The organism is Paenisporosarcina quisquiliarum (genome assembly GCF_027563315.1).
Taxonomy (GTDB): domain Bacteria; phylum Bacillota; class Bacilli; order Bacillales_A; family Planococcaceae; genus Paenisporosarcina; species Paenisporosarcina quisquiliarum.
In genome coordinates this window covers 1-57671 of record NZ_JAMKBJ010000001.1, presented here as the reverse complement: position 1 = coordinate 57671, position 57671 = coordinate 1, and the positions used below count along the sequence as shown (strand labels likewise).

Here is a 57671-nt window from a genome sequence, read left to right as displayed (position 1 = left end):
TTAATACCATTCCGGCACCCCCACCATAGGGATAATCATCAACCTGGTTATGTTTATTGCCTGAATACGCACGGAAATCCGTAACGGCCAATGAAACTGCTTGTTTTTCCTGTGCTTTTTTTAATATCGAAGATCCGAAGACACCAGAAAACATGTCTGGGAATAACGACAACACATGAATATGCATCATGACAATAAGCCGTCCAGTACATCGATAACAATTTTCTTTTCATCGACATCTATTTCTTTTACGACATCTTCAATATAAGGAATGTAATGAGCTTTCCCTTTAGTAGGAGTTACAGTCCATACATCATTTGCTCCCGTTTGCAAAATATCCGTCACTACGCCAATTTCCTGTCCATCCAAACCAAACACTGTACAACCAAGGATTTCATGGAAATAGTACTCGTCCCCTTCTAAATCGGACAACTGATTTTCAGACACTTTTAAAATGCCGTCTCGGAACTCTTGCACCATTTCAATCGTCAAATAACCTTCGAACGTCAATAAATCAAAGTTTTTATGTTGACGGTGACTTGCAACAGTTAACACTAAGGGCGATTTACCATCTCTAAATAAAGACAGCTTATTACCTACTGCATAACGCTCTTCAGGAAAATCTGTACTTGAAATGACGCGTACTTCTCCACGAATCCCATGTGTATTTACAATTTTACCGACGTTATACCAATTCATTAAAATCACTCCCGATTTAAAGTGCAAAAAAGGAAGGAACCATGAGCTCCCTCCTTTTCGTCTTAATCTAAAATGTCGACATACGTCTTCTTTTTGTGGTGACTGCTTGCTGCTGAATAAACAATGGTGCGGATTGCTTTCGCAACACGACCTTGCTTACCAATAACTTTCCCCATATCTTCAGCATGGACAGAAAGTTTGTAGACAATACGGTTTGCATTTTCGTCTAATTCAACACGAACTTCTTCCGGATAATCAACTAATGGTTTAACAATTGTTTCAATCAGCTGCTTCATTATGCTGCCCCCGATTACTTAGCGTTTTTTGCGTTATGGAATTTCTCCATGATGCCTTGTTCAGAGAACAAGTTACGTACTGTATCAGATGGTTTAGCACCAGTTGATAACCATTTCAACGCTAATTCTTCGTTGATTTTAACTTCAGCTGGTTTTGTTAATGGATTGTAAGTACCAACTGTTTCGATTTGACGGCCGTCACGTGGAGCGCGAGCGTCAGCAACAACAATACGATAGAAAGGAGATTTTTTAGCTCCCATACGTTTTAAGCGAATTTTAACTGCCATGTTTAATAGCACCTCCGAATAGTTTCACACAAGATAGTATATTATCAAGGATTTATTTGTTTGTAAAGTGTTTTTTCTTAACACCTAATATTTTGCCTAAAAAATCACTTGAAAAGCGAATCCAAGCCAGGCATTTTCATCTTTTTCTTGCCTTTTTGTTGTTGCATGTTCGACATTTGCTTCATCATTTTCTTCATGTCCTCAAATTGCTTAAGCAAACGGTTCACGTCTTGAATCGACGTACCAGATCCTTTTGCAATTCGTTTTTTGCGACTGGAGTTAATGATATCAGGTGTCGTTTTTTCCTGAGGTGTCATCGCGTAAATAATTGCCTCTACACGCCCCATTTGTTTTTCATCGACCTTGGCATTTTCAAGTCCTTTAATTTTACCTGCACCAGGAAGCATTTTAATGATGTCCTCAAGAGGTCCCATTTTCTTCACTTGGTTCAATTGTTCAATAAAATCATCAAACGTAAAGCTCTGAGTTCTGAATTTCTCTTCCAACTCTTTTGCTTTTTCTTCATCTACATTGGCCTGAGCTTTTTCAATCAGCGACAACATATCACCCATACCTAAGATACGGGAAGCCATACGCTCCGGGTGGAATGGTTCAAGTGCATCCATTTTTTCGCCCATCCCGACAAATTTAATCGGTTTTTGAGCTACGGAACGGATGGATAGTGCTGCACCACCACGTGTGTCTCCATCAAGCTTTGTCAGGACAACTCCTGTGATGCCGATGCTTTCATTGAAGCTTTGAGCAACGTTTACAGCATCTTGACCTGTCATAGAATCCACGACCAAGAACACTTCATCAGGTTCCTTCAATGCGCGAATGTCTTTCAATTCTTGCATAAGGTCCTCGTCGATATGCAAACGTCCCGCAGTATCAATGATAATGACATCGTTGTGATCTTCTTTAGACTTCTCAAGTGCCTGACGAACGATTTCCACAGGCGAAACATCTGTACCTAATGAAAATACAGGCAATGATAACTGTTTACCAATCGTTTGCAATTGTTGGATAGCTGCCGGACGATAAATATCCGCTGCCACCAATAAAGGATTACGATTATATTTTTTACGTAAAATATTTGCCAATTTTCCGGTAGTGGTCGTTTTACCAGCACCTTGCAAACCGACCATCATAATAACGGTTGGTGGTTTTTTAGCAAACTGAATCGGGCTTTGTTCCCCGCCCATCAATTCAGTCAATTCATCTTTTACGATTTTGATGACTTGCTGACCTGGCGTCAAACTCTTCATGACATCCACACCAACTGCACGTTCACTTACTTTTTTGACGAATTCTTTAACGACTTTTAAGTTTACGTCTGCTTCAATTAAAGCAAAACGGACTTCTCTCATCATTTCTTTAACGTCTGCTTCGGAAACTTTACCTTTACCTTTGATGCGTTGGATGGTTCCTTGCAGCCGCTCGGCTAATCCTTCAAATGCCATGCATGCCGCCTCCTAATCCGATTCTTTCAGCATCTCGATCAATTCAGAAGCTAGTTCCTGATTGATTGGTTCCGCTTGAATTACTTGTTGTAACTGATTCATTACAAGTTGGCGTTGCTGAAATTTTTCCAGTAATTTAAGTTTTTCTTCGTATTCTTCTAACATCGCTTCTGTGCGACGGATATTATCATAGACAGCTTGTCTTGAAATTTCATATTCGTCAGCTATTTCACCCAGTGAGTGATCATCCAGATAATAGAGATGCATATAACTTCTTTGTTTGTCTGTCAATAATGACTGATAAAAATCATATAGAAAGTTCATACGTGTCGTTTTTTCAAGTAGCACTGTGATCTCTCCCACCTACAACTTCCTACTTGTATCATAGCGAGCAATACATTATGCGTCAAGTAATTTTACTTGTCTACTTTGAAGTATCCGCTTCTTCCTGCTCTAAACCTTCTGCAAATAAACCATATACATATTTCTCAGTATCAAAAGGCTGTAAGTCGTCCATTTTTTCACCCAGACCAACAAATTTAACAGGAATGTGCAATTTGTTGCGGATTGCCAAGACAATTCCGCCTTTTGCCGTCCCATCCAGTTTCGTCAAAACAATTCCTGTCACATTTGTCGCTTCTTTAAAGGCCTGTGCCTGAACTAATGCATTTTGACCTGTAGTCGCATCTAGTGCCAGTAATACTTCGTGTGGAGCACCCGGTACTTCACGTTCGATAACGCGATGCACTTTTTGCAACTCATTCATCAAGTTTACTTTGTTTTGCAAACGACCAGCCGTATCACAAATCAATACGTCAATCCCTTTGCTTTTTGCAGAACGGACCGCATCGTACATAACTGCTGCAGGATCTGACCCTTCGGACTGTTTAATCACTTCGACACCAACACGATCTCCCCACACTTGCAGTTGATCAATTGCACCCGCGCGGAACGTATCTCCAGCAGCCAACATGACCGTTTTTCCTTGTTGCTTCAGGCGATGTGCCAGTTTTCCAATCGTTGTCGTTTTACCAACGCCATTTACTCCTACAAACAAAATAACCGTCAAGCCATCTTTCTGAAGAACGATTTCATTTGATTCTTCTTCACCAGACTCGTATATTTCCACTAACTTTTCAGAAATAACCGATTGAATGCCAGCGGTGTCTTTCATATTTTTACGTTGGACTTCATATCGCAACTTATCCATCAATTCCATTACCGTGTCAACTCCAACATCGGCTTGAAGCAATAAGTCTTCCAGTTCTTCAAAGAAATCTTCATCCACTTTGCGGTACTTAGCTACTAAATCATTTACTTTGGAAGTAAATTGATTGCGTGTTTTGGATAGTCCATCTTTAAATTTTTCGGATACAGAAACCGATTCACTCGTTCCTGTTAATTTTTCTTTCATTTTTTTAAAGAAACTCAAGCTCTTTCGCTCCCTTGTGCGACAAGTGTCGGTTGATGATCTTCTTGCAATTTTACTGATACCAGTTTAGATATACCTGATTCCTGCATGGTAATGCCATATAAAACATCAGCACCCTCCATCGTACCTTTACGATGGGTGATGACAATAAACTGGGTATCATGACTGAATTTTTTCAAATATTGACTGTAGCGAATAACATTGGATTCATCGAGTGCCGCTTCTACTTCATCCAGTATACAGAACGGTACAGGACGAATATTAAGAATGGCGAACAACAAAGCAATGGCTGTCAGTGCACGTTCTCCGCCTGAAAGTAAACTTAAATTCTGACGCTTCTTACCTGGCGGCTGGGCGATAATTTCGATACCTGTTTCAAGCATATCTGATGGATCAGTTAAAACTAAGTCCGCTTGTCCGCCTCCGAATAGTTCGCGGAAGACACGGCCGAATTGAGAACGTATCGCATGGAACGTATCACTGAAGCGCATCGTCATTTCTTCATCCATCTCTTTGATCGCTTCATGTAATGTCTGTTTTGCATCCAATAAATCCTGTCGTTGATCCGTCAGGAAAGCATGGCGCTCGGACACACGTTCAAATTCTTCAATGGACGATACGTTTACAGGTCCAAGCTCTTCAATCGATTGCTTGAGCAATTTCACTTTTTTACGTGAGACGTCTTCTTCAAATGTATCCATGTCTGGCAGTTCCAATTCATCCAATGTTAAATGATAGTTTTCTTCCAACTGGGTGTGCAACGTGTTCTGTTCAACATCAAAACGGTTCATTTTCACTTCTGCAGCTCTTAAAGCATCTAGCTGTTGTTTGTGTAAATGCTGATTTTTCTTTAATTGCAGCTCAACTTGCTGCAACTGAATGTGAATTTGTCCTCGTTTCTCTTTGCCAATTGTGATACGTTCCACAAGCAATTGCTTCTTGTCTCTCCACTCAATCAGTTTTTGATTAATTTCTTCAGGGGTTGGGCCCATCTGATTGTCACCAGATTCATACCATGTCATTTCCTGAGTGGCATGCTCCAGTTTTTGCGAAACTTTTTGCAGTTTTTCCCGTAACTCAGTAACTGCAAAATCTGCAACGTTGAGTTGTTCTGATAAAACTGCCTGTTTAGAACGAAGTTCTGCCATTTGTTCGGTTAATTGATCCCGTTCATTCAATGTCTTTGATTTTAGGTTTGTTAATCGATTAATGGTTTCGTTAAGTGTATCCAGTTCGTTCTTTAATTCCAGCAATCGTTGTTGTGCTTGATTTTTCTTTTCTTTTGCTTGTTCATGACGACTTGAAACATCTTTCGTCTCAGAACTTGAGATAAATGCTCGTTCATTAAGACGTTTAAAAGACGTTTCGAGTTCTCGCAGATTCGAACTTAATTCCAATTCTTTTGCTCTGCGTTGCTCCCCTTCACTTCGCATACTTTCGAGAAGTTCCGTTTGTTGTTCAATAGACTTCTTCAAAGTGGAAACTTGATTTTCAGCGGTTTGAATGGACTGATCCATCCCTTTTAATTTCATGGCGAGTTCATCCAACTCAGCTTTTCTTGAAAAGACGGAAGACTGTTGTTTTGTAAATCCGCCTGTTAAAGAACCGCCTGCGTTGACGATATCCCCATCCAGTGTAACCACCCTGTAGCGGTATTGAATGGATTTGGCTATTTGTGACGCCCCTTGCAGATCTTTTACCACAATGACATTACCAAGTAGATTCTCAACAATAGATTTAGACGTTGAATCAAATGAAACGAGCTCATCTGCCGTATGGATAAAAGAAGGATGCCCCTGCAAATTTCTTAAAACATCCGCTTGGATTTTACGCGACTTCATGACCGTTTTCGGAAGGAAAGTAGCACGTCCAGAACGTTTATTTTTCAGGAAAGCAATGGCTTTTCGGGCATCTTGATCCGTCTCAGTAACAATATGTTGCATAGCTCCACCAAGAGCCGTCTCAAGCGCTTTTGCATACTCCGCCTTTACTTGTATAAGCTCTGCTACAGCACCAGAAATACCAGTAAGTTGTCCATTTTCACGTGCTACCAAAACTTCTTTGACTCCTTGGAAGAACCCAGAAAAGTCCGCTTCAAGCGCTTCCAATGATTCTTTTCTCGCCTTCAACTGCTGTTGATGTTGATAAGCTTGATATAGCATCGTTTGTTTGGAATCGAGTGTCTGTTTTTCTTTCGAGAAAGTTTGTTGAAGCTCTTTGTAATCATTCAGTTTATCGTCTAACATTTTTCGGATTTCCAATAACTGCTGTTCCACTTGTTTCTTTTGTGACTCAACAGTGGATAGGTCCAAAGTGATTTGTTCATATTCATTTGTCATTTTATCTTTAAACTCATGCTGTTGAAGAAGTTGTTGTTCCAAATGTTTTAATTCATTTTTGACAGTTGCTTCTTCATTTAACAAATCAATATATGTTGATTTATGGTCTTCGATTTCCACTTCTATTTCTGCACTTGATTGTTTAAGTAAATGGTCCAGTTGTTTGACTTCTTGCTGGACATTGCGCAATTCAAGTCGCGCTTTCGCTGTGCTGGACTGCTTTTGTTCCAACTGAGTCGTTAACTGGATTTTCTCTTCTTCAAGTTCTGCAATAGTCATTCGGAGTTTATCGATTTGCTGATCCATATTTTGACGCTTTTCAGCCATCAGTTGTTTGCGGCCATCCCAACGCTCGAGTTCAGAACTAGCTTCAACCAATGATTCCTGAGAATCATCTATCAAACGGTCCTGCTCCGATAACTGCTCTCGAACGGTATGTAGCTCAATCTCCATTTTACCAATGAGGTCTTCGAGTTCTTTTTCTTGCTGCTCAAAAACTTCCACTTCTTGCTTCACTTCACCTAACCGTTTTTCAACACGTACCAAATCAAAAGCAATTAACCCTAAGTCAACTTCTTTCAGTTCTTCAGACATGCGTAAATAATCGGTTGCTGCTGATGCCTGCATTTGAAGCGGCTCCATCCGACCATCCAACTCATGTAAAATATCCAGCACTCTGTGCAAATTGTCATCTGTTTCAAACAGTTTGTTTTCGGCCTTCTTTTTACGCAATTTGTATTTCAGGACACCTGCTGCCTCTTCAAAAATCGAACGTCGATCTTCAGGACGGCTGTTCAGGATCTCGTCTACTCGCCCTTGAGATATAATCGAAAAGGCTTCTTTGCCTAATCCTGAATCCATAAATAAATCGGTGATATCTTTCAATCTACAAGTTTGCTTATTTAATAAGTATTCACTATCGCCTGAACGAAACACGCGTCTCGTGACACTGATTTCGTTGTAATCCAATGGCAAGCGTTCATCTGAGTTATCAAGTACGAGCGTAACTTCTGCAAAATTAAGCGGTTTTCTCGATTCACTGCCCGCAAAAATGACATCTTCCATTTTGGCGCCTCGCAGTGATTTTGCCGACTGCTCTCCCAAAACCCATCGGATAGCATCCGTTACATTACTTTTCCCACTTCCATTTGGACCGACCACTGCGGTCACACCAGGTACAAAATCAATGCCAATTCGATCCGCAAACGATTTAAATCCAATGACTTCAAGTCGCTTTAGGAACAAATTTAGCCCTCCTGTCTACTTGCAATTTGGCCTTGTATGCGAATTATTGCAACTTGGGCCGCCTTTTGTTCTGCTTCTTTTTTAGACTTTCCTTTTCCTTCGCCTAACTCGTTGCTCCCTAATCGAACACTTGAAACAAATGTACGATTATGGGCAGGACCCTTTTCTTCTACAATTTCGTAGTTCAAAGATCCGTTGTTCATTTGTTGAACCATTTCCTGCAACTGACTCTTGTAATCCATCACATGCGAAAAAGCACCGGTTTCGACTTTTGGAAACACAACTTGTTCCAAAAACTTCACGACAGGTTGTAAGCCTTGATCCAAATAAAGCGCACCAACGAATGACTCAAACACATCTGCAAGAAGTGCTGGTCGTTCTCGTCCTCCAGTAATCTCTTCTCCCTTACCTAAAAGCACATACTTCCCAAAGTTCAATTCATTCGCAAATAAAACGAGTGACGGTTCACAAACAATCGCCGCACGTAATTTTGTCAATTCACCTTCACTCATGGAAGTAAACTTTTGAAATAAATATTGAGAGACAGAGAGTTCAAGAACAGCGTCACCTAAGAATTCAAGTCGCTCATTGTCCGTGTAAAATTTCCGTCGATGCTCATTCACATAAGATGAATGGGTAAATGATTGATAAAGAAGTTCCGGATTTTGAAATTGAACTCCTAATTCTTGCTGTAATATTGCAAATGATTGCTTGACTGTTTCGGAAAATGTTCCGTTTTTTTGAGGAGCCCCTCTACGTTTACCCGTCATCTATATAATCTGCCTTCCTTTAGTTTCTACGGTCTAGTTTACCCGTTTGTCCTCTTTTGTGCAAAAAGAAATAGAGACGCGAAAGACCATTCTTAAAGAATGTCTAACGCGTCTCGCAATTGAATAATTGCTTATCCTTGTTTGCTTTCGATATAAGTAACTGCATTTCCTACAGTACTGATTTGTTCAGCATCTTCGTCTGAAATCTCCATGTCGAACTCATCTTCCAATTCCATCACAAGTTCTACCACGTCTAGAGAGTCAGCACCTAAATCATCACGGAAAGAAGCTTCCATTTTCACTTCGCTCTCGTCTACACCTAAACGATCTACGATTACTTTTGTTACACGCTCTACTACTGTTGCCACTAAAGTCACCTCCCCTCAATGATTATACTAGAAAGACACAGCTTGCACCATAGATGGTGCTAGCTGATGTAATTTCTTGTACTGATATCTGAAAACTAATACTCTGTTATCAGTGCAAAAAACCACGCTTACTTCATAGAGGATAATTACATCACCATGCCGCCATCTACATGAAGCGTTTGACCTGTGATGTAGTTAGAGTCCTCAGAAGCCAAAAAGACGACTGCTTTTGCTACATCTTCAGGATTGCCTAGCTTCGCCAACGGAATTTGTGTCAGCATTTGAGCTTTCACTTCTTCTGGTAGTTCATCCGTCATTTCAGTCGTAATGAAACCTGGTGCAATGGCATTGACATTGATGTTACGGCTCGCCAATTCTTTCGCAGTTGTTTTCGTTAATCCAATGACACCTGCTTTGGCAGCCACATAGTTTGCTTGACCCGCATTTCCTGAAACGCCTACGATTGATGCGATATTGACGATTCGGCCAGCACGTTGCTTCATCATTTGACGAGTAACGGCTTTCGTACACAAAAATACACCTTTTAGATTCGTGTTAATTACATCATCCCACTCGTTTTCTTTCATACGCATTAATAGATTGTCGCGTGTGATTCCCGCATTGTTGACTAAAATATCGATGCTACCGTAACGGCTCATTGTTTCAGCGATCATTGCAGATACACTATCTGCATCGCTGACACTTGCCTGAATGGCAAAAGCTTCTCCGCCATTTGCAACGATATCATTTACAACTTCTTCAGCTTTTGCTTGACTGCCGCTGTAGTTCACGGCAATTCGTGCGCCTTCTTTTGCCAAGTATTTTGCGATTTCAGCACCTATGCCTCGTGAAGCACCAGTGACGATTGCCGTTTTCCCCATTAATTTCCCCATTACGCCCACTCCTTTGCTGCCTCAATGACTTGCTCGACTGTTTCGTTATCATAAGCTGCATAAACCACTGCCGAACGATCGATTTTTTTCACCAAGCCACTCAAAACTTTACCTGGTCCGCACTCAATGAATGTGTTAACACCTAAGTCCAATAATGAGCGAATTGATTCTTCGAAACGTACAGGCGAATAAAGTTGTTCAACAAGCAACTGTTTCATTTCCTCCGCGGAAGTTACAGGACCTGCTGTAACATTTGAGATGACCGGCACATCTGTATTGTGCATGTCCAGTTCATTCAAAGCAGACTTCAGTTTTGAAGCCGCCGGTCTCATAAGCTCCGAGTGAAACGGTCCGCTGACCACAAGCGGAATCGCTCGTTTAGCTCCCGCTTCTTTTGCTTGCACACAGGCTTTTTCAACCCCAGCTTTTGTTCCTGAAATGACGATTTGACCTGGACAATTCAAATTCGCTAGTTGGACAATGTCGCCTTCAGTTGTTACTTGATCTGTAACCGTTTTTAATGCATCAGCTTCCATGCCGAGAATAGCTGCCATAGCCCCTTGCCCTGCAGGTACCGCTTCATTCATGAACAATCCTCGCTGATGGACGATTTTCACACCGTCTTCAAAAGACATAACGCCTGATGCCACAAGAGCTGAGTATTCTCCTAAACTATGACCAATTGTATAGTCTGGTTTTAAACCGGCAGCTTGCAGAAGTTCTGACACCATCGTACTTGTGGTCAAAAGTGCAGGTTGTGCATTGTACGTGTAAGTTAATTCTTCAGCCGGTCCTTCCAACATCAGTGTGGAAAGGGCAAATCCTAATTGTTGATCGGCTTTATCAAAGAATGCTTTGTTACCTGCATTGGTTTGAACTAGTTCATTCCCCATTCCCACTGCTTGAGACCCTTGTCCCGGGAAAATAAATGCAATTTTGGTCATTGAGTTTTGCCTCCTGCAATAGTTGAATGGATAGTGCCGCACACATCGAACTCCACCATTGTGCGTGCCTGACGGATCGCGTTCATTACCGCATTCGCATTTGATGAACCATGTGCTTTAATGACTGGTGCTTTCAGACCGAATAATGCAGCGCCGCCATATTCCGTATAATCCATTTTATTTTTCAACCCTCGTAAATCATCCTTTACTAGATATGCGGATAATTTCGACTTCGTCGAAGCGCCATATACTTCTTTTAACATACTGAAAAAGCTAGCAGCGGTACCTTCGATTGTCTTCAATACCATATTGCCTGTAAAACCATCCGTCACAACGACATCCGCTACATTCATCAGTAAATCACGTGACTCTACGTTCCCAATGAAGTTAATTGGTGCTTGTTTTAATTGACCAAAAGCGGCTTTTGTCAATTCATTTCCTTTTGTTTCTTCCGTTCCGATATTGAGCAAACCTACACGTGGTGCTTCAATCCCACGCACTTTTGCGGCATAAATACTTCCCATAATACCGAACTGAACCAAATGTTCAGGCTTCGCATCGGAATTGGCCCCCAAATCAAGCATGACAAATCCTTGCCCGTCGATTGTCGGTAATGTCGGTGCAAGTGCAGGTCGATCGATCCCTTCAATTCGTCCTACGATGAAAAGACCGGCAGCCATTAATGCACCTGTATTCCCTGCAGATACACACGCATCCGCTTCTCCGTTTTTTACGGCTTCCGACATGCGGACCATAGAAGCATCTTTTTTTCGACGAATCGCTCTAACAGGTTCATCATCCGCTTCAATTTTTTCCTCTGTATGTATCAGGGTTAATCTTTCATGCGATTGAAGAAACGGTTTCACTTTTTCTTCATGTCCGTATAAAAGAATATGGATATCTTCGAATTGCTTCAGCGCCTTTAAGACACCTTCAACAATTTCTTTAGGTGCGTGGTCTCCACCCATAGCATCTACTGCGATTCTCATGTTACATCCCCTTTACTATGCTCATTTGTCCGGTACATTTCAAAATGCCCTTCAAAAACAACTTCGTTTTCTACAGTCGATGTGACTTCGACAAATGTGCGATTCTTTACTGAATCTTTTTTTGTTACCGTTGCTTTTGCAATGACCCGATCTCCCAGTTTAACTGGTTTAACAAAAGACAAATTCGATTTCACTGTCAATGCCAACTCGTCATTTATGACAGCCACTGCCAATGAATTTGCTTGAGCAAATAAATGATGTCCACGTGCAATGCGGTTTCGTTTGAAAATATGCTCTGTCTTCACGTCAAATAATGAAATCGCCCGGACGTCTAACTCAATGTCGACCATTTCACCGATTACTTCGTTTAACGGTAAAGATCGTACCTCATCTTCAAAAGATTTCGATGCGACATGTTTTATTCGTTCACGTAACTCAGGTATAGACAATTCCAATCGATCCAATCGAATTGTCTGTACACTCACAGTAAACTGGCTCGCCAGCTCTTCATCCGTGATAAAAGGGTTATTTTTTATTGTATCTATTAACAGTTGTTGGCGTTCTTTTTTTGAGCGTTTCATAAGGTCACCATCCGATATTAGCACTTGGTACTAATATCAGTATATTAATACCACAAAAAGAATGCAAGGCTTGTATGAAAGTTCATTCTTCAAAAGAAGTATCAAAAGAGTCATTTTTCAATGCAGATCATTTTTTACCGAGCCAATTAAGAAAAGAAGATGTCAAAGAATACTTCATATGGCCAAATGGGTGTATAGCGTTTAATTTTTCTCCAGGTGGCATTGGTGCCATAATAGAAATAAGCAGACGAAATCGTTAAAAGACCGTGACATGAAACTCACAATTAACTTTATGGATAAACGTACTAAAGGGGAATGTGAAAAATGAACTGGATGCCGGATAGAAATACCAAGAAAGCGATTTATAAACAGCTCGCAGAATATATCGAAGTAGGAATTGCAGATGGTACTTTTCCGCATGATGAACCACTTCCTTCGGAAAGATTCTTGGCTAAGGTATATAACATTAACCGGAGTACAGTTGTGTCTGCATATGACGAATTGGAATCTAATGGGCTAATCCAAAGAAAAAGAGGAAGCGGTACCACAATCAATAAAGATATATGGGGGATTACGAAGAAACGGATCCCGAGTTGGAATCGATATATTGAGGCTGGCTCTATATTACCCAATTTAGCCGTAACCCAAAAAATCCGAAAAGAAGTGACTGATCATAAATTGATTAATTTAGCTAGTGGAGAATTGTCGGATGATCTCTTCCCACAAACCTCACTGAGAAGCATGGCATCAAACAGGTCATTCATCGGAAGCTTAGGCTATGATCACCCTCAAGGGAATGTGATATTAAGAAAGACAATTGCAAAACACCTGTCTCAGGAAAGGAAAATGGAGGGAGCTGATCCGTCCTCAATTCTTATTACCTCGGGTGCACAGCAGGCTTTGCATTTAGTCATCCAATGCCTCTTAAAGCCGGGTGATGCAGTAGCTATAGAAAATCCATCGTATTCTTACAGCCTCCCTATATTCAAATCTGCAGGCATCAGGACCTATTATTTGTCGATGGACAAGGAAGGCATTAACCCGGATGACTTAGTATCCTTATATAAAAAGCATAAAATCAGAATGATTTTCTTGAATCCTGCTTTCCAAAATCCAACTGGAACATTTCTATCCCCGAGTAGAAGAAAAGCTGTTTTGGACATTTCATCTAAGTACGGAATTCCAATTGTGGAAGATGATCCATACAGTTTAACATCCTTTAGGGGTAATGAAGTCAGCACCTTAAAGTCGATGGACACTCATGGGAATGTCCTGTATATAAGTTCATTATCAAAAATCGTGGCTTCCGGATTGAGGATTGGGTGGATTATAGGTCCAAAAGCGGTGATTGAACGATTGACAGATGTAAAGCAGCAGATTGATTTTGGGCATTCGAGCTTCACTCAATGGATTGCAAATGATTTCCTGGAATCAAAAGACTTTCCTGCACATATAAAAAGGTTGAATTTGCAGTTGAAAAAGAGAAGAGATCAAATAGCCAAAAGCCTTGAATTTTTTCTCGGGAATCAAGTCCATTTTCATGCTCCCGAAGGTGGAATTCATATCTGGTGTAAGCTGAATAAAGAATTCAATGAAATGAAACTGCTGGAAGAATCCATAAAAAGAGGAGTTATATTTGTTCCTGGAACAACAATGGGTTCAGAAAAGGGATACGTCCGTTTTACATTTGCTAGGGAAAATGAAGAAAATATTCACGAAGGAATAAAACGATTTGCAGAAGCCTTACTTTTAGTTCAAGAGTAATTTTTTAAAATGAATTATCAAGCACGAAAGTGGATGGTATAAATAATAGCAAATTGGATGGTCATAAATTTTGTGAATCCTTTTATAATAATATTCGATAGTGCAGTATGAAAAACATACAAGGATACATTCTAACGAACATTTACGATAATGATGACGTCGAGGAGGATATATGAACATTCTTTTTTTATTAATTATCGTTTCCATCATTTTAATAATCGCTCTAGTAAGTACACTCTTTGTGACAAAAGAAAGTGACGCTGTTTATAGCAGTGAAAAAAGTATGAATTGGCTTGGATTAATGTATAGCGCATTAATTCCTGTAATAATCGTTGTAGCGTTGATTTTTTGGTTTTTAAATTAAATACCATTTGGAGATGTGAAATCGCACAGGAAAATGCTCCTGTGCGATTTTTCTTGTACTATTTAATTCCCTTGAGTCACCAAAAAAGTAATTTGACCATTTTCTTGCGACGAGTAATCGCAGGAGCAGGTCTTTCGAAGAATGAGACCTCAATTATGTGTTTTTCATACCTGGGGTCTCATTCGGAACATACTGCAAGAGCAATTGTAAAGATAAAACTATGCCATTAAACAGAGCTACTTAATCAATCCGGTCCCCATCCATTGCGCCGGACTGTTCCAAGTATGTGCGCAAATACTTCGTCTCTTCGCTTGTCCAAAATTCATCAGAAGAAATAAATTTTTCCGCATCTTGTCTGGCTGTTTCGAGTGCACGATAGTCATGGACCAGATCTGCCATCTTAAACTCGGGCATGCCGCTTTGTTTCCGACCGAAAAAGTCACCTGCGCCACGAAGTTCTAGGTCTTTTTCAGCGAGCTTGAATCCATCATTGGTTTCAGTCATCGACGTCATTCGTTCTTTTCCTTCTTCGGATTTCGGGTCTGCCAATAAGATACAGTAGGATTGCTCCGAGCCACGTCCTACACGTCCTCGTAATTGATGGAGTTGCGCCAAGCCAAAACGTTCCGCATCATAAATAACCATAAACGTTGCATTGGGCACATTCACGCCAACTTCCACAACTGTAGTGGATACGAGAACTTGAACTTCCCCTTCACTGAATGCCCGCATGACTTCATCTTTTTCAGTAGAGTGTAAGCGGCCGTGCATCAAACCAACCTTATATTTCTGATGGAAGATGGACGATAATTGTTCGTACACTTCCACTGCATTTTGCACATCCAACTTATCCGATTCTTCAATGAGCGGGCAAATAACATACGCTTGCCTGCCAGCTTGAAGTTCAATCACCATACGTTTTATGATTTGGTCAAACAGCTCCTTTTTCACCCAATGCGTTTCAATTTCTTTTCGCCCCGCCGGCATTTCGTCGATAATGGATACATCCATTTCACCAAATGCCGTAATAGCAAGTGTGCGAGGAATCGGTGTCGCCGTCATAAATAACACATCCGGACTCATGCCTTTATCCCTCAAAACACGGCGTTGTTCCACACCGAATCGATGTTGTTCATCCGTAATGACTAGACCCAGTTTTTTAAATTCCACGTCCGGCTGTATTAGTGCATGCGTTCCAATAAGCAAGTCGATTTCTCCATTTTGAAGTTGCTCCAGTAAAATCCTGCGTGCTTTTGTTTTAGTAGACCCTGTTAATAGCGCCATGCGAATTCCAAGTGGCGATAGCCAATCATGCAGGGATGCGGCATGTTGTTCTGCCAGAATTTCCGTCGGTGCCATCATGGCCCCCTGGTAACCTGCAGTAATTACTGCATATAAAGCAAGCGCTGCAACGACCGTTTTACCAGAACCAACATCACCTTGAAGCAAACGGTTCATTCGGTGAGGTTCTTTTAAATCTTTGCATATTTCATTGACGACCCGCTTTTGCGCATTCGTCAGTTCATAAGGTAACGCCGAAATTAGGTCTTTTAATTTCTGCACATCATATGCAATGGAAAGTCCTTTGTTTTGTTCTTTACGTGCTTTTTTTATAGCCTGCATTTTCAACTGGAACAGTAATAACTCTTCATAGACAAACCGCCTGCGCGCCTGTTTCACATGTTCGGCAGACTTAGGAAAGTGGATACCTTCTAGCGCTTCTTGTACAGGCAGAAGTTTATAAGCTTCCCTTAAATTTGAGGGTAGGCATTCTTCTAAGTCGTTTCCCACTTCTTCTAATGCCTGATGCATGAATTTACGGAATTTTTTTTGCTGAAGCGTCCCTTTCAAACTATACATCGGCTCAAAATCAACATTGTCAGTTTTAGGTCCTGGCGAGTAGTTCGACACACTGATCGCCTGACGACCACGATCCCATTTACCCGTTACGGTGATGATTTGACCACTAGTTATTTTGTTTTTCAAATAAGCCTGATTAAAAAAGACCACTTTAATTAAATGTGGTCCTACGAGAAGTCGGATTTGCAGACGCGATTTGTTTTTCCCTAAAAAAAGAACGGAAGGTTCGCTTTCGACCCTTCCCTCTACTGTAATTCTTTCGTTATGTGGTGTTTCTGCTATGTTTTTTAAACGGAAATCTTCATGACGATAAGGAAATGTCATGACCAAATCCTGCAAAGTAACAATGCCCATGTCATTCAGTGATTTTTCAGTTTCTCCACCAACGCCTTTTAAACTACTGACGGACTGATGCGTTTTATCAGACACCTTTTACAAATTCAGCACCGAAGATTCTTTCAGCTAGTGCTCTTCCTGTCGGTGTCGCAGCTAAACCGCCCTGCGCAGTTTCTTTTAAAGCTGTTGGCATTGTTTGACCAATTTTAAACATCGCATCAATCACTTCATCACATGGAATTCGGCTAGTCACTCCTGCCAGAGCCATATCTGCTGCAACCAAAGCGTTGGCAGCACCCATCGCATTTCGTTTAACACACGGAACTTCTACTAATCCAGCAACAGGATCACAGACTAGACCTAGCATATTCTTCATTGTTATCGCAAAAGCTTCCGAACTCTGCTGTGGAGTACCTCCAGCCATTTCAACAATAGCTGCCGCTGCCATCGCCGCCGCAGATCCTACTTCTGCCTGACATCCTCCTGCAGCTCCGGAAATAGATGCATTGTTCGCTACAACGAATCCAAAAGCTCCGGAAGTGAACAAGTAACGAATCATTTCTTCACGCGTAGGATTTAATTGATTTTGAACAGCAAATAATGTTCCAGGAACTACGCCGGCTGATCCTGCAGTCGGTGTTGCGCAAATCGTACCCATTGCGGCATTCACTTCGTTCGTCGCTACTGCTTTACTTACTGCATCAATCAATAGTGTTCCAGACAATGTATTGCCTTTTTTCATGTAGTTTTGAAGAAGCACTGCATCTCCTCCAGTTAAACCTGAAGTGGATTGAACACCTTTCAATCCTTTTTCCACTGCTTCTTCCATAACTGTTAAGTTTCGATCCATTTGATTCATGATCTCTTCACGGCTTCTTCGTGTGATTAACATCTCTTGTTCAATCATCAACTCAGAAATCAATTTATTTTCACTAGTCGCCAATTCAACCAATTCTCTTACATTACGAAATAAGACATTCATATCTATTACTCCTTTAATCTGCGATTTTCGTTACTTGTGTGATATATGGTAATTGAGAGATTTGCAGTAACACATGATCTTCAATTGGTTCATCCACCTCAATAACCATTAAAGCCATTTGACCTTGTTCTTTTCGGGAAACTTCCATATGGCCAATATTAATATTTTGTTCTGCCAAACAGCTGGCTACTTTTGCGATACTGCCTGGTTTATCATCATGTACAACCAAAATTGCCGAATGATTTCCAGATAATCGAAGCGGGAAACCATTTAATTCACTGATTTCGATTTTCCCTCCACCAATGGATATACCGATCAATTCCATTTCACCTGATTCATCGCCAATAACAAGTCGTGCTGTATTCGGATGTTCTGTATGACCGTTTTCAGGAATAAATTCAAACGTCATCCCGATATCGCGTGCAAGGTCAAACGACGTTTTAATGCGTTCATCAAACGTATCAAAACCAAGTAGTCCACCAATGATGGCGATGTCAGTTCCATGTCCTTTGTATGTTTCAGCAAATGATCCATATAAATAAATTTTAGCCCATTTCGGCTGTCTGCCAAATAACTCTCGAGTTACAAGACCAATTCTTGCAGCCCCAGCTGTATGTGAAGATGAAGGACCGATCATAACCGGTCCAATAATATCAAAGACTGATTTAAACTTCATTTTACTTAACCCCTTTGTTTCGAATTTCTACCTACAGTTTACAATATTAGAGAACATTAAACAAAAGTAATAGAATCCGCTTACATTAATGTGACAAGCCGTTTTTTGAGATGCCAGCCATCATAGTGCGCTCCTATAAAAAAGCAGTGAACCGAATTGATTCACTGCTTTTGTGTATTATTCTACTGAGATGATGTAGGGATACAATGGTTGTTTTCCATTATATACTTCTACATCCGCATGCGAGAATTTCTCCTCTACGAATGCAGCCAATTCATTGGCATCGTCTTCTGTAACATCTTCTCCATAGATGATTGTAATGATTTCTGCATCTTCATCAACCATGTCGTTAAGCAATGTTTGCGAAACTTCTTCTAGTGAAGGTGTGGCAAGAATAATCTTCCCTTCGGAAATTGCCATGAAATCATCCTTTTGGATTTCAACACCATCGATGGAAGTATCACGAACAGCAAACGTTACTTGACCAGTTTTGACGTGCGCATAGGCTTCAGTCATAGCCGCTTTGTTGTCTTCAACAGAAGCTTCTGGATTGAATGCCAATAACGCAGCCATTCCTTGAGGAACTGATTTAGTTGGAACAACAGCAGCTTCAATGCCCATTACTTCTGCAGCTTGCTCAGCCGCCATAATAATATTTTTGTTGTTTGGCAAAATAAGAACTCGTTCAGCACCTACAGCTTCAATCGCTTTAACGATATCTTCTGTAGAAGGGTTCATTGTTTGACCACCTTCAATGACAGCACTTGCTCCTACACTTTTAAGCAGTTCTGAAATCCCTGCGCCCATTGCGACGGTAACAACTGCATAAGGATGTTTTTTAGTTGGAGTAGAGATTGGTTGATCTTTCTTGTAATCATCCCCAACAATTTCAGCATGCTGTTGACGCATGTTTTCAATCTTGATTTTGATAAGATCACCGTATTTTTGTCCATAACTTAAACAGTTACCTGGTTGCTCCGAGTGAATATGTACCTTTGCAATTTCGTCATCGGAAATAACAAGCAATGAATCACCATACTGACTCAAGCCTTCACGGAAGTCATGTTCATTGAACGGATTTTCAGCTACTTTTTCTGGTATAAATTTCACCATAAATTCTGTACAATATCCAAATTCAATATCCGAAGTATCCATGAAGCCCTGAACATTTTTATGATGTTCCGCACTTACAAGATCATCCATCGAATAAGCAGACGTTTTTTCAGGTAATTTCTCGCCTTTCATGGAAGCGATGAATCCTTCATAAACATACACAAGACCTTGTCCACCAGAATCAACTACACCAACTTCTTTTAAAACAGGTAATAAATCAGGCGTGCGCGCTAAAGAAGCTTTTGCTTCTTTGAGCAACTCGTCCATTACAACAATGATATTGTCTTCTTGCTCGGCAACTTCTACCGCTTTTTTGGCAGAATCTTTTGCTACAGTCAAAATCGTTCCTTCCACAGGCTTCATAACTGCTTTGTAAGCCATATCCACGCCATGTTGGAATGCGTGGGCAAACTCTTTTGCACTCAAAGAAGATTTTGTTTCAACATCTTTTCCGAATCCACGGAAAAGTTGAGACAAAATAACGCCTGAGTTACCGCGAGCTCCCATTAATAATCCTTTTGAAAGTGCTTGTGCTGTTTTTCCAATATGATCAACTGCATGTGCTTCTGTTTCTTTTGCTCCAGAAGACATTGATAAGTTCATGTTCGTTCCCGTGTCACCATCGGGAACAGGAAAGACGTTTAGCGCATCCACATAATCTGCATTTTGAAATAGATGATGGGCACCCATTTTCACCATTTCTGCAAATTGAATTCCGTCTAAAGACTTCATATCCTACTTCCTCCTCTTATGGGTTCGTAACACGAACTCCTTGAACGTAAATATTTACTGATTTCACTGCAAGTCCTAATGTCTTATTTAAGGTGTATTTAACTTTTGATTGAACTTGATAAGCCACTTCTGACACTTTTGTGCCGTAGCTGATGATGATGTACATATCTATGTGAAGATCTTCGCCATTTTGGCGTACAAGTACACCTTTAGCAAAATTTTCTTTACGTAAAATATCTGTTAAACCATCTCTAATTTGATGTTTGGACGCCATTCCAACAATTCCATAACACTCAATTGCTGCTCCACCTGCAATTTGGGCAACGACGTCATTTGAAATATCAATTTGTCCGAATTCGTTTTTTAACTCAATTGACATAGAGTATACCTCCTTATAAGTCCTTTTTGACTACCCATTATTGTACTACACAATGTCCTTTAATAAAAGAAAACGTTAACAATCTCCTGCATTCCTCTGTAAAGGCTTTTTTCTTGAAAGGGGGGTGAAAACTTGTTGCAAAGAAAATTACTATGTGTTAAATTATTAAAGTATGTGAAATATCGAACTGAAAAAAATCTTTCAGCTTCTTTTTTGAGGAGGAAATAGTATGCCAAAAGTATGTGTAATTTCAGGGCGCAAAGCTCGTGCTGGTAACGCTCGTTCTCACGCAATGAACTCAACAAAACGTACTTGGGGAGCTAACCTACAAAAAGTTCGTATTCTTGTAGACGGTAAACCAAAACGTGTATGGGTTTCTGCGAGAGCATTGAAATCAGGAAAAGTTGAGCGCGTTTAATCGTGCCCATAAGTAATGCCAGACTGACATAAGTCAGTCTGGCATTTTTTCGTTCCTCTTCTTCGGTTTACCCTCTGTGTTCATCCAACCTAAACACATTCTTACAAACCCACTTACAAATTTCGGTAATCTAAACGTATAAACACGCATGCTGTCACTCCTTCTTATTGATCTGAGCTACGTATTAATAAACATATGCCAGATGTAAAGGAGATAGACCCGTGTTCGTCCAATACTTCATTACTTGTAAAGCGGGAATTGCCCATTTCAATTAATTCATCGCACACATTATATTTCATGCCAGTCAAAGTCACGTGCTCCACACTTCCTTGAAAAGCAAAAAAGGACACAAATGGAAACTGTTGATCCTTTGTTAACGGTGTAATACCAGGAGTCAACAGCTTCATTTCATTCCATTTGTTACGAATGGTAAATTGAATGGAAGGATTGTTCTTTTGAAAACGATATACACTATTGAGAACAGCCATGAAGTGATCCAGCCTGCCTCCTGTCACACCAGTCAATAAAATATGATCAGGATTGTAGTGTAAAGATTCAGCAATAGCTAAGTCCGTATCTGTTTCATTCTTTTCAGCGGGGGCAACTATTACTGATTCCACACGTTCATTTAACTCTGAAAGTTCACCCTGTGACAGAGAGTCAAAGTCACCTACAGCCACATTGGGTTGAATTCCTTCATTGAGTAAATAAATCGCACCTCTGTCGGCCCCGATAAAAATGACATCTTCCGAACTTCTGAACCGCTCAAAATTGGCTAATTCATCGATAGGACCACCCGCACAAATTACTGCAGTTCTCATCCGCGAATCGCTCGTTCGCCTGCTTCTTTAATTTCTTGCAATGCCGCAGTGCGATCTGTTTGGCTGTATATAGCTGAACCTGCTACAAAAATAGTTGCACCCGCTACTGCACAAGGAATAATGGTTTCAGCATTGATACCACCATCGATTTCAATTTCAATCTTCAGCCCTTTTTCTTTAATCATCGTAGAAAGCTGTTGCACTTTAGGCACTACTGAATGAATGAACTTTTGTCCGCCGAATCCTGGGTTTACTGTCATGAACAATACCATATCGATGTCTTCTAATACATGTTGAATCGTTTCTATAGGTGTATGTGGATTTAAAACAACACCTGGTTTAACGCCAAACGAGCGAATCAATTGAATGGTACGATGAAGGTGAGGACACGCTTCAACATGTACAGTAATGTAATCTGCACCTGCTTTTGCGAATGACTCAATATATAAATCTGGATTTTCAATCATTAAATGAACATCCAATGGCAAGTCAGTAACTGGTCTTAAAGCTTCGACAACAATGGGTCCCATCGTGATATTAGGGACAAAATGCCCGTCCATTACATCAATATGAATTAATTCTGCGCCTGCTTTTTCCACTTCTTTTACTTCTTCAGCCAATTTGGAAAAATTAGCAGCTAGGATTGATGGAGCAATTTTAATCATTTTAATACCTCGGCTTTCGCTCGTTTATTTCATCTAAAAACTTCACGTAATGTTTGTAGCGATAGTCTTTAATTTCTCCGGTTTTTAGCGCAGCAAGCACTGCACACTTCGGTTCACTGATGTGTAAGCACCCTCTGAATTTACAGCTCTCTGAAGCCTTACGGAACTCAGGAAAACAATCGGATAATTGCTCTTTATCGATCTCATCGAAATCAAATGAACTGAATCCAGGTGTATCCGCAAGCAAACCTTCGCATACTTCTACAAGCTCTACGTGCCGGGTCGTATGTTTTCCACGTCCAAGCGCTTCCGAAATAATGCCGGTCTTTAAATTCAAGGATGGCAACACGGTATTTAGCAGAGTAGACTTCCCTACACCCGATTGTCCTGCCAATACGCTGATTTTACCTTTCAGGATTGGGGCAATATTATCCACTAAATCCGTATCATCTTTGTATGTTTCAAGCATCTCATATCCTATTGCTCGATAATCATCCAAGTATGGCTGAATTTTACTCATCTCTTCTTCAGTAAGTAAATCTGTTTTCGTCAAACAAATAATCGGCTCTACATTAAATGACTCCACGACAACGAGAAAGCGATCCAGCAGTAATGGATTGAAATCGGGTTCAGTCAGGGAAAACACGAGCAAAGCTTGGTCAATGTTTGCAATAGGTGGTCGGACGAGTGCATTTTTACGTTCATGCACCACTGTTATGGTGCCGTCCGAGCCGCTTTCCACTTCATAATCGACAAAATCCCCAACTAACGGATTCACTCCACGATTTCTGAAAACCCCGCGTCCACGGCATTGTATAAATTTTTCTCCGTCCTGAACATAGTAAAATCCACTAAGTGCTTTTCGTATTTGACCTGTTGGCATTGTATTCCTCCCTATTCGAAGCTGTCGTACTCGATAATTTCGTCAAAAATTACTTTCGAGTCGACAATAATTCGATATGCTCCTTTTTGTCCTTCTTCAATTTCTAATTGAATTTGCTGCATTCTAGTTTCAGTCAGCACATATTCATCTACTGGTTCTGTGAGTGAGTGTGTTTGATCTTGTAAATAAATTCGCACAATCTGTTCAGTACCCGGAATATCTGGTTCATAAGGGATTTCTACTGAAGTCACATACGTTTTAATTTTTTTGGCGGCAGGACCTTTTGATAACACAATATCGATTGAACTACCTGGTTCTAGTTTCGTACCGGCAACAGGATCTTGTGAAATGACGAATCCTTCCGGTACTTCTTCCGAATACTCATCTTTAATGATATCAATATTAAACCCTGAGGATTTAGCATAGTCATTTAATGTTTTTTCATTGTATTGCCCTGTTAAATCAATCACGCTTTGCAACTCTGGTCCTTTACTTACAACGAAAATGAGGTCGGTCTCGTCAGGAATGACTTCCGAGTATTCAGATGGTCTTTGAGAAATAATACGGCCTTCTGGCATATCCGAGAATTCTTCATTTTCTTTGATGGACTTAAAGTTTTGAGATGCCAGCAATTCTTTTACTTCGTTAATATCACGCCCAACATAATCGGCAAGTGTAACCGACTCTTTCCCACTTGAAATAATGAATTCAATTTCAGTTGCTTCGTCACGAATTTTCCCTGCTTGCGGAATTGTCCTGATAACTTGACCTTCCTCAACTTCCTCAGAAGATTCCTGTGACTCTTTTCCTGCAACAAAACCTACTTCTTCGACCTTATCGATTGCTTCACTTAAAGGCAAGTTGGATACGTCTGGTACTTCTAGTTTTTCTGGACCGAAAAGTCCTGGAAATGCAATGACTATGACCAAACCTACGAGTAATAGTAATGACAGAATTCCCACAATCCATGGCCATTTTTTCTTTTTCTTTTTTTCTTCCTCGACTGGAGCCGCCAATGTCGATTCTTTCACAAGCGTTTTTGTCATTGATAAAGAATCGTAACTCGCATCTTTGATCACTGGCATTGCTTTTGTTGCCCCATCATCATCCAAAGGAATGGCGAAAGCTTTTTCGTTTGCACGTTCTTCAGATAAAACATTTTGCAAGTCACGTTGCATTTCTTCAACTGTTTGGTAACGATTACGAGGATCTTTTGCTGTCGCTTTCATGACCACATTTTCAAGACTTTGCGGAATGGAAGGGACAGTTGCCCGAACAGATGGCGTGTCCGTCTGTAAATGTTTTAATGCGATAGAAACGGCAGATTCTCCTGAGAATGGAAGCTTGCCTGTAAGCAATTCATACAGCACAATTCCAAGCGCATAAATATCCGATTTCTTTGTCGCCGTTCCTCCCCGAGCTTGTTCAGGGGATAAATAGTGAACGGTTCCCAGTACGGAATTGGTTTGCGTGAATGAAGTGGCACTCAAAGCCATCGCAATTCCAAAGTCCGTGATTTTCACATGGTGCGTTCCATCCATCAATATATTTTGTGGTTTAATATCACGATGAATAATTTGGTTTTGATGAGCATGTGCAATTGCAGACGTTAACTGCTTCATAATTTCTACCGCTTCACTTGGTGACAACGGCGCGGAATCGGTAATGTATTGCTTCAAGGTTTTCCCTTCTACAAACTCCATGACCAGATAATGCAAGTCCCCATCTTCACCTACATCGAAAATATTAACAATGTTCGGGTGAGTCAAACTGGTAGCAGAAAGTGCTTCACGCTGAAATCTTCGATGCAAATCGTCTTCATTGGAGAAGTCGTATCTCAAAACTTTTATGGCTACATCACGATCGAGAATCATGTCGTGTGCGAGGTATACATTGGACATGCCCCCTCCACCAATCATTTCGAGAACTTTATACCGTCCGCTGATTCTTTTGCCTAAGAGCATGTCTACACCTCCTCTTTCGTATTTGTAATTAAAACGAGAGAGATGTTATCTTCTCCACCTTTTTCATTCGCAAGATTCACTAAACGAGAGCCTTTTTCACCAACAGATAGGCTCGTGTTTAAAATGGTTGTCATTTCATCCATTGTTAATTTGTTACTTAATCCATCAGAACATAATAATAAATAAGAATATGTAGGGATTTGAAGTGAAATAAAGTCCGGTTCGATGTTTTTTTGCGTTCCTAATGATTTTGTAATCAAATTTTTTCTTGGATGACTTTCTGCTTCTTCTTCGCTAATTTCACCATTTTCAACTAAAACATTAACGAACGAGTGGTCTCTTGTTAATTGTTTCATTTTCCCCTCATGCCATTCGTAGGCGCGACTATCCCCAATATGACAAAGAACTTTCAGGGCTTTTGTTAAAACAACAGCCAAGAACGTAGTACCCATCCCTTGGCAATCCTCGTGTCTCAATGAATAATCGAAAATACTGCTATTGAGTTTCTTTACCGCTTGTAAAAACCATTCTTTGATAGATTCTTCCGATGAAAATTGTTCCAAGGCAGCGCTTTCAAAACATTCACCGATTTTTGTGATGGCCATCTCACTTGCGATATCGCCAGCATTGTGTCCGCCCATGCCATCAGCAATGACGGCTAAACGGACAAAATCCGATCGCACGAAAACGGCCGCGCGATCCTCATTCACCGATCTTTTTTTACCAATATCACTTAATACCGTGTACTTCATCAATGGTCACTCCGTTTCTTGTTGACGCTTCTTGACAAGAAGTAGTCTGCAAGTCGCATCAATATCAGAGCCGTGTTCACGACGGTTTCTAACTGGAAATCCGTAGCTGCATACGATTCATACTATAAAAATATGTTAGTATGCGTTACTTTACTTATTTATTTTCATTCAGTTGAAGGGAACTCTTTTTTCCGGAAAGCGGCTACAAAGAAACCATCGCTGTTGAAGTCCTGCGGGAAGATGTGAATCATGCCATTGCTTGTCAGGTGGTGGTAGGCTTCTGGAAGGACATTATCCAGTTTCTCGAGCATCATATCTTCATGATTGGCAAGAAAAGCTTGAACCGTTCCGTTATTCTCAACTTCGTCAATCGTACATGTACTGTAGACAATCAGTCCATTGGGTTTGATTAACTTGTATGCTTCGTCAAGCAAACGAATCTGGATATTATGCAATGAAGCAAAATCTTCCTGTTTCTTTGTATATTTAATATCTGGTTTTCGACGAATGACCCCTAAACCACTACACGGTGCATCCACTAAAATACGGTCAAACGATTGCTCATCATATTCATTAGTCAATTCACGGCTATCCCAGGTACGAGTCTCGATATTATTAAAACCTAAACGGGTAGCCTGATCGGCAATAAGTTTCACTTTATGTGGATGCAGATCTACAGATACCAGAGATCCTTGACTGTTCAACTTTTCAGCAATATGCATGGATTTTCCGCCTGGAGCCGCACACATATCAAGAACTCTTTGTCCGGGTTCAATCTGAAGTGCGTAAGTAGGAATCATGGAACTCTCATCTTGTATTGATACAGCTCCGTATTGATAAGCTTTCGTTTTAGCAACTTGCCCTTTTTCGATATGCAAGCATTCAGGTATCACTTCGCTTTGATGTGCCACAATTCCTTCATCTAATAACATATCGATTGCCTCTTCCACAGAAATACGCGTGGTGTTGACGCGTACGGTATGAGCTGGAGGAATATTGTTTTCAAAAGCCATCGTTTGCGCTTGTTCGAAACCAAATTGTTTCACCCATCGTTCAATCAGCCATAAAGGATGACTTGCTTCAATGGATAATCGCTCAAGAGGGTCTGCAATTTCTTCAGTAGCACGCACTCCTTGGCGTAAAATGCCTCTTAAAATACCATTCACTAAGCCGGCTGTTCCTTTGTGACTACGTTTCTTCGCAATTTCAACGGCTTCATTGACAGCTGCATGATTTGGGATTCGGTCCAAATAATGAATCTGGTAAAGCGACAGTCTTAATAACTGGCGAACCCAGTCATCCAGTTTTCCTTTAATAAACGGTTGTAGATAATAATCAAGCGTCATTTTATGCTGCAGTGTACCATAAGTAATCTCCGTCAATAATCCACGGTCTTTTGGTTCAATATCATATTTTTCGATGGTTTGATGAAGTAACAAATTACTGTAAGCTTGATTTTTTTCAATTGCCATCAAAATTGATAAAGCGGCGTCACGTACATTTCCGTTCCACATTCTATAACTTTTTGAGCTCATTCAAACTGATCCCCAATCTGTAATTTAGAACCAGTGCCTCGTAGAAATTCTTCTGCAGACATTTTTTTCTTTCCTGCTGGTTGTAATTCCGTAATTTCAAATGCTTGTTTATCTCCTGTTTGTACAATCAGTCGATCGACTTTCAATTCAACGACTGTACCTATCGGTTGTGAGTAGTTTTGTTCACTAGGTTGACCCCACCATATTTTCACGTTTTCCTGCTTCAAAGTGGTATAGGCAACCGGCCAAGGATTAAGACCACGTACGAGATTATAGATGTTCTGCGCTGATTGGCTCCAATCAATTCGTTCCTGTTCTCTCGAAATATTGCGAGCAAAAGTCACGAGACTTTCATCCTGAACAATTCGTTCATTCGATCCATTAAGAATGGTCGGTAATGTCTCTTTTAGTAAATCACGTCCAACAACACTCAATTTTTCAAATAGAATTCCCGTTGTATCAGTTTGTTCAATCGGTATCGCTTGTTGTGAAATTATGTCACCGGCATCCAGTTTCTGAGCCATATACATAATGGTCACACCAGTCTCTGTCTGACCATCGATGACAGCCTGATGAATCGGTGCTCCACCACGATAAGCAGGTAGTAAAGAGGCATGTACGTTCAGACAGCCATATTTTGGTGCATCAAGTATCTCTTTAGGAAGCAATTGACCAAATGCAGCCGTTACCACGATGTCAGGTTGCAAGGATAAAATTTCATCTAATTCCGGTGAGCCTTTCAGCTTTTCAGGCTGAATGACAGGCAGTCCAAGGCGTAATGCTTCTTTCTTAACCGGAGTTGGAGTCAATACTTTCTTACGACCAACTGGACGGTCAGGCTGAGTCACAACAGCTAGAATGGAATACCCTTCTTCATGTAACATCGTTAAAATCGGAACAGAGAATTCTGGCGTACCCATAAACACTAATGAGGTCAAATCAATTCCTCCTCATCAGCTTCAAGCTCGGATGGATCGACAACACGGAGGATCTTCGAATCAAATAGCACGCCATCTAAATGATCGATTTCATGTAAAATGGCTCTTGCTTCGTAATCTTCCGCTTCAAGTTCATACCATGTACCATCACGTTCTTGTGCTTTAATCTGCACAAAATACGGACGTTCAACTTCTCCATAAAGTTCTGGAAAACTTAGGCAGCCTTCAACTTCAATGGCTTCACCTTCCGTATCTATTACCTCAGGGTTGATCATTTCAATAATGTCTTCACCTTCCCCTAAGTCAACAATTGCAACTCGCAGGGAAACCCCCACTTGTGGAGCTGCTATGCCAATGCCATCTGAATCCAGCATCGTTTCGTACATATCGTCAAGTAATGTTGCAAGTTTTTCATCGAATTCCGTCACTTTTTTTGTCGGAGTGCTCAAGATTTCATTTGGATGTAATACGATTTTTCGGATTGTCAAGATTATTCCTCATTTCATTTACGCTTACATGATGGATGAAGGGTTCAAGTCTATGGACATTAAAATCCCTTTTTTCATCCAGTCTGTTCGGTACATACGCGTTAACTGCTGCAATACTTCCGGGAGCGTCGGTTCTTTTTTGTATTTTATCAAACATTGATAGCGATATCTATTTTGCAAACGACTGATTGATGATGCAGTCGGACCGATAATTTCTGATTGGTCCGTCAAATTATCACGGAGCCAATTTGCTGCTTTGTGTGCATATTCTGCAGTCATCAAAACATCTTCATGCGTGATTTGTATCAACACCACATACGTAAATGGTGGATATAAAAATTGTTTGCGATTCATCATTTCCTGGTTGTAAAAAGGAACAAAGTCATGATGTTGTGCAAATTGAATGGCATAGTGTTCAGGGGTATATGTTTGCACGATGACTTCTCCTGCTTTATCATGCCTGCCCGCTCGACCACTAACTTGCGTTAATAATTGAAACGTTTTTTCTGCAGCTCTGAAATCCGCCAAATGGAGCGTCGTATCAGCTGATAAGACACCGACTAAAGTAATATTGGGGAAATCAAGACCTTTAGCAATCATTTGTGTGCCGAGTAAAATATCAGCTTTCCCTTCTCCAAAAAGTTTCAGAATGTGTTCGTGAGACCCTTTTTTCCGGGTCGTATCCACATCCATCCGAAGGACCCTTGCCGCTGGAAACAGTCGGGCAATTTCTTCTTCCACTTTTTGAGTTCCAGTTCCAAAAAATCGTATATGTTCACTGCTACACTCAGGACAAGTATGAGGCACTTGTGACTCTTCACCACAATAGTGACATTTAATTTTTTCCTGATGACGATGATAGGTCATGGAAATATCGCAGTTAGGACATTCCACCACTGTGCCACAATCACGACAAAGGACAAAAGACGAGTGACCACGTCGATTTAGGAACAACACCATCTGTTCCTGCTTATCTAGTCGCACATTGATTGCTTCCGCCAGTTCCAATGAAAACATGGATCGGTTACCGTTTTTTAATTGTTCGCGCATATCGACAACAGACACTTCAGGCAAAGCTTGTTCTTTTGGTCTATTAGCCAGGGTAAGTAAGGTATAGTTCCCTTTTTTTGCACGTGCATACGATTCAAGGGAAGGAGTAGCACTTCCAAGAATTACTGGACAGTTGTGATATTCACTACGCCAGATTGCCACATCCCTTGCATGATAGCGAGGTGAATCATCCTGCTTATATGTTCCTTCATGTTCTTCATCCAAAATAATGATGCCGACATTTTGAAATGGAGCAAAAATCGCTGATCGTGCTCCCACAACAACTTTGACTTCTCCGCGCTTAATTTTTCGCCACTCATCGTATTTTTCTCCAGTAGATAAACCGCTGTGCAATACAGCTACAAGAGAACCAAAACGTTCCTTAAAGCGATTGGTCATTTGAGGAGTAAGCGAAATTTCAGGTACTAGAACGATAGCTTCTAGATCATCCAACAAAGCACGTTCGATCGCCTGCAAATAGACTTCTGTCTTCCCGCTTCCTGTAATACCATGAAGAAGAAATGTTTTAGCTTCCTGTTTATCATAAGAATCGATAATTTCACTAAGTGCGAGGTGTTGTTCATTAGTTAAAGCGAGTTTAGTCGTTTTATCCATTGTTCTGTCAGCATACGGATCACGATAAATTTCTTCCATTTGCAATGTTGCCGCACCTTTTTCGATTACAGCTTGCAAGACAGCATTGGTCGTACTGAGTTGTTTTAATAAATCAGCCGAGACAATCCGTTCGCCTGGATGATCCATCATCCATTTCACAACATCTTTTTGTTTCTTGGCTTGATTGGAAATGCTGTCATAGACCGTTTTCAAACGTTCAAGATCAGATTCAATGTGAATCATTCTCACTTTTTTAACAGCTGTTTTTTGTTTTATCGATGTTTCGAGCGACAAGATATCTTCTTTAACCAATTTTTTGATGAGGGAAAGCAATTCTTTAGATTCATCAACTTTCAGCTCGACATGTTCTCTCTGCTGAAACAATGCTTGTACACTTTGTGGAAGATCGACATTATGATCGACAATGCCCAGTATTTTTTCATATTTGGCACGTAAGGCTGAAGGCAACATGACTTGAAGTGCATCAATCTCGTAGCACAAAGTATGTCGTTTCAGCCACTTTGTCATTTCGAGCATTTCCTGCGTCAAAACCGGTTCAATATCGAGTAATTCACCAATCGGTTTCTGTTTATCTGTAGGGACATCCGTTTCACTTTTCAATGCGGTAACAAATCCAAGGACCTGTCGGTTACCAAAAGGAACTTTCACCCGACTGCCGCTTTCGATTAATTCACGATACTGTTCAGGAACCAGATAATCGAAAGGTCGATCAATCGGATAAGCCGCTACGTCAACAATGACTTCAGCGTACATACTGTAAATCTTCCTCATGAGCTAATATTGTTTCAAACAATTTGGTTGCCAATTGCTTTTTGGACATATTGTCAAAGTGATGTTCAAAATTATCTTTTCCAATCAAGACAACGGTATTGGTGTCTGTCCCAAACCCACTATCTTCTCTCGTGACATCATTAGCTACAATATAGTCCGCATTTTTCTTAGCAAGTTTTCCTTTTGCATACATCTCGACATCATTTGTTTCAGCTGCGAAACCAATCAAAAGTTGATGAGTCTTCTTTTGACCAAGTGTCATCAAAATATCGGTAGTACGTTCAAGTTCAAGGGTGGCGTCCCCTGCTTGTTTCTTCATTTTTTGTTCATGGACATACTTAGGACGGTAATCTGCCACTGCTGCTGTCTTCACAACTATATCTGCATCATCAAAATGATGTAACACAGCCTGCAACATACCTTCAGCACTTTCCACATGCTCAACAGTTACCCCTGATGGAATGGGCAATGAAACCGGACCAGAAACAAGTATCGTTTCTGCTCCAAGTTTATTAGCTGCTTCCGCGAGTGCATAACCCATTTTCCCTGAAGAAAAATTAGTCAAAAATCGAACTGGATCTATTCGCTCGCGTGTTGGACCTGCAGTAATCACGACTTTTTTGCCTTTCAAGGGCAATTCTTTCGGCTGAAAAAATGCGTCCACCAATGAGACGATTTTTTCCGGTTCTTCCAATCTACCTTTTCCTACATACCCACATGCCAGGAAGCCCTCAGACGGTTCAATAAATTCATAACCATCTGTTGCCAGCGTGGCAATATTTCGCTTCACTGCGGGGTGGTCATACATATGTACATTCATGGCTGGTGCAATCCAAACCTTGGCTGTTGTGGCAAGAAGAGTCGTCGTTAACATATCATCACCAATTCCATTGGCAAGTTTGCCAATGACGTTCGCAGTAGCAGGCGCAACAATGATTAAATCCGCCCAATCTGCCAGATTGATATGTGCGATGACATTTGAATCTTTTTCGTCAAATGTATCCGTGTATACATCGTTTCGTGACATTACCTGAAAGCTCAGTGGCTGCACAAACTTTGTGGCAGATTCGGTCATGATGACTTTGACATCCGCTCCTGCTTGCGACAACTTACTGACAAGGGCAACAGCTTTATAAACCGCAATACCACCAGCCACGCACAATAAGATCTTTTTGTTTGCTAGCATGAACAATCTCCCTTTCTCAAACAACAAACTCCCAAAGCATCTGACTGTCTAAGGGAGTTTTTTGGGTAATCATAGGTTTTAAATTTCGTCTTCGTAGATTGTTGCTTCGTCTTGAACTTCTTTAGTTAATGCACCTGATGCCACTTCTTCCAAAGCGCGTCCTACATATTTTAAAGATACGTATGAGTCAAGTCGCTCTCCGCCTTCCTCTTGTAATTGGCGAGCACGTTTTGAAGCTAAACTCACTAGTGAGTATTTTGAATCGATTTTGCTTTTTAATGAATCAACTGATGGATATAACATTAATATTCCCCTTCCAGCATAGCTAGGTATCTTTTTTCAACGCGTTCCCGACGGCAATGTTCGGCAGTAACAATGGCATTTACACGATCGCACGCCAGTTGCACTTCGTCATTTTCGACGACATAATCATACAAGTTCATCATTTCAAGTTCTTGTCGTGCTGCTAAAATTCGTGAAGCAATCACATCTTCTGTTTCTGTTCCACGACCTACCAGCCGCTGCTGCAATTCCGTCAGGCTTGGTGGAGCCAAGAAAATAAATAAGCCATCAGGTACTTTGGCGCGAACTTGCGATGCACCTTGCACTTCAATTTCCAGGAACACATCACGTCCTGCATCCAATGTCTCGTTCACATAGTCTAACGGAGTTCCATAATAATTCCCAACATAAGAAGCGTATTCTAATAAACGGCCTTCTCCGATTAGTTGTTCAAAATCCTCATGGGATTTAAAAAAATAATCGACACCATCGACTTCGCCTTCACGCGGCTTTCTTGTCGTCATTGAAATCGAATACTCATAATTTGTGTCAGGCTGTGAAAACAATTCTTTTCGCACAGTACCTTTTCCGACACCTGATGGCCCTGAAAGGACGATTAATAATCCACGTTCTTTTCGCATTAAATCCCTCTTTTTATCTATTCGGCTTGATCTATCACACGTGTCACCATGGTTTCTGCATGGACTGCGGATAAAACCACGTGTTCACTATCCATAACAAATATCGCGCGGGTTTTTTTACCATAAGTTGCGTCAATCAAAAACCCTTTGTCCCTTGCTTCTTGAATCATACGCTTAATCGGCGCCGATTCAGGCTGCAAGATGGAGATGATTCGTTCAACTGCTACCACACTGCCGTTTCCGATATTAATAAACTTAAGATTTGGCACAGTCGTTCCTCCTGTAGAGCTTCAACTTTCTTTGTTACACACTTAGCCAATTATATCACATTTCCTTTGGAAAATGATAAGATAGAGCAAAACGTTTTGAAAGAGGAATACTTATGGCATTTGATGGCTTATTTACAAAAGCAATGACGAACGAACTTCAACAATTGGTATCAGGGAGAATCTCGAAAATACATCAACCGAACTCACAAGAAATTGTGTTGCATATACGAGCGGCCGGAAAAAACAGCCGTCTACTCATTTCCATCCACCCTTCCTACTCACGCATTCATATTACGAATGAAGCGATTGATAATCCTTCTGAACCACCGATGTTTTGTATGTTATTACGAAAACATCTCGAAGGAGGATTCATTTCATCCATTACCCAACTCGAAATGGATCGCGTGATCATCTTACGCGTGGAAAGTAAAAATGAAATCGGCGATGATATGGTTCGAGAACTACATATTGAAATCATGGGCCGACACAGTAATGTCATATTGATTGATCCGGTACGAAATCTAATTTTGGATAGTTTAAAACATCTATCACCGTCTGTGAACAGCTATAGAACGATATTGCCAGGTCAACCGCATATTGCACCACCAAAACAAGATAAAGTGAATCCGTATGAAGTGGATGAAGCGTCGTTGAGTGCTCTGCTGGAAACAGATGATGTTTCAAAGACTATTCTTTCTCAGCTAGCTGGATTTTCTCCACTGCAGGCAAATGAACTCGCTTATCGTCTAACTGACAACAACCAGGACAAATTCGAAGTTTACCGAACATTTTTGGAAGAATTCAATCACTCTAGGCCCACAGGAACGTATGTGGAAACCGGCAATAAAGCGATTTTTTCTAGTAATAAACTTGTGCACATTGACGGTGAAACGATTCAGTTCGAATCACTTGGTCTGTTACTAGATAAAGTGTACTTTGCACGAGCGGAACGCGATCGTGTAAAACAGCAAGCTGGCGATCTGGAACGTTGGTTGCAAAATGAATTAGACAAGCTGAAATTAAAGATGAAGAAACTCGCAAAAGAAAAAGCAAACGCAGAAAAACTGGAGACCTTCCAACTTCATGGTGAACTGTTGATGGCCAATTTGTACACACTCGAAAAAGGAATGACGGAAGCACAAGTGGTGAATTATTATGATGAAGAAAATACTGTCATCACCATTCCATTGAGTCCGCGAAAAACACCGGTAGAAAACGCACAAAGTTTTTACACGAGATACAACAAAGCAAAAACCGCTTTATTGAAAACGCAACAACAGATGGACAAAACAAAAGACGATATCGATTATCTTGAAATGTTGCAACAACAAGTGCTGCAAGCATCTCCACAGGATATCGAAGAAATACGCGAAGAACTTGCCGAACAAGGTTGGATGAAAGCGCGTATATCGAAAAAGAAAAAGAAAGTCGTAAAACCGACACCTGAAAATTTCGTATCCTCTAAAGGATTGCCAATTTCTGTAGGAAAAAATAACAAGCAAAATGATTATTTAACATTTAAAATCGCAAATAAGTCGCAAACTTGGTTCCACACAAAAGATATTCCTGGATCCCATGTCGTGATTCACGACAATGATCCGGATGAAACGTCCATTCTGGAGGCTGCAGGATTAGCAGCTTATTTCAGTAAAGCACGTGATTCTTCATCCGTTCCGGTGGATTATACCGAAGTACGCCATGTCAAAAAACCGAACGGCTCAAAACCTGGTTTCGTCATTTATTTTGAACAGAAGACGGTATTTGTAACACCGAGTGAAGATTTAGTGAGGAAACTTCGGAAATGAAATACACGAAAGCCATCCAGGAAATAAATGTTGGATGGCTCAGACTGTAGACAAACTATAAAATGATTGAATACAACTGCATACTATTGTAAAAGTACCAATGCAAAAAATGTTGATTTCCTTTGCGGCGGACGCGTTTCGCGGGCACGGCTTCAGTCTCCTCGTCACTACGTTCCTGCGGGGCCTTCAGCTCGTGCTGTTCCCGCTGAAGTCGCCGCCTTCACTCCAATCAACAGAAAGCGCTTATGTCAGCGTGTTTCTGCAAACTATGTATATAGGTAAGTGGTCGGCTATTTCTGAAGACTCCTGCGGAAAAAACGGAACAAGCTAGACCCCGCAGGCAACGAATTGTGCACAATTCGTTTGCGACGAGTAATCGCAGGAGCATGACAAAGGAACGGAGGCTAGAACGCCACCTCGTGTGGCAACGCCTCCATGACCAACATCCTTTTGGCCCGAGGCTAGCGTTTCGTCCGCGGAAAGCGAAAGAAATAGCCGACCACCTTCTTTTTCGATCGAGTGCAAAAAATATGAATACGATTTTATATACTGTTGTATTAATTAATATTCTTATGTCATCAGTCTAAGCCATCCAGCAAATGTTGGATGGCTTTTTATGATAAATATTTTTTAAAAAACACCATTCTGTAGTGTATGATAAGAACGTAAAATTGGAACCGTTGAAAGTGGGTAGTGCTCATGTTTCTAACACTATTTTTTTATATAATGGCCCCTTTGCTTGCTATTAACTTTGCAAGAGCAGGGGTTTTTATGATAAATGGAAAATTTATTGAGGAAGTAGAAGATATTTTAGAGAAGAACAGTAAATTTCGCTATCTAAATTCAATTTTCATTTTTGGGATTTTTGTTATACTTTTTAAAATGGTTTTCCCTCTGAAAGCAGCTAATGTGTTAATCAAAATTTTTTATTTAATACTGGGAATCTTCTTGGTAATATTAGCATTTTTAATGATGTATATCATCATCGCTGAAGGGAATTCAATTATTTCAGAAGTCAGAAAAGATATGTAAAAATAGGATGCCTGTGTGCAAAAAGTGCACTGGCATCCTATTTATTTATTTACGACAACAACAATTCATTCCGTCTTATAGTTTTCCGTGTTTCAGCTTTTCATGCCACTCCATTAACTGAGGTTTGTCTTCTTCTGCGATTTGCTTCGTAAAAGTTGCCTCTTCGATTAATGCATCAAAATTCGTCAAGCTGACGTACGGAATTCCTGCTTCTGCAAATAATTCATCCGCACGTTTTAAATGATATGTAAATATGCAAACCACACCAAGTACTTCGCAACCTTCTTTTTCTAGAGCACGAACAGCCTCAATGCTACTGCCTCCTGTAGAAATTAAATCTTCCACGACAATCACTTTTTGACCAGGTACAATTTTTCCTTCAATTTGATTCCCACGTCCATGCTCTTTCGCTTTTGAACGGACATAGACCATCGGCAAATTAAGAGCATCACTTACCCACGCTGCATGAGGAATCCCTGCTGTTGCTGTACCAGCTACAACTTCTGTTTGTGGGAAAAACTCACGAATATTTGCCGCTAAAGCTTCGGCGATTTGTTTGCGTACAGTTGGGCTCGACATGGTTAAACGGTTGTCACAATAAATTGGTGAAGAAATGCCTGAGGTCCATGTGAATGGATCTTGAGGGCGTAATTCCACTGCACCTATTGATAATAATGCTCCTGCAATTTCATGCTGCTGACTTTTCATTGTAAAACCTCCCATTGTTGTTTGACCAACTGATATGTCTCCACTGGATTTTCCGATTGTGTGATGGCTCTGCCGACGACAATCAAAGATGAACCTTCCGATCTCGCTACTTCAGGTGTAGCGATACGGATTTGGTCATGCACAGTACTATCACTCAGACGAATCCCAGGTGTTACCCGCAAGAAGTCTTCACCGCAAAATTTATTAATGTCTGCCGCTTCCAATACTGAACAAACAACTCCGTCCAGACCTGCCCGTTTGGAGAGTTCCGCATAATGAATAACGGATTCTTGTAATGATAAATTGATTTTTTGTTCACTCTTCATTTGCTGTTCGCTTGTCGACGTTAATTGTGTCACAGCAATAAGTAGTGGTCGTTGTTTACCTGCTTCAGTTCCCGCTTCAAGACCTTCCAACGCACTCTCCATCATTCGCAAGCCACCAGCCGCATGGACGTTCACCAAATCTGCACCGAGCTTGGCAAGTCCGCGCATGGCGGATTGAACCGTATTCGGGATATCATGTAATTTCAAATCCAGGAAAACGTCATGTCCCATTTCTTTTAAGTCTGTTACGATTGTTGGTCCTTCTTGTAAATAAAGTTCCATACCAACTTTGACAAACAGTTTTTCATCGAACGGCTTCAGAAACTGTAAGACCTCTTCTTTTGCAGAAAAATCAAGCGCGATTATCGGGTTACGATTGTTCATCGGTGACTCCTCCCTACTAATTCAGATACATGATTCAGTCCTAACCAATCGAGTTTCTCAGGTAATTGATTGATGATATTCGGACAGACAAATGGATCAACGAAGTTTGCCGTTCCTACAGCTACCGCGCTTGCACCTGCTGACATGAAATCAATGACATCGTCAACCGTCGCCACGCCCCCCATTCCAATAATCGGGATGGAAACTTGCTTTGCAACTTCATAAACCATGCGCAAAGCCACCGGTTTAACTGCAGGACCTGATAATCCACCTGTCCCGTTCGCAATAACAGGTTTTCCAGTTCGTGTATCCAGACGCATTCCAATCAATGTGTTAATCATCGTGATGCCATCTGCCCCACCCGCTTCAACCGCTCGAGCGATTTCACCGATATCTGTCACATTCGGGGACAACTTTACATAAACCGGAACTTCCGAAACTTCTTTTACAGCAGCGGTCAGCTCTGCAGCAACCGTCGGATCTGTACCAAACGTAATGCCTCCACATTTTACATTTGGACAAGAAATATTTAATTCCAATGCATGCACATTTTTGGATTTTGAAATATGTTTCGCAACTTCGACATAATCTTCCGTCAACGTACCGGCAACATTTGCAATGATCGGCACATCATATTGTTCCAACCACTTCAGCTCTTCAGCCAGTACTTTTTCCAGACCTGGATTTTGAAGACCAATTGCATTCAGCATTCCGGATGACGTTTCTGCAACACGTGGTGTAGGATTTCCTAAACGTGTCTCGAGTGTCGTTGCTTTGATCATAATGGCGCCAAGTTTTGATAAGTCATATAACCGGGCATATTCTTTGCCGAATCCGAAGCATCCGGAAGCCGGCATAATCGGATTTTTCAGTGACAATCCTGGTAACTCTATCGACAGTCGATTCATACGGACACCACCCCTGCAGGAAATACTGGACCATCCGAGCACACTTTTACATAGTCCACTTCAGTTTGATCCGTAGTTTTGCATACACAGGCGAAACATGCGCCAAGTCCGCAACCCATGCGTTCTTCAAATGATAGAAATCCTTTTCGATCATGATACATATTTTGAATGGCTGCAAGCATGCCTGTTGGGCCGCAAGTGAAATAGGAAGTAAATTCTGGTTGTAATTCAGCCAGCAACGTCGTAACAAACCCTTGTTGTCCGTGAGATCCATCCACGGTGACTATATGTGTTTCCCCAAGTTCCCGGAAGAAATCTTCGTAAAAGACGGCTTCTTTTGACTGGAAGCCAAGGACATGAATCGGTTTAACACCTTTGTCGACTAGTCTTTTAGAAAGTTCATATAAAGGAGGAACACCGATCCCTCCTCCAATCAGTACCACTGTTTCTCCTGGAGCGGCTTCCTCAATGGGAAAACCGTTTCCAAGAGGGCCAAGCACATCGAGTTCTTCCCCAATCTGCTTTTGCGATAGCATCGTGGTACCTCTACCTTCAGCCCGATAAATCATTGTGAACTCTGAATCCTTATGATTAATGGACGCAATGCTTATCGGTCTGCGGAGCAATGGCTCATAACTATCCGACACACGGATATGTACAAATTGTCCTGGGCTGTACATGTCATGGACAAGCTGACCGGCCAATGTCATTTCGAATATATGATGGGCGATTTCCTTATGTTTGACGATACGCATGCGTTCTTGTCTGATCATGCAAATACCCCCTGTTTCGGCATCTCCTCAGCTTGGAAGGTCATTGATTCAATGACACGCAACATTGCTTCTGCTGTATCCAGTGAGGTTAAACACGGGATTCCATTCTCTACTGATTCACGACGGATTCGGAAGCCATCACGCTCTGGCAGTTTACCTTTTGTTAACGTGTTAATGACAAACTGTGCATCCCCTTTTTGAATGTAATCGAGAAGGGTTGGACCGTCGTTACCGATTTTATTAACTGTTGTAACGGGGATTCCCGCTTGTTTCAACGCATCTGCCGTTCCTTCAGTGGCAAGTATTCTGTAACCGATTGAAGTAAAGCGTTTTGCAATCGAAACGGCTTCTTCCTTGTCTTTATCTGCAATCGTCATGAGTACGGAACCGTGATCTTTAATTTCCATACCCGCTGCCACTAAACCTTTATATAGAGCTTTTTCAAGTGTGATATCTTTCCCCATGACTTCCCCAGTTGATTTCATTTCAGGTCCTAATGTAATATCCACTCGGCGTAATTTTGCAAAGCTGAATACTGGGACTTTCACGAACACGCCTCTAGGTGAAGGTGCCAGTCCATTTGCAATGCCTTGAGATGGTAAAGACTGCCCTAAAATTGCTTTTGTCGCAATCTTGGCCATTGGAATATTTGTGATCTTGCTTAAGAAAGGAACTGTTCGGCTTGAACGCGGGTTTACTTCAATTACATAAACTTCACCTTTTGAGATGACATATTGGATATTCAGCAAACCAATGATGTTCAGACCTTTTGCAAGTCGTGTCGTGTAATCTACGAGTGTATCCACTTGTTCGCATGTTAAGTTCTGTGGTGGATAGACGGCAATCGAGTCACCTGAGTGAACACCCGCGCGTTCGATATGTTCCATAATTCCAGGAATACATACATTTTCACCATCCGAGATGGCATCGACTTCAATTTCAGTACCTGTTAGGTAACGGTCGACGAGTACCGGATGCTCTGGACTTGCCTGCACCGCATGATCCATGTAATGAGCTAGTTCTTCTTCATTATAAACAATTTGCATCGCACGTCCGCCCAAGACGTAAGAAGGTCGGACCAGTACCGGGTAACCAATTTCATTACCGATTGCCACTGCTTGTTCAGCTGAGACAGCCGTTTTACCCATTGGTTGAGGGATACCGATTTCATGAAGCGCACGTTCAAATTTATCGCGATTTTCCGCTCGATCAAGGTCTTCCAGGGAAGTACCCAGGATTTGAACTCCACGTTCCTGCAGCTTATCCGCTAAATTGATGGCCGTCTGTCCGCCAAACTGTACGACCACCCCTTTAGGTTGTTCCAGATCCACAATGTGCATGACATCTTCAATCGTCAATGGTTCAAAGTAGAGCTTGTCCGATATGGAGAAGTCCGTTGAAACTGTTTCTGGATTGCTGTTGATTATGATTGCTTCATAGCCTGCTTCTTTAATTGCCCAGACAGAATGCACTGTGGCATAGTCAAACTCTACCCCTTGCCCGATTCGAATTGGGCCGGACCCAAGAACAATGACACTTTCTTTGTCTGTTTTGATTGATTCATTTTCATCTTCATATGTTCCGTAGAAATATGGTGTTTCTGATTCGAATTCTGCCGCACATGTATCCACCATTTTAAACACTGGAATCAAGTTCTGTTCTTTTCTCCAGTTGTAGATGGTCAATTCATCGCTCTTCCATAAAGCAGCTAACGTTGCATCTGCAAAGCCCATACGTTTTGCCTTTTTCGCTACGTCGAAATCAAATGGATGTTCTGAAACCACTTCTTCATACTTCACGATATTTTGGAATTTATTGAGGAAGAATAAATCGATTTGGCTCCACTCATGTATAGTGTCAATCGTGACTCCACGTCTTAATGCTTCTCCAATGAAGAACAAGCGTTCATCACCTGCACGTCGGATGCGTTTTTCAATCCATTCGTCTAACAGGGCATCCGCATTTTTTAGGTCTAAATGAAATTGGCCTGTTTCAAGGGAACGCACAGCTTTTAAAATGGATTCTTCAAACGTTCTTCCCATCGCCATGACTTCTCCTGTTGCTTTCATTTGAGTACCTAAATTTCGTTTAGCCGATTCGAATTTATCAAAAGGCCAGCGCGGAATTTTTGTGACAACATAATCGAGTGCAGGTTCAAAACATGCATATGTCTTGCCAGTAACGGGATTCATCATTTCGTCCAGTGTCAAACCGACTGCAATCTTAGCGGCCAGTTTGGCAATCGGGTAACCTGTCGCTTTTGATGCCAAAGCAGACGAGCGACTGACCCTTGGATTTACTTCGATGATGTAGTAATTAAAGCTATATGGATCAAGTGCTAACTGAACATTACAACCACCTTCGATTTTCAGCGCGCGGATAATTTTCAGGGAAACATTTCGCAACATTTGATACTCACGGTCTGATAACGTCTGACTAGGCGCAACGACGATGGAATCTCCTGTATGAATACCCACCGGATCAATGTTTTCCATATTACAAACCACGATGGCATTGTCATTAGAGTCTCTCATAACCTCGTATTCTATTTCTTTGAAGCCAGCGATTGATTTTTCAAGAAGACACTGTGTAACAGGACTATATTTCAAACCACTCGTCACCGTATCAAGAAGTTCTTCATCGTTGTGGCAAATCCCCCCACCTGTTCCCCCTAGCGTGAATGCAGGACGGACGATGACAGGGTAACCGATTCTTTCGACGAATGCTTGGGCTTCTTGCATGTTATGAATGATGTCACTTTCTGGAACGGGTTCGTTCAGCTCGTTCATCAATGTTCTGAATAAATCACGATCTTCCGCTTTATGAATTGCTTCCAATTTCGTCCCCAGAATTTCAATATTCAATTCTTGAAGTATTCCTGATTCGTCTAATTCAATCGCCATATTCAAGCCTGTTTGTCCGCCCAACGTTGGCAGAAGGGCGTCAGGACGTTCTTTTCTTAAAATTCGGCTGACAAAATCCAATGTGATCGGTTCGATATAGACTTTGTCTGCAATTTCAGTATCCGTCATAATCGTCGCTGGATTTGAATTGATAAGAATGACACGATAGCCTTCTTCTTTTAATGCCAGACATGCTTGTGTACCCGCGTAGTCAAATTCAGCTGCTTGTCCGATGACAATCGGACCGGATCCGATGACGAGGATGGTTTCTATATCTTTACGTTTAGGCATGTATTTTTTCCCCTTTCACGTTGGCGTTCATTAACTCGATGAAACGATCAAATAAGTGATTTGAATCTTCTGGTCCAGGTGATGCTTCGGGATGATATTGCACTGTGAATGCTGCTGCATCCAAATGTTTCAAGCCTTCCACTGTACCGTCGTTTAAGGCCGTATGCGTAACTTTCAAACGTGTACCTGTTAGCGATTCTGGATCTACTGCATAGCCATGGTTCTGGGAAGTCATTTCCGTTTTGCCTGACTCCAAATCTTTCACCGGGTGGTTAGCTCCACGGTGACCGAACTTCAATTTAAACGTGTCTCCGCCACTTGCTAGGGCAAAAAGTTGATGACCAAGACAAATGCCGAAAATCGGAATTTTGCCGATTAAGTTCTGTAACATCTCGATTGCCTCTGGCACATCTTTTGGATCTCCAGGTCCATTTGATAACATGATACCGTCTGGATAAATCGCCATAATTTCTTCAGCAGTCGTGTTGTAAGGTACCACCACCACATCACAGTTTCTTTTATTCAGCTCACGTAAGATGCCGTGTTTCATTCCAAAATCTACAAGCACGACACGTTTGCCGCGACCTGGACTAGGATATGGACGTTTGGTAGACACTTGTTTGACTTGATCGGTTGGGAATGTCGTCATTTTTAACTTTGCAACAACTTCTTCCACTTGGATAGCTGCACCCGCTTCACTAATATAGCCTTTTACAGAACCAAATTCGCGAATAATTCTTGTCAGTTTACGTGTGTCTACTCCTTCAATACCAGGGATGTTTTTCAAAACGAACAAGTCATTGAGTGTAGTATCGCTTCTGAAGTTTGAGGGTGTATTTGCCAGTTCACGCACGACCATCCCTTTAATTGCCGGTTCAATTGATTCAAAATCGTCCCGATTAATACCGTAATTGCCGATCAATGGATAAGTCATCGTCACGATTTGACCGCAGTAAGATGGATCCGATAGCGTTTCCTGATAGCCTGTCATACCCGTTGTGAATACGACTTCTCCTTCACTAGCATTCAAACTTCCGAATGCTGTTCCATTAAACACATCTCCAGTTTCTAAAATGAGGCTTCTTTTCATCATCATTTCTCCTCCTGCCAAATTACATTGCCTTCAAACATCGTCATGACCGGCCATCCGGTGCATGTCCAATCTTGGAACGGTGTATTTTTCCCTTTTGATACAAACGTTGCAGTATCAACATTCTGTTCTTTCGCCAAGTCAATAAATACTAAGTCTGCGGATTCGCCCATATGTAAGCGACCGTAAGGCAGTCCGAAAACATCAGCCGGCTTTCTCGTCATCCAGTCTATCAATTGCGCTAACGTCCATTTTCCACTTTTCACAAAATGGGTATGCAGCAAGGGGAAAGCCGTTTCCAATCCAACGATTCCAAATGGTGCCTGTTCCATCCCGTTCCCTTTTTCATCAGATGTATGAGGAGCATGGTCCGTAGCGATGAAATCCAGTGTCCCATCTTCCAGTCCCTCAATTAAGGCTTGTAAATCTTCTTTTGCTCGAAGCGGCGGATTCATTTTCCAGTTCGCATCATTACCTGGAATATCGTCTTCACATAGCAACAAGTGGTGAGGACTGACTTCAGCGGTCACTCGTATTCCAGCCTTTTTGGCATCTCTGATTACTCGCACAGATTCTTTGGTGCTAACGTGACACACGTGATAGTGCGCACCAGCCGCTTCAGCGAGCAACACATCTCTCGCAATATGCACAGACTCTGCAATGGATGGAATGCCTTTCAGACCCAGTTCTTTATTTTTCACGCCTTCGTGCATGACGCCTGCGTAGATAAGTGTATTGTCTTCACAATGAGCAACTATCGGCATATTCAACTTTGCTGCATCTTTCATTGCCTCATACATCATTCCAGCCTGCTGGACCCCTACTCCGTCATCCGTAAAGGCAAATGCACCATGTTCTTTCAAAGCAGCCAGATCTGTTCGCTCTTTCCCAGCTTCGCGAATGGTTATAGAAGCATAAGGGAGTACTCGGACTAACGCGTTTTCTTCTATTAAACGATTGACATGAGATAGATTTTCAACCGTATCCGGAACAGGTCTTGTATTTGGCATCGCACAGATGGTTGTGAAACCGCCTCTTGCGGCAGCATGTGTTCCCGTTTGAATCGTTTCTTTTTGCTCACCACCTGGCTCACGTAAATGAACATGTACATCGATGAACCCTGCGGAAACAAAATGTCCGTTGCCGTCGATAATTTCATCCACTTCAGGAGTAGTTTTCGGATTTACTTCGATAATCCGTCCATTGTCGATCAAGATGGATCCCTCCATCAATTCGTGATTGTCATTAAGCAATTGAATGTTTTGTATGAATTTTTTCATCATGATCTCCCTTTCAAAACGGATTCCAGTATGGCCATGCGTACGAACACACCGTTGTGCATTTGCTTGAATATACGTGATTTTTCACTTTCCACCAGCTCGTCTGATATTTCCACGTCCCGATTAACAGGCGCGGGGTGCATAATGATGGCTGTAGGCTTTAATTCTTCATAGCGTTGTTTCGTTAAACCGTATGTCTCATGGTAGCTTTCTTTCGTAAAGTGAGTTGTTGAATCATGTCGCTCATGTTGCACGCGTAAAAGCATAATCACATCCGCAGTTGGCAGTAAGTCGTCCCAAGTGTTTACTGCTTCATAGTCGCCTTGCCACTCAGGTGGACAAAGGAATGTTACATGTGCGCCTAATCTTGTCAGCGCTTCTGCATTCGATTTGGCTACCCGGCTATGTGCGATATCCCCAACAATTGCAATTTGCAGCCCTTCAAACTTTCCAAACTCTTGTTGGATGGTATATAGATCGAGTAAACATTGAGTTGGATGCTGACCCGAACCATCTCCACCATTTATAATTGCAACGTTTACTCCGGCTAATAATTCTTCATAAAACCCATCTTGCTCATGCCTTATAACAACTGCATCCACACCGATAGCTTCCAATGTTTTTACGGTGTCGTACAAAGTTTCACCTTTTAGAGTGCTCGATGTTCCCGCTTCAAATGAAAGTACGTTCAGTCCAAGTTTCCGCTCGGCCATCTCAAAACTCATTTTTGTTCGTGTACTCGGTTCAAAAAATAAATTGGCAACCGTGTATTGTTTAGTCAAATCAGCTGATGCTAGTTGTTGAAATTCTAATGCACGATTTAATATCGTTTGTATGTCCGTTTTTTGTAGGTCTTTCATGCTCAATAGATGCTTCACTTTGCAGCCTCCCACCTTCTTTTAGTTAAAAGAAAGCCTCTCAACAAGTGTTGAGAGGCTTTAGGGGTACCTTCAAGCAAAGATCCATGTTGTCACGGAACTCTACCAGTCGGCTTCCCTTTTCCTGCCTCTCTGGACTAGGTATTAAAAGGATTCAGTATTTGATTTGTCTTCTAATGAATCGATCGCTTCTTGCGGTCTACCAGGTAGGACCAAGTTTAGTAGAACACCCACAATGGCAGCTAACGCCATGCCACCAACTTCAAACGTATTCGTGAAGTGTAGTTTCGCCCCACCGATTCCGATTACCAGGATTATCGATGAAATGACCAAGTTACGCTTGTCTCCAAAATCAATGTTGTTATCTACCAACATACGCAGACCTGAAGACGCAATAATCCCGAAGAGCAAAATCGAAATTCCACCAAGCACTGCAGTTGGAATCGTTGCAATGAGTGCCATGACTTTGCCGAAGAATGAGAAGGCGATGGCTAGTATTGCAGCACCTCCAATAACATAGACACTGTATACTCGAGTAATTGCTAGCACTCCAATGTTTTCACCGTATGTTGTTTTTGGTGGTCCACCCAACAGACCACTGATGAAAGTCCCAAGGCCATCACCTAATAATGAACGATGAAGTCCTGGCTCTTTAATGTAATTACGGTTAACGATTTTTCCTAAAACCAATTGATGACCGATATGTTCGGAAATCGTTACGATCGCGATGGGAACCATCAGCCAGAGCAAGGTTGGTGTAATGACAAATTCATAATGTACACCAGGAATTAGGAAGTCAGGAGCTGATATCCAGTCCGCTTTTGTTACCGGATTGAAGTTGACAATTCCGATTATCAAGGAGTAAACGTATCCCACGATGATTCCGATTAGAACCGGCATTAAGCTGATGATTCCTCTGAAGAATAACGTTGCCACAACTGCTGCTGCCAATGTTACTAAGGCAGCTGAGAAATGCAGCATGCTATATTCTTTTATTCCGTCTAAGTCCGGGTCGATATTCATCGCCATATCGATTGCGACAGGTGATAAAGCCAACCCGATTACGATAATGACAGGTGCCACTACGATCGGCGGTAATATTTTCATAATCCATTTATAGCCTGTTTTCCATATTATTAGCGATACGATAAAGTAGACAATTGCGACGAATAAGCTGCCAATCATGGCACTGCCGATACCGCCTTCTTTCGTTGCCATTTGAATCGGCAATATGAAAGCAAATGAAGAACCTAAATAAGCGGGAACTTGAAATTTCGTTACGAACATAAAGATCAGTGTCGCGATCCCACTGGTTAACAAGGCAATTGCCGGACTTAAGCCGACCAATTGTGGTACCAGGATTGTTGCCCCAAACATGGCAAACATATGTTGAATACTTAGCGTTGTTAATTTACCTGCTGAAGGTCTGTCATGTATGTCCAAAACTGTTTGTGTATTTGTCATCTCATTCTCCCCAATCGTCTACTCGTGAATTGTTACACTGTCTTCCTGATCTGTTTCTTGCATTCTCACAACAATTCGTTCCAAGCTTGCGGTCGGGATATTTTTTCCGACATAGTCTGCTCGTACGGGTAATTCCCGATGACCTCGATCAATCAAGACGGCCAATTGGATTTGTGCAGGTCTTCCCAAATCCATTACCGCGTCCATCGCGGCTCTTACTGTACGTCCTGTATACAAAACATCATCTACTAAAATTACTTTCTGGTCGGTTACAACATGTTGGATATCTACTTGTTGCACGAGAGGTTCTTTGTTTGCCGTTTTCATGGACAGATCGTCTCGATACAATGTAATATCCAGTTCGCCGGCTTTAATTGGCTTGCCTTCAATTTTTTCAATTTTGGCAGCCAAGCGATTCGCTAAAAAAGCTCCTCTTGTTTTAATTCCAACAAGAATGCAATTCTCAATTCCTTTGTTACGTTCAATAATTTCATGTGCGATCCGTGTTAACGCACGGTTAATGGCTTGTTCATCCAAAATATTCGCTTTTTCAACCATCTTCGTTTCTCTCCTTTTTCCAAAATAAAAACCCTCTCGTCCAAAGATGGATGAGAGGGTGTGAATGCAGAAAATTAGGCGTATGAAAAACACACAGCATGTGTTCTTATACGTTCACTGTTACCTTCTCAGCCTCTCTGGACTGTTTTTAAAGGTGTTCTATTAAATTTTGATTTTGTGTTAATCAATGAATTGTGTATGAACTTTAACTACCGTCCTATACTTTATCCTAGTATAGAGTTACTTTTCCTTGGTGTCAACAGCCGTTTTTAATTCTTCAAGCAAAGCCTGGAACTCTACAGGTAATGGCGCTTCAAATTCCAAGTACTCTTCTGTACGCGGGTGAATAAATCCGAGTACACCTGCATGCAACGCTTGTCCGTCAAATTCGATTGTTTTTTTCGGTCCATATTTCGGATCACCCGCAAGAGGGAAACCGATGTATTTCATATGCACACGAATTTGATGCGTACGTCCTGTTTCCAGACGACATTCCACTAATGTGAAGTTGCCGAAACGTTCCATAACACGGAAATGTGTGACGGCATGTTTTCCTTTATCGATAACAGCCATGCTTTGACGATCGCGTGCATCACGGCCGATTGGCGCATCGACGGTACCTTTGTCATGTGGAATATGCCCATGAACCAAAGCTGTATATTTACGGGTAACCGTCTTTTTCACTAACTGGTCCACTAAAGATTCATGTGCTTTATCGTTCTTTGCAACCATTAATAAGCCTGAAGTATCTTTATCGATACGGTGTACGATACCTGGACGCATGACACCATTTATACCGGATAAATCCTTCACTTGGTGCATCAAGCCGTTTACAAGTGTTCCTGAAGTATGTCCAGGAGCTGGATGAACGACCATACCGCGTGGTTTGTTTACCACTAGAACGTCTTCGTCTTCATAAACGATTTCGAGATTTAAATCTTCTGCTTGGATATCCAAAATTTCAACATCCGGTACAGTGACATTAATAACATCATTAGCCTTCACTTTGTAGTTCGATTTAGCAGTTTCACCATTAACTAATACTGCTCCATCTTTTAACCAAATTTGAATTTGACTACGTGACCAATCTGCTTCAAGTGTTGCTAATGCTTTATCGATACGTTCACCTTTTTGTTGCTCTGAAATCTTATACGTAAAATCTTCCATCTATTCACCTTTTCTCTTTGCAGCTTTTTCTGCTTTTTCTTCTAAAAATAATACGATGATGAGCATAACGACCCCAATGGTTAATGCTGCATCGGCAACGTTAAAAATCGGGAAATCATAATTTATGACTGGAATAAGAACGTCCGCAAAATCCACCACTTCGCCGCGGAACAAACGATCTATAAAATTCCCAATCGCACCACCAAGTAAAAGCATCAAACTTAATTGAAAGTATGGCTTTCCTTTTGCTTCTTTATGAAAGTAATACAAAATACCAATGACCACGATGATCGTGACAATCGTAAATAGCCACATCTGTCCTTCTAACATTCCCCATGCTGCTCCACGATTACGATGGGAAAGTAAAGCAAACGTCGGTTCCATTAAGACAATTCGTTCACCTAGTTCCATATTTTTTACAACCAACCATTTTGTCCATTGATCAATCGCCACAACGGCAATTGCTACTAAATAAAAAATGTACACGAATGTTCCTCCGTTACGCAAGTATCTTAGCTAGTTTACCACATAACATGAACTGACAGAAAGAGCTGCCCAAAAAGGACAGCTCATTTACTATAGAAATTACAAGGGAATCTTTAAAAAAATTGCTCCTACGGTTACTCGTCGCAAAGAAAACAGCCAAACTATCTTTGGTCCAGATTTCAGACAAACAATAAAATGATTAAATACAAATGCTTACTAATGTAAAAGTACCAATACAAGAGAATGTTGATTTCCTTTGCGGCGGACGCGTTTCGCGGGCACGGCCTCAGTCTCCTCGTCACTACGTTCCTGCGGGGCCTTCAGCTCGTGCTGTTCCCGCTGAAGTCGCCGCCTCCACTCCAATCAACAGAAAGCACTTATGTCAGTGTCTCTATTCAAATGTTAGTAGGAAAGTGGTCGGCTGTTTCTGAAGACTCCTGCGGAAAAAACGGAACAAGCTAGACCCCACAGGCAACGAATTGTACACAATTCGTTTGCGACGAGTAACCGCAGGAGCAAGACAAAGGAACGGAGGCTAGAACGCCACATCGTGTGGCAACGCCTCCGTGACCAACATCCTGTTGGCCCGAGGCTAGCGTTTCGTCCGCGAAAGCGAAAGAAATAAACGACCACCTTTTTTAAAATCGCGTTGAGGTGACGTAGCAGAAGACCAAATATTTTCTATGGATATTAACTTGAGCTGCTTATACAACAGTTGTTCAAAATGCCGTTTAGGGTATAGCTAATGCTTTTGATATTGCTCTCAAGAATCCTGCGATTTTTAAATATACGCAACACTATATCCTTAAAAGTACCAAAAATGGCCGACATTCACTTTTCTATAAACAGAAACATAGTCAACATTGAATATAATAGCTTTAACGCTAAAAGAGCTGCCCAAAAAGGACAGCTCTTTCTCATGCAGGAATGTATTGTCTGGCATTAATCTACGCCAGTTTCCCAGTAATTTTATACGTAATATTTTTCTACTACATCTGCACATCGTGGACATAATGTCGGATGTTTTTCATTTTCTCCCACTTTGGAAGAAATTGTCCAGCATCGTTCACATTTTTCACCTTGTGCTTTAGTAACAACTACAGAGGCCACATCAAGAACCAATGCATCTGCTGGAGCATCTTCTTTTGATCCAGCAAGTGTAAAGTCAGACACGATAAAGAATTGAGCAAAGTCTACTTTGTTTGCATCAAATGCTTCTACAAGTTCTTTCTTCACATAAAGCGTAACTTTTGCTTCCAGTGACTTACCGATTACTTTTGCATTTCGTGCTTCTTCCAAAGCTTTTAACACGTCGTCACGTACTAGCATCAATTGTTGATACTTCGTGCGTAAACCTGCAAACCCTTCATGTGATACCGCTTCAGGGAAGTCAGTCAGTTGAACACTTTCTTCCGTTTCATGTGTCAGGAACACCCATAGCTCATCCGTCGTATGCGGTAAAATTGGTGTTGTCAGTTTCAATAATGCAATCAATGTATCATACATGACTGTTTGCATCGCACGACGATGTGAATTGTCTTCACCTTCGATATAAACAACATCTTTTGCAATATCCAAGTAGAATGAGCTCAAATCAATCGATACGAAGTTATTGACTGCGTGATAGACACTTGCAAAGTCATATTTGTCATAAGATTTACGAACTGTTTCAATCAATTCTTGCAGTTTCATGAACATGTATTGATCCACTTCACGCAAGTCTTCAAATGCTACGCGATCGGTTTGTGGATTGAAGTCCGATACATTTCCATGAAGGAAGCGGAATGTATTGCGGATTTTACGATACACTTCAGCGACTTGTTTGAAATTTGAATCTGAAACGCGAACGTCCGCTGTATAATCGACAGATGCTACCCATAAACGTAAAATATCTGCACCTAGTTGGTTCATTACTTTAGCAGGGTCGATTACGTTACCAATCGATTTACTCATCTTGCGGCCTTCGCCATCAAGCGTAAATCCATGGCTCAATAAGCCTTTATATGGAGCATGACCATTGATAGCAACACTAGTTGTTAATGATGAGTTGAACCATCCACGGTATTGATCGGATCCTTCTAAATACAAGTCAGCAGGATACACCAAATCTTCACGCTCATCCAAAACTGCTTGATGAGAAGAGCCTGAATCAAACCAAACATCCATAATATCCGTCTCTTTTGAGAAACGGCCGTGTGGACTGTTCGGATGTGTGAAACCTTCAGGAAGCAAGTCTTTCGCTTCTCGTTCGAACCACACTGTCGAACCGTGTTCACGGAATAATTTTGAAACATGGGCAATTGTTTCTTCCGTTAAAATTGGTTCTCCGTCTTCCGCATAGAACACAGGGATTGGAACACCCCATACACGTTGACGGGAGATACACCAGTCTCCACGGTCACGTACCATGTTGAACAGACGAGTCTCACCCCATGCAGGTGTAAATGAAGTGTCTTTAATTGCTTGTAATAACTGATCACGGAATGCTTCGATCGATGCGAACCATTGAGCAGTTGCACGGAAAATAACCGGCTTTTTCGTACGCCAATCATGCGGTGCAGAGTGTGTGAAGAATGTTAGTTTTTCTAAAGCGCCAGCAGCATCCAAAGCTTCTGTGATGACTTTATTTGCTTTATCATAGAATAATCCTTCAAAGCCAGGTGCTTCAGCTGTTAATACACCACGATCATCGATTGGTGAAAGTACTTCTAGTCCATATGCTTTACCAACTTGGAAGTCTTCTTCCCCGTGTCCAGGAGCTGTATGAACACATCCAGTACCACCTTCGTCTGTTACATGGTCGCCAAGCATAACAAGCGAATCACGGTCATATAGAGGATGTTTCGCTACCATGCGATCCATTTGTTCACCTTTTAGAGTCTGAACAATCTCATAAGAATCCCATTCAAGAGTAGTGGCCACATTCTCCAGTAATGCTTTTGCTACAAGGTAGCGCGAAGATGCAACTTCAACAATTACATAGTCGAATTCAGGATTTACTGAAATTCCAAGGTTAGCTGGAATTGTCCAAGGTGTAGTCGTCCAAATGATAATTTTAGTTCCTTCAGCGACTACGCCTTTTCCTTCCGTGACTTCAAAACTTACATAAATAGATGGAGATTTTTTATCCTGATACTCGATTTCAGCTTCAGCTAGAGCTGATTCACTCGATGGAGACCAATAAACTGGTTTTAATCCTTTATAGATATAACCTTTACGAGCCATTTCACCGAATACTTCAATTTGACGTGATTCATAAGCAGGTTTTAATGTTACGTAAGGATTTTCCCAATCACCTGTTACACCAAGACGTTTGAACTGTTCACGCTGACGGTCAATTTGTTCGTATGCATAGGTTTCACATAGGTTACGGAACTCCGCTAACGTCATTTCTTTGCGATTAACACCTTTATTCGTCAAAGCTTGCTCAATCGGCAAACCATGCGTATCCCAACCTGGAACATACGGTGCGTGAAAACCAGTCATCGATTTATGGCGCACAATCATGTCTTTAAGCACTTTATTCATTGCGTGACCCATGTGAAGGTCTCCGTTTGCATAAGGTGGTCCATCATGCAAAATAAATGTAGGACGCCCTTTTGTACGCTCCAAAACTTTTTCATAAAGTTTCATTTCGTTCCATTTTTCTTGCATCGCTGGTTCACGTGTTGGTAAACCACCGCGCATCGGGAAATCCGTTTTAGGCATCAATAAAGTATTTTTGTATTCCATTTAAAAAAACCTCCTCTTAATATACAAGCGCATTGCTTGGGGGACTGACCATTTTATCTTTCTATTCTCAGGAAAATCCAACCATTTTAAACTCAACAAAAAAACTCCTCATCCCAATGAAGGGACGAGAAGTTATAACTCGCGGTACCACCCTAATTGCAACATAAAGAAGTTGCCAGCTTAGATCACGTTAACGGTGTGAATCCGAAATCACTTACAAAATCAAGTTCAGTGATTTTACTCAAGAGTGATTTTCATTTGATTGCCCCCTGTTCGGGCTTCCACCATCCCCGAATCGCTTTTCTGTGCTTTCAAACTACTGTCTCTTTCAGCGTATTAATATAAAGTATTGTTGACGGTTTCACTATGTCTTGCTAGAAACGTCTGCCATAGAGATGTTCTTCGCATTTCTTATAATATGTAGATATTATAGGGAATGATTCCATAATCGTCAAGCTGTGATTAGTCTTCTTTTGAATCCATTCTTTCAAGCTGAGTCGTGTCCACTTCATATTGCATCAAGTGATCCCAATCATCAGTGTTAATTAAATCAAGCTGAGCTTCGACCAACATTTTGAATCGGTTACGGAATACTTTCGATTGCTTTTTCAAATCTTCAATCTCAAGCGCAATGCGGCGAGCTTTCGTCAACGCTTCATTTACGATACGGTCCGCGTTTTTCTCAGCTTCTTTAACGATTAACTTTGCTTCTTTTTGAGAGTTTCGGCGAACTTCTTCTGCAGCTTCTTGTGCAACCACGATTGACTTTTGAAGTGTCATTTCGATAGTTGTGAAATGGCCAACTCGCTCACTTGACGACTTCAATTTCTCTTCCAATTCTTTTTTATCTTTAATTAGAAGTTCGAAATCTTTAATCACTTGGTCCAAAAATTCGTTGACCTCATCTTCGTTATAGCCTCGGAACCCACGACCAAACTCTTTGTTATGAATATCTAGTGGTGATAGCGGCATTTCAAAAATCTCCCCTTTACTAACTTACATCGTTTCCAACTATTATACCGTTCATTGTCGATGATGACATCAATAATTCGAATTTTCTTGAATATAATTCACGAATTTTGTTCAATTCGCCCTATTTGGAGTCGTATTTTGTCTTTCTTTGTACGTCCTTCAATCATTCCAATTCGTATTCTCCCATAGCCCCTGATTGAAAGCAAATCAGATTCATGCAATTCGAATGATGGTTGTTCGCGCACAGTCCAGTTCACCTTTACTTTTCCACCATGTACAAGCATCGATGCTTTCTGTCTAGAGACATTAAAAAGAGAAGCGATGATTGTATCTATTCGCATTGAACTTACTGTATGTGTCTCTTCGACCCACACATCCCTATTTTCTAAATAGGCATGGTCAGACTGCAGTTCTTCCACATGAACTTTTGCCTTTCCAATAGAGGTTAGATGCATCCGGACAAAATCTGCAACTTCCGATGCAACTGCAAATTCTATTTGATTGTCATCTACTCGGATATCTCCAAATTTTGAGCGATCCAATCCTAATGACATAAGTGAACCTAATACATCGGGGTGTTCAATTTTGATGAATTTCGAAGGATATTTTATAGAAAACATCACGATGTCATAATCATCCTCAGTTGCCTCAAAGTATGAAGGCGCAATGAGCATCCGTTTTCTTTCTGCTTCAGGAAATTCACCGAAAGCAGTCGTTACCAGATCTTCACTCTGACCAATGATGGCATGCACAATAAATTGCTGCCTCGGATCCAGGAAATCGGTCAACTTTGGGGCATACCGATCCTGTGTCTCTCGTAGCCATCCACTGACTTGTTCGATAAATGGTTGTTCATCTTTACGAAAATGTTGTAAAACTTGTTCCATCTTTGCTCTTCCTTTCAATGGTCAAAAAAAGCCCCACGAAAGTGAGGCAATCTGTTAGACAATTCTACTTAAATATTCCAAGCCTCCACGAGCGAGGTTTAATACTAGAATAGCCACAATTGGCGATACATCAATCATGCCAAAAGGTGGAATGAAGCGTCTGAAAGGCTCTAGATACGGTTCACATATTCTTTCGAGAAAACGTCCGATACTCGATTCTTTCACACTCGGTACCCACGACATGAAAATATAGATAATAAGTAAAATCGAATATAATCCAATTGCTTCATTTAATATATAGATTACAAAATCCATAAGAATTAATTACACCTCAATTATTGTATGTCATCATAAAAGTAGTCGGAAATGGCTCCAGCCACTTCTACGGTATCAGGTGCACACAAGAAAATATCGGTGCCAATACGCTGAATATCTCCGCCTAAAGCATACACGGTTCCACTTAAAAAATCCACAATGCGTATTCCCTGATCTTTATCAATTCGTTGTAAATTAACGACTACTGCACGTTTATTTTTTAAATGCTCCGATATATCCTGTGCTTCCGCATAAACCCGTGGTTCTACCAGAATTACTTTTGAAGATTTCTGTAAGTTTTGGAGACTTACAATGTTAGGAGTTGAACTCGATTCCGATTGCACAACTCTTCTTTCTTTTGTCGTTTTGCGAACAGTCGGTTGAGGCATTGATTGAGATTCTTTTCTACGTTCATTCGTTGTTGGAATTTCTTCTTCTTCATCTAAGTAAAAAAAGTTTTTGAATTTATTCTTCATACTCATGTAAGATCCTCACTTTCATCTCCGACTAGTGCTGTACCGATTCGTACATATGTGGCGCCTTCTTCGATCGCGATTTCAAAGTCATTCGACATGCCCATAGATAATTCCGTACAAGGTGCGTGAGTATAGCCTTTACTGGCAATATGAACCTGCATGTCCTTGAGAGATTTAAATACGGAACGAATCACTTGTTCATCTGACGTATTTGGTGCCATGGTCATTAATCCAATGATGCGTATTTGATGATGGTCACTTAATGATTCAATGAATGGTTGGACATTTTGCGGCTCAATTCCATGCTTTGCTTCTTCACCGGACACATTCACCTGAATAAAACAATCAATCTTTTGAGTTGCACGCTTTTGAATTTCATCAGCTAAACTCATTCGGTCCAATGAATGCAAAACTTGAACAGTGTTGATTACTTGTTTTACTTTGCGAGTTTGTAAGGAGCCGATATAATGCCAAATTACGGGCGTTTTAATTTCAGCTTGTTTGGCCAACAAACCTTCCGGACGATTTTCACCAAGATGGTGGAGTCCTGCCAAAATGGCTTCCTGCGTTCGCTCCACAGTAACTGATTTAGTTACTGCCACAATATGAACATCCTTGATAGAACGATTGCCACGTGCACATGCTTGGCTGATTTGCTGTTGTATTTGTTGAAGTTTCCGCTCAATTGGCATTTTTAGAAGTTCCTAACTATTAAGTATCGGTGTTATCTTTTTATTGTACCAATCAAACGTTGAATATTCAATGTTTATCCGTGTTCAGAACCTTTCGTCTGAACGATAACCACGTCTTTTCCAATGACTTTAATATCGGATAATCTAATTACAATTGTCGGTCGATTACCAGAAAACAATTCGAGCATCTTTTTCGGTTCTGCCAGGAAAAAGGATTCAATCGTTCCATTTTCTTTTGATATTCTGGCATCATTGACGAAGCCAAGCATCCGTCCATCACTCGCCTCAATAAATTCCTTTTGCTGGATATCCGTAAATTTCAACGGTCATTCCCCCTTTTTACAGTTTATGTTCATAAACAAAAAATAAAGCTTTTATTCCATAAAAGGAATAAAAGCTTGCAGACAGATGAAAAAAGATTATTAATCGCAATCAATTGAAAAAGCAGGTGGCAGGCTATTTCTTTCGCTTTCCGCGGACGAAACGCCAGCCTCGGGCCAACAGGATGTTGGTCACGGAGGCGTTGCCACAGGTAGGCAACTTATTGATTGTAGTGGAATGCGGCGACTCCAGCGGGAAAAGCGTGTCCAGGTGAGACCCCGCAGGCGCTTGCGACGAGGAGCATTCCTGTTATGAAACCAAACAGGTTCTTGAAATAAAAAAAGACCTCTTGTATGATGCATGAGTATCAACGTCTAAATTGACTCACTCACATACAGGAGGACTATATGAA

58 protein-coding genes and 1 other annotated feature (1 of these 59 running past the window's edge) are annotated in these 57671 nt (G+C 41.2%); of the genes, 6 read left to right on the top strand and 52 right to left on the bottom strand.

What is annotated here, in order from left to right:
- From trmD to fapR, 14 genes are all read right to left on the bottom strand, one after another.
- On the bottom strand, positions 1 to 187 hold the beginning of the coding sequence (gene trmD, locus M9R32_RS00290; protein WP_269925101.1) for a tRNA (guanosine(37)-N1)-methyltransferase TrmD. Its footprint begins 551 nt before the window's first position; 187 of the gene's 738 nt are visible here — the first part of the coding sequence; it begins with the start codon at positions 185 to 187; the stop codon falls past the left edge of the window.
- The gene (gene rimM / locus M9R32_RS00285) at positions 187 to 699 is read right to left on the bottom strand and encodes a ribosome maturation factor RimM (protein WP_269924744.1); all 513 of its coding nucleotides are present in this window, start codon (positions 697 to 699) and stop codon (positions 187 to 189) included. Before rimM ends, trmD begins: the two co-directional genes overlap by 1 nt.
- Positions 700 to 761: 62 nt before the next feature.
- Positions 762 to 995, bottom strand: a complete 234-nt coding sequence (locus M9R32_RS00280) for a KH domain-containing protein (RefSeq protein WP_016427707.1) — start codon at positions 993 to 995, stop codon at positions 762 to 764.
- A gap of 14 nt (positions 996 to 1009) precedes the next feature.
- Positions 1010 to 1282: a 30S ribosomal protein S16 gene (rpsP, locus tag M9R32_RS00275; RefSeq protein WP_016427708.1), complete on the bottom strand. Its 273-nt coding sequence runs from the start codon at positions 1280 to 1282 to the stop codon at positions 1010 to 1012.
- 104 nt (positions 1283 to 1386) lie between these two features.
- Positions 1387 to 2745: a signal recognition particle protein gene (gene ffh, locus M9R32_RS00270; RefSeq protein ID WP_269924743.1), complete on the bottom strand. Its 1359-nt coding sequence runs from the start codon at positions 2743 to 2745 to the stop codon at positions 1387 to 1389.
- A gap of 12 nt (positions 2746 to 2757) precedes the next feature.
- Positions 2758 to 3069, bottom strand: a complete 312-nt coding sequence (locus M9R32_RS00265) for a putative DNA-binding protein (protein WP_418936235.1) — start codon at positions 3067 to 3069, stop codon at positions 2758 to 2760.
- Positions 3070 to 3169: 100 nt separating this feature from the next.
- The gene (gene ftsY, locus M9R32_RS00260) at positions 3170 to 4177 is read right to left on the bottom strand and encodes a signal recognition particle-docking protein FtsY (protein WP_269924742.1); all 1008 of its coding nucleotides are present in this window, start codon (positions 4175 to 4177) and stop codon (positions 3170 to 3172) included.
- Entirely contained in the window at positions 4174 to 7761 is a 3588-nt protein-coding gene (gene smc / locus M9R32_RS00255) for a chromosome segregation protein SMC (protein ID WP_269924741.1), read from the bottom strand. Before smc ends, ftsY begins: the two co-directional genes overlap by 4 nt.
- Before the next feature lie 2 nt (positions 7762 to 7763).
- Entirely contained in the window at positions 7764 to 8531 is a 768-nt protein-coding gene (gene rnc, locus M9R32_RS00250; protein WP_269924740.1) for a ribonuclease III, read from the bottom strand.
- A 131-nt stretch (positions 8532 to 8662) separates the two neighbouring features.
- Complete coding sequence (gene acpP, locus M9R32_RS00245) at positions 8663 to 8899, bottom strand: acyl carrier protein (protein WP_016427714.1); 237 nt, start codon at positions 8897 to 8899, stop codon at positions 8663 to 8665.
- A 146-nt stretch (positions 8900 to 9045) separates the two neighbouring features.
- Positions 9046 to 9792, bottom strand: coding sequence for a 3-oxoacyl-[acyl-carrier-protein] reductase (fabG, locus tag M9R32_RS00240; protein WP_269924739.1), 747 nt, complete (start codon positions 9790 to 9792; stop codon positions 9046 to 9048).
- Positions 9792 to 10736: an ACP S-malonyltransferase gene (gene fabD / locus M9R32_RS00235; protein ID WP_269924738.1), complete on the bottom strand. Its 945-nt coding sequence runs from the start codon at positions 10734 to 10736 to the stop codon at positions 9792 to 9794. The genes fabG and fabD overlap by 1 nt, the downstream gene beginning before the upstream one ends.
- Complete coding sequence (gene plsX / locus M9R32_RS00230) at positions 10733 to 11725, bottom strand: phosphate acyltransferase PlsX (protein WP_269924737.1); 993 nt, start codon at positions 11723 to 11725, stop codon at positions 10733 to 10735. The genes fabD and plsX overlap by 4 nt, the downstream gene beginning before the upstream one ends.
- On the bottom strand, positions 11722 to 12306 hold the full coding sequence (fapR, locus tag M9R32_RS00225) for a transcription factor FapR (protein ID WP_269924736.1): 585 nt from the start codon (positions 12304 to 12306) through the stop codon (positions 11722 to 11724). The genes plsX and fapR overlap by 4 nt, the downstream gene beginning before the upstream one ends.
- A gap of 74 nt (positions 12307 to 12380) precedes the next feature.
- Between fapR and M9R32_RS00220 the strand changes: the two genes are divergently transcribed.
- The 3 genes from M9R32_RS00220 (at position 12381) to M9R32_RS00210 (ending at position 14434) form a co-directional block, all read left to right on the top strand.
- On the top strand, positions 12381 to 12566 hold the full coding sequence (locus tag M9R32_RS00220) for a hypothetical protein (protein WP_269924735.1): 186 nt from the start codon (positions 12381 to 12383) through the stop codon (positions 12564 to 12566).
- Positions 12567 to 12630: 64 nt separating this feature from the next.
- Positions 12631 to 14070: a MocR-like pyridoxine biosynthesis transcription factor PdxR gene (pdxR, locus tag M9R32_RS00215; protein ID WP_269924734.1), complete on the top strand. Its 1440-nt coding sequence runs from the start codon at positions 12631 to 12633 to the stop codon at positions 14068 to 14070.
- Between the two features lie 172 nt (positions 14071 to 14242).
- On the top strand, positions 14243 to 14434 hold the full coding sequence (locus M9R32_RS00210; protein WP_269924733.1) for a BshB3 potential contributor to bacillithiol synthesis: 192 nt from the start codon (positions 14243 to 14245) through the stop codon (positions 14432 to 14434).
- A 240-nt stretch (positions 14435 to 14674) separates the two neighbouring features.
- On the opposite strand, the gene recG is transcribed toward M9R32_RS00210, so the two are convergent.
- The 5 genes from recG to M9R32_RS00185 form a co-directional block, all read right to left on the bottom strand.
- Positions 14675 to 16723: an ATP-dependent DNA helicase RecG gene (recG, locus tag M9R32_RS00205; protein WP_269924732.1), complete on the bottom strand. Its 2049-nt coding sequence runs from the start codon at positions 16721 to 16723 to the stop codon at positions 14675 to 14677.
- Positions 16716 to 17612: an L-serine ammonia-lyase, iron-sulfur-dependent, subunit alpha gene (gene sdaAA, locus M9R32_RS00200; RefSeq protein ID WP_269924731.1), complete on the bottom strand. Its 897-nt coding sequence runs from the start codon at positions 17610 to 17612 to the stop codon at positions 16716 to 16718. Before sdaAA ends, recG begins: the two co-directional genes overlap by 8 nt.
- 13 nt (positions 17613 to 17625) lie before the next feature.
- Positions 17626 to 18288 (bottom strand): L-serine ammonia-lyase, iron-sulfur-dependent subunit beta, encoded by a 663-nt coding sequence (gene sdaAB / locus M9R32_RS00195; protein WP_269924730.1) that lies wholly within the window; start codon positions 18286 to 18288, stop codon positions 17626 to 17628.
- Positions 18289 to 18465: 177 nt separating this feature from the next.
- Complete coding sequence (locus tag M9R32_RS00190) at positions 18466 to 20133, bottom strand: DAK2 domain-containing protein (protein WP_269924729.1); 1668 nt, start codon at positions 20131 to 20133, stop codon at positions 18466 to 18468.
- A 16-nt stretch (positions 20134 to 20149) separates the two neighbouring features.
- Positions 20150 to 20512, bottom strand: a complete 363-nt coding sequence (locus tag M9R32_RS00185; protein ID WP_269924728.1) for an Asp23/Gls24 family envelope stress response protein — start codon at positions 20510 to 20512, stop codon at positions 20150 to 20152.
- 229 nt (positions 20513 to 20741) lie between these two features.
- Here M9R32_RS00185 and rpmB point away from each other — a divergent pair, with 229 nt between their 5' ends.
- Positions 20742 to 20930 carry a 50S ribosomal protein L28 gene (gene rpmB, locus M9R32_RS00180; protein ID WP_016427726.1) on the top strand — a complete coding sequence of 63 codons (189 nt, stop codon included), beginning with the start codon at positions 20742 to 20744 and terminating at the stop codon, positions 20928 to 20930.
- A 33-nt stretch (positions 20931 to 20963) separates the two neighbouring features.
- On the opposite strand, the gene spoVM is transcribed toward rpmB, so the two are convergent.
- From spoVM to M9R32_RS00110, 14 genes are all read right to left on the bottom strand, one after another.
- Positions 20964 to 21080: a stage V sporulation protein SpoVM gene (spoVM, locus tag M9R32_RS00175; protein WP_269924727.1), complete on the bottom strand. Its 117-nt coding sequence runs from the start codon at positions 21078 to 21080 to the stop codon at positions 20964 to 20966.
- Between the two features lie 14 nt (positions 21081 to 21094).
- Entirely contained in the window at positions 21095 to 21751 is a 657-nt protein-coding gene (locus M9R32_RS00170; protein ID WP_269924726.1) for a thiamine diphosphokinase, read from the bottom strand.
- Positions 21748 to 22416 (bottom strand): ribulose-phosphate 3-epimerase, encoded by a 669-nt coding sequence (gene rpe, locus M9R32_RS00165; RefSeq protein ID WP_269924725.1) that lies wholly within the window; start codon positions 22414 to 22416, stop codon positions 21748 to 21750. The genes M9R32_RS00170 and rpe overlap by 4 nt, the downstream gene beginning before the upstream one ends.
- A 1-nt stretch (position 22417) precedes the next feature.
- Positions 22418 to 23299: a ribosome small subunit-dependent GTPase A gene (gene rsgA, locus M9R32_RS00160; protein ID WP_269924724.1), complete on the bottom strand. Its 882-nt coding sequence runs from the start codon at positions 23297 to 23299 to the stop codon at positions 22418 to 22420.
- 11 nt (positions 23300 to 23310) lie between these two features.
- Entirely contained in the window at positions 23311 to 25263 is a 1953-nt protein-coding gene (pknB, locus tag M9R32_RS00155) for a Stk1 family PASTA domain-containing Ser/Thr kinase (RefSeq protein ID WP_269924723.1), read from the bottom strand.
- Positions 25264 to 25265: 2 nt separating this feature from the next.
- Complete coding sequence (locus tag M9R32_RS00150) at positions 25266 to 26015, bottom strand: Stp1/IreP family PP2C-type Ser/Thr phosphatase (RefSeq protein WP_269924722.1); 750 nt, start codon at positions 26013 to 26015, stop codon at positions 25266 to 25268.
- Positions 26016 to 26179: 164 nt separating this feature from the next.
- A complete protein-coding gene (rsmB, locus tag M9R32_RS00145; RefSeq protein ID WP_269924721.1) occupies positions 26180 to 27550 on the bottom strand; it encodes a 16S rRNA (cytosine(967)-C(5))-methyltransferase RsmB in 1371 nt (456 codons plus the stop codon).
- Positions 27547 to 28488, bottom strand: coding sequence for a methionyl-tRNA formyltransferase (gene fmt, locus M9R32_RS00140; RefSeq protein ID WP_269924720.1), 942 nt, complete (start codon positions 28486 to 28488; stop codon positions 27547 to 27549). Before fmt ends, rsmB begins: the two co-directional genes overlap by 4 nt.
- A complete protein-coding gene (gene def / locus M9R32_RS00135; RefSeq protein WP_269924719.1) occupies positions 28485 to 28976 on the bottom strand; it encodes a peptide deformylase in 492 nt (163 codons plus the stop codon). Before def ends, fmt begins: the two co-directional genes overlap by 4 nt.
- 24 nt (positions 28977 to 29000) lie before the next feature.
- Positions 29001 to 31415 (bottom strand): primosomal protein N', encoded by a 2415-nt coding sequence (gene priA / locus M9R32_RS00130; protein ID WP_269924718.1) that lies wholly within the window; start codon positions 31413 to 31415, stop codon positions 29001 to 29003.
- Positions 31405 to 32619 (bottom strand): bifunctional phosphopantothenoylcysteine decarboxylase/phosphopantothenate--cysteine ligase CoaBC, encoded by a 1215-nt coding sequence (gene coaBC / locus M9R32_RS00125; protein WP_269924717.1) that lies wholly within the window; start codon positions 32617 to 32619, stop codon positions 31405 to 31407. Before coaBC ends, priA begins: the two co-directional genes overlap by 11 nt.
- Positions 32620 to 32697: 78 nt before the next feature.
- Positions 32698 to 32922 carry a DNA-directed RNA polymerase subunit omega gene (gene rpoZ / locus M9R32_RS00120; protein WP_269924716.1) on the bottom strand — a complete coding sequence of 75 codons (225 nt, stop codon included), beginning with the start codon at positions 32920 to 32922 and terminating at the stop codon, positions 32698 to 32700.
- Positions 32922 to 33542 (bottom strand): guanylate kinase, encoded by a 621-nt coding sequence (gene gmk / locus M9R32_RS00115; protein WP_269924715.1) that lies wholly within the window; start codon positions 33540 to 33542, stop codon positions 32922 to 32924. The genes rpoZ and gmk overlap by 1 nt, the downstream gene beginning before the upstream one ends.
- A gap of 17 nt (positions 33543 to 33559) precedes the next feature.
- A complete protein-coding gene (locus M9R32_RS00110) occupies positions 33560 to 33811 on the bottom strand; it encodes a DUF370 domain-containing protein (protein WP_269924714.1) in 252 nt (83 codons plus the stop codon).
- Positions 33812 to 33924: 113 nt separating this feature from the next.
- Between M9R32_RS00110 and M9R32_RS00105 the strand changes: the two genes are divergently transcribed.
- Together M9R32_RS00105 and M9R32_RS00100 are read left to right on the top strand one after the other, a co-directional pair.
- Positions 33925 to 35616 (top strand): Rqc2 family fibronectin-binding protein, encoded by a 1692-nt coding sequence (locus tag M9R32_RS00105; RefSeq protein ID WP_269924713.1) that lies wholly within the window; start codon positions 33925 to 33927, stop codon positions 35614 to 35616.
- Between the two features lie 699 nt (positions 35617 to 36315).
- The gene (locus tag M9R32_RS00100; RefSeq protein ID WP_269924712.1) at positions 36316 to 36648 is read left to right on the top strand and encodes a hypothetical protein; all 333 of its coding nucleotides are present in this window, start codon (positions 36316 to 36318) and stop codon (positions 36646 to 36648) included.
- Between the two features lie 75 nt (positions 36649 to 36723).
- Here the strand turns inward: M9R32_RS00100 and pyrE are convergent, their stop codons facing one another.
- The 19 genes from pyrE to M9R32_RS00005 form a co-directional block, all read right to left on the bottom strand.
- The gene (gene pyrE, locus M9R32_RS00095) at positions 36724 to 37356 is read right to left on the bottom strand and encodes an orotate phosphoribosyltransferase (protein WP_269924711.1); all 633 of its coding nucleotides are present in this window, start codon (positions 37354 to 37356) and stop codon (positions 36724 to 36726) included.
- Positions 37353 to 38066, bottom strand: a complete 714-nt coding sequence (gene pyrF, locus M9R32_RS00090; protein ID WP_269924710.1) for an orotidine-5'-phosphate decarboxylase — start codon at positions 38064 to 38066, stop codon at positions 37353 to 37355. Before pyrF ends, pyrE begins: the two co-directional genes overlap by 4 nt.
- Positions 38063 to 38974: a dihydroorotate dehydrogenase gene (locus M9R32_RS00085; RefSeq protein ID WP_269924709.1), complete on the bottom strand. Its 912-nt coding sequence runs from the start codon at positions 38972 to 38974 to the stop codon at positions 38063 to 38065. Before M9R32_RS00085 ends, pyrF begins: the two co-directional genes overlap by 4 nt.
- A complete protein-coding gene (locus M9R32_RS00080; RefSeq protein WP_269924708.1) occupies positions 38971 to 39747 on the bottom strand; it encodes a dihydroorotate dehydrogenase electron transfer subunit in 777 nt (258 codons plus the stop codon). The genes M9R32_RS00085 and M9R32_RS00080 overlap by 4 nt, the downstream gene beginning before the upstream one ends.
- Positions 39744 to 42941 carry a carbamoyl-phosphate synthase large subunit gene (carB, locus tag M9R32_RS00075; protein WP_269924707.1) on the bottom strand — a complete coding sequence of 1066 codons (3198 nt, stop codon included), beginning with the start codon at positions 42939 to 42941 and terminating at the stop codon, positions 39744 to 39746. Before carB ends, M9R32_RS00080 begins: the two co-directional genes overlap by 4 nt.
- Positions 42934 to 44034, bottom strand: a complete 1101-nt coding sequence (locus M9R32_RS00070) for a carbamoyl phosphate synthase small subunit (RefSeq protein WP_269924706.1) — start codon at positions 44032 to 44034, stop codon at positions 42934 to 42936. Before M9R32_RS00070 ends, carB begins: the two co-directional genes overlap by 8 nt.
- Entirely contained in the window at positions 44034 to 45311 is a 1278-nt protein-coding gene (locus M9R32_RS00065) for a dihydroorotase (protein ID WP_269924705.1), read from the bottom strand. The genes M9R32_RS00070 and M9R32_RS00065 overlap by 1 nt, the downstream gene beginning before the upstream one ends.
- Positions 45311 to 46189 (bottom strand): aspartate carbamoyltransferase catalytic subunit, encoded by an 879-nt coding sequence (locus tag M9R32_RS00060; RefSeq protein ID WP_269924704.1) that lies wholly within the window; start codon positions 46187 to 46189, stop codon positions 45311 to 45313. The genes M9R32_RS00065 and M9R32_RS00060 overlap by 1 nt, the downstream gene beginning before the upstream one ends.
- 144 nt (positions 46190 to 46333) lie before the next feature.
- Positions 46334 to 47653, bottom strand: a complete 1320-nt coding sequence (locus M9R32_RS00055) for a uracil-xanthine permease family protein (protein ID WP_269924703.1) — start codon at positions 47651 to 47653, stop codon at positions 46334 to 46336.
- A gap of 18 nt (positions 47654 to 47671) precedes the next feature.
- Positions 47672 to 48211 carry a bifunctional pyr operon transcriptional regulator/uracil phosphoribosyltransferase PyrR gene (gene pyrR / locus M9R32_RS00050; protein ID WP_269924702.1) on the bottom strand — a complete coding sequence of 180 codons (540 nt, stop codon included), beginning with the start codon at positions 48209 to 48211 and terminating at the stop codon, positions 47672 to 47674.
- 240 nt (positions 48212 to 48451) lie between these two features.
- Positions 48452 to 49378, bottom strand: a complete 927-nt coding sequence (locus tag M9R32_RS00045; protein ID WP_269924701.1) for an RluA family pseudouridine synthase — start codon at positions 49376 to 49378, stop codon at positions 48452 to 48454.
- A complete protein-coding gene (gene lspA, locus M9R32_RS00040) occupies positions 49379 to 49864 on the bottom strand; it encodes a signal peptidase II (RefSeq protein ID WP_269924700.1) in 486 nt (161 codons plus the stop codon).
- Between the two features lie 969 nt (positions 49865 to 50833).
- Positions 50834 to 53596, bottom strand: a complete 2763-nt coding sequence (gene ileS / locus M9R32_RS00035) for an isoleucine--tRNA ligase (RefSeq protein WP_269924699.1) — start codon at positions 53594 to 53596, stop codon at positions 50834 to 50836.
- 117 nt (positions 53597 to 53713) lie between these two features.
- Positions 53714 to 53937, bottom strand: a binding site (T-box leader).
- Between the two features lie 121 nt (positions 53938 to 54058).
- A complete protein-coding gene (locus M9R32_RS00030) occupies positions 54059 to 54568 on the bottom strand; it encodes a DivIVA domain-containing protein (protein ID WP_016427756.1) in 510 nt (169 codons plus the stop codon).
- Positions 54569 to 54666: 98 nt separating this feature from the next.
- Positions 54667 to 55455 carry a YlmH family RNA-binding protein gene (locus tag M9R32_RS00025; RefSeq protein ID WP_269924698.1) on the bottom strand — a complete coding sequence of 263 codons (789 nt, stop codon included), beginning with the start codon at positions 55453 to 55455 and terminating at the stop codon, positions 54667 to 54669.
- A gap of 54 nt (positions 55456 to 55509) precedes the next feature.
- Positions 55510 to 55770, bottom strand: a complete 261-nt coding sequence (locus M9R32_RS00020; protein WP_269924697.1) for a YggT family protein — start codon at positions 55768 to 55770, stop codon at positions 55510 to 55512.
- Between the two features lie 20 nt (positions 55771 to 55790).
- Positions 55791 to 56252, bottom strand: coding sequence for a cell division protein SepF (locus M9R32_RS00015; RefSeq protein ID WP_269924696.1), 462 nt, complete (start codon positions 56250 to 56252; stop codon positions 55791 to 55793).
- The gene (locus M9R32_RS00010; protein WP_269924695.1) at positions 56249 to 56938 is read right to left on the bottom strand and encodes a YggS family pyridoxal phosphate-dependent enzyme; all 690 of its coding nucleotides are present in this window, start codon (positions 56936 to 56938) and stop codon (positions 56249 to 56251) included. The genes M9R32_RS00015 and M9R32_RS00010 overlap by 4 nt, the downstream gene beginning before the upstream one ends.
- A gap of 74 nt (positions 56939 to 57012) precedes the next feature.
- On the bottom strand, positions 57013 to 57261 hold the full coding sequence (locus M9R32_RS00005; protein ID WP_269924694.1) for a YlmC/YmxH family sporulation protein: 249 nt from the start codon (positions 57259 to 57261) through the stop codon (positions 57013 to 57015).
- Between the last annotated feature and the right edge of the window lie 410 nt (positions 57262 to 57671).

Coding starts and splice junctions, on each gene's coding strand:
- M9R32_RS00020 (WP_269924697.1), bottom strand. CDS start 55,770: ATGGATTTTGTAATCTATATATTAAATGAAGCAATTGGATTATATTCG.
- M9R32_RS00055 (WP_269924703.1), bottom strand. CDS start 47,653: ATGACAAATACACAAACAGTTTTGGACATACATGACAGACCTTCAGCA.
- M9R32_RS00045 (WP_269924701.1), bottom strand. CDS start 49,378: ATGGAAGATTTTACGTATAAGATTTCAGAGCAACAAAAAGGTGAACGT.
- sdaAA (WP_269924731.1), bottom strand. CDS start 17,612: ATGAATGTCTTATTTCGTAATGTAAGAGAATTGGTTGAATTGGCGACT.
- pdxR (WP_269924734.1), top strand. CDS start 12,631: ATGAACTGGATGCCGGATAGAAATACCAAGAAAGCGATTTATAAACAG.
- plsX (WP_269924737.1), bottom strand. CDS start 11,725: ATGAGAATCGCAGTAGATGCTATGGGTGGAGACCACGCACCTAAAGAA.
- gmk (WP_269924715.1), bottom strand. CDS start 33,542: ATGCGAAAAGAACGTGGATTATTAATCGTCCTTTCAGGGCCATCAGGT.
- M9R32_RS00280 (WP_016427707.1), bottom strand. CDS start 995: ATGAAGCAGCTGATTGAAACAATTGTTAAACCATTAGTTGATTATCCG.
- M9R32_RS00190 (WP_269924729.1), bottom strand. CDS start 20,133: ATGAAGTCTTTAGACGGAATTCAATTTGCAGAAATGGTGAAAATGGGT.
- rpe (WP_269924725.1), bottom strand. CDS start 22,416: ATGATTAAAATTGCTCCATCAATCCTAGCTGCTAATTTTTCCAAATTG.
- rpsP (WP_016427708.1), bottom strand. CDS start 1,282: ATGGCAGTTAAAATTCGCTTAAAACGTATGGGAGCTAAAAAATCTCCT.
- M9R32_RS00170 (WP_269924726.1), bottom strand. CDS start 21,751: ATGAGAACTGCAGTAATTTGTGCGGGTGGTCCTATCGATGAATTAGCC.
- rimM (WP_269924744.1), bottom strand. CDS start 699: ATGAATTGGTATAACGTCGGTAAAATTGTAAATACACATGGGATTCGT.
- pyrF (WP_269924710.1), bottom strand. CDS start 38,066: ATGAACAATCGTAACCCGATAATCGCGCTTGATTTTTCTGCAAAAGAA.
- M9R32_RS00015 (WP_269924696.1), bottom strand. CDS start 56,252: ATGAGTATGAAGAATAAATTCAAAAACTTTTTTTACTTAGATGAAGAA.
- M9R32_RS00070 (WP_269924706.1), bottom strand. CDS start 44,034: ATGATGAAAAGAAGCCTCATTTTAGAAACTGGAGATGTGTTTAATGGA.
- M9R32_RS00210 (WP_269924733.1), top strand. CDS start 14,243: ATGAACATTCTTTTTTTATTAATTATCGTTTCCATCATTTTAATAATC.
- M9R32_RS00150 (WP_269924722.1), bottom strand. CDS start 26,015: ATGAAGTACACGGTATTAAGTGATATTGGTAAAAAAAGATCGGTGAAT.
- rsmB (WP_269924721.1), bottom strand. CDS start 27,550: ATGAGCTCAAAAAGTTATAGAATGTGGAACGGAAATGTACGTGACGCC.
- pyrE (WP_269924711.1), bottom strand. CDS start 37,356: ATGAAAAGTCAGCAGCATGAAATTGCAGGAGCATTATTATCAATAGGT.
- rpmB (WP_016427726.1), top strand. CDS start 20,742: ATGCCAAAAGTATGTGTAATTTCAGGGCGCAAAGCTCGTGCTGGTAAC.
- M9R32_RS00010 (WP_269924695.1), bottom strand. CDS start 56,938: ATGCCAATTGAGCGGAAACTTCAACAAATACAACAGCAAATCAGCCAA.
- fapR (WP_269924736.1), bottom strand. CDS start 12,306: ATGAAACGCTCAAAAAAAGAACGCCAACAACTGTTAATAGATACAATA.
- sdaAB (WP_269924730.1), bottom strand. CDS start 18,288: ATGAAGTTTAAATCAGTCTTTGATATTATTGGACCGGTTATGATCGGT.
- M9R32_RS00220 (WP_269924735.1), top strand. CDS start 12,381: ATGAAAGTTCATTCTTCAAAAGAAGTATCAAAAGAGTCATTTTTCAAT.
- rsgA (WP_269924724.1), bottom strand. CDS start 23,299: ATGCCAACAGGTCAAATACGAAAAGCACTTAGTGGATTTTACTATGTT.
- fabG (WP_269924739.1), bottom strand. CDS start 9,792: ATGGGGAAATTAATGGGGAAAACGGCAATCGTCACTGGTGCTTCACGA.
- M9R32_RS00085 (WP_269924709.1), bottom strand. CDS start 38,974: ATGAATCGACTGTCGATAGAGTTACCAGGATTGTCACTGAAAAATCCG.
- M9R32_RS00185 (WP_269924728.1), bottom strand. CDS start 20,512: ATGTCAATTGAGTTAAAAAACGAATTCGGACAAATTGATATTTCAAAT.
- rpoZ (WP_269924716.1), bottom strand. CDS start 32,922: ATGTTATATCCATCAGTTGATTCATTAAAAAGCAAAATCGATTCAAAA.
- coaBC (WP_269924717.1), bottom strand. CDS start 32,619: ATGCTAGCAAACAAAAAGATCTTATTGTGCGTGGCTGGTGGTATTGCG.
- rnc (WP_269924740.1), bottom strand. CDS start 8,531: ATGACGGGTAAACGTAGAGGGGCTCCTCAAAAAAACGGAACATTTTCC.
- ileS (WP_269924699.1), bottom strand. CDS start 53,596: ATGGAATACAAAAATACTTTATTGATGCCTAAAACGGATTTCCCGATG.
- M9R32_RS00100 (WP_269924712.1), top strand. CDS start 36,316: ATGTTTCTAACACTATTTTTTTATATAATGGCCCCTTTGCTTGCTATT.
- M9R32_RS00105 (WP_269924713.1), top strand. CDS start 33,925: ATGGCATTTGATGGCTTATTTACAAAAGCAATGACGAACGAACTTCAA.
- M9R32_RS00065 (WP_269924705.1), bottom strand. CDS start 45,311: ATGAAAAAATTCATACAAAACATTCAATTGCTTAATGACAATCACGAA.
- priA (WP_269924718.1), bottom strand. CDS start 31,415: ATGTACGCTGAAGTCATTGTTGACGTAGCGGCTTATCCGATTGATCGA.
- M9R32_RS00025 (WP_269924698.1), bottom strand. CDS start 55,455: ATGGAACAAGTTTTACAACATTTTCGTAAAGATGAACAACCATTTATC.
- carB (WP_269924707.1), bottom strand. CDS start 42,941: ATGCCTAAACGTAAAGATATAGAAACCATCCTCGTCATCGGATCCGGT.
- M9R32_RS00265 (WP_418936235.1), bottom strand. CDS start 3,069: ATGAACTTTCTATATGATTTTTATCAGTCATTATTGACAGACAAACAA.
- pknB (WP_269924723.1), bottom strand. CDS start 25,263: ATGCTCTTAGGCAAAAGAATCAGCGGACGGTATAAAGTTCTCGAAATG.
- pyrR (WP_269924702.1), bottom strand. CDS start 48,211: ATGGTTGAAAAAGCGAATATTTTGGATGAACAAGCCATTAACCGTGCG.
- spoVM (WP_269924727.1), bottom strand. CDS start 21,080: ATGCGTGTTTATACGTTTAGATTACCGAAATTTGTAAGTGGGTTTGTA.
- M9R32_RS00030 (WP_016427756.1), bottom strand. CDS start 54,568: ATGCCGCTATCACCACTAGATATTCATAACAAAGAGTTTGGTCGTGGG.
- M9R32_RS00080 (WP_269924708.1), bottom strand. CDS start 39,747: ATGATCAGACAAGAACGCATGCGTATCGTCAAACATAAGGAAATCGCC.
- ffh (WP_269924743.1), bottom strand. CDS start 2,745: ATGGCATTTGAAGGATTAGCCGAGCGGCTGCAAGGAACCATCCAACGC.
- fabD (WP_269924738.1), bottom strand. CDS start 10,736: ATGACCAAAATTGCATTTATTTTCCCGGGACAAGGGTCTCAAGCAGTG.